This is a genomic window from Burkholderia contaminans, from assembly GCF_029633825.1.
Taxonomy (GTDB): domain Bacteria; phylum Pseudomonadota; class Gammaproteobacteria; order Burkholderiales; family Burkholderiaceae; genus Burkholderia; species Burkholderia contaminans.
This window is the reverse complement of the sequence record NZ_CP090640.1, coordinates 2,577,701-2,635,371: the sequence shown is the minus strand read 5'-3', so window position 1 is coordinate 2,635,371 and position 57,671 is coordinate 2,577,701. Positions and strand designations below refer to the sequence as shown.

General features: G+C 68.4%; 47 protein-coding genes and 1 pseudogene (1 of these 48 cut by a window edge). 16 read left to right on the top strand and 32 right to left on the bottom strand.

The features are described from left to right. Positions 1-939, bottom strand: the 5' portion of a protein-coding gene (locus LXE91_RS12235; protein ID WP_039347327.1) for a LysR family transcriptional regulator. Its footprint begins 3 nt before the window's first position; only the first 939 of its 942 coding nucleotides appear in the window; it begins with the start codon at positions 937-939; its stop codon lies beyond the left edge, outside the window. 157 nt (positions 940-1,096) lie between these two features. Between LXE91_RS12235 and LXE91_RS12230 the strand changes: the two genes are divergently transcribed. Genes LXE91_RS12230 through LXE91_RS12215 form a run of 4 tightly spaced genes read left to right on the top strand, consistent with a single transcriptional unit; the run spans position 1,097 to position 5,978 of the window. Then, entirely contained in the window at positions 1,097-2,674 is a 1,578-nt protein-coding gene (locus LXE91_RS12230) for an efflux transporter outer membrane subunit (protein WP_082139516.1), read from the top strand. 14 nt (positions 2,675-2,688) lie between these two features. Continuing rightward, positions 2,689-4,890 (top strand): FUSC family protein, encoded by a 2,202-nt coding sequence (locus tag LXE91_RS12225; RefSeq protein ID WP_039347331.1) that lies wholly within the window; start codon positions 2,689-2,691, stop codon positions 4,888-4,890. Continuing rightward, positions 4,887-5,090: a DUF1656 domain-containing protein gene (locus LXE91_RS12220; RefSeq protein ID WP_039347334.1), complete on the top strand. Its 204-nt coding sequence runs from the start codon at positions 4,887-4,889 to the stop codon at positions 5,088-5,090. Before LXE91_RS12225 ends, LXE91_RS12220 begins: the two co-directional genes overlap by 4 nt. Before the next feature lie 12 nt (positions 5,091-5,102). Then, complete coding sequence (locus LXE91_RS12215; RefSeq protein WP_039347337.1) at positions 5,103-5,978, top strand: efflux RND transporter periplasmic adaptor subunit; 876 nt, start codon at positions 5,103-5,105, stop codon at positions 5,976-5,978. A 21-nt stretch (positions 5,979-5,999) separates the two neighbouring features. Here LXE91_RS12215 and LXE91_RS12210 read toward each other — a convergent pair. Then, positions 6,000-7,671: pseudogene (locus LXE91_RS12210) on the bottom strand (methyl-accepting chemotaxis protein). 413 nt (positions 7,672-8,084) lie between these two features. Between LXE91_RS12210 and LXE91_RS12205 the strand changes: the two are divergent. Then, the gene (locus LXE91_RS12205; RefSeq protein ID WP_039347342.1) at positions 8,085-9,323 is read left to right on the top strand and encodes an MFS transporter; all 1,239 of its coding nucleotides are present in this window, start codon (positions 8,085-8,087) and stop codon (positions 9,321-9,323) included. 75 nt (positions 9,324-9,398) lie between these two features. Here the strand turns inward: LXE91_RS12205 and LXE91_RS12200 are convergent, their stop codons facing one another. Both LXE91_RS12200 and LXE91_RS12195 read right to left on the bottom strand, forming a co-directional pair. Beyond that, positions 9,399-10,196: a 5'-methylthioadenosine/adenosylhomocysteine nucleosidase gene (locus LXE91_RS12200; RefSeq protein ID WP_039347345.1), complete on the bottom strand. Its 798-nt coding sequence runs from the start codon at positions 10,194-10,196 to the stop codon at positions 9,399-9,401. Next, positions 10,193-12,556, bottom strand: a complete 2,364-nt coding sequence (locus tag LXE91_RS12195) for a UvrD-helicase domain-containing protein (protein WP_039347348.1) — start codon at positions 12,554-12,556, stop codon at positions 10,193-10,195. Before LXE91_RS12195 ends, LXE91_RS12200 begins: the two co-directional genes overlap by 4 nt. A 213-nt stretch (positions 12,557-12,769) precedes the next feature. Between LXE91_RS12195 and LXE91_RS12190 the strand changes: the two genes are divergently transcribed. After that, on the top strand, positions 12,770-15,637 hold the full coding sequence (locus LXE91_RS12190; RefSeq protein WP_039347350.1) for a valine--tRNA ligase: 2,868 nt from the start codon (positions 12,770-12,772) through the stop codon (positions 15,635-15,637). 87 nt (positions 15,638-15,724) lie between these two features. Further along, a complete protein-coding gene (galU, locus tag LXE91_RS12185; RefSeq protein WP_039347352.1) occupies positions 15,725-16,609 on the top strand; it encodes a UTP--glucose-1-phosphate uridylyltransferase GalU in 885 nt (294 codons plus the stop codon). Between the two features lie 60 nt (positions 16,610-16,669). Here galU and LXE91_RS12180 read toward each other — a convergent pair whose 3' ends face one another. From LXE91_RS12180 to LXE91_RS12150, 7 genes are all read right to left on the bottom strand, one after another. Next, entirely contained in the window at positions 16,670-17,284 is a 615-nt protein-coding gene (locus tag LXE91_RS12180) for a DUF4136 domain-containing protein (RefSeq protein ID WP_039347356.1), read from the bottom strand. Positions 17,285-17,321: 37 nt separating this feature from the next. Continuing rightward, positions 17,322-19,709 carry a CHASE2 domain-containing protein gene (locus LXE91_RS12175; RefSeq protein WP_046543659.1) on the bottom strand — a complete coding sequence of 796 codons (2,388 nt, stop codon included), beginning with the start codon at positions 19,707-19,709 and terminating at the stop codon, positions 17,322-17,324. A 10-nt stretch (positions 19,710-19,719) separates the two neighbouring features. Next, the gene (locus LXE91_RS12170; RefSeq protein ID WP_046543658.1) at positions 19,720-21,081 is read right to left on the bottom strand and encodes a FecR family protein; all 1,362 of its coding nucleotides are present in this window, start codon (positions 21,079-21,081) and stop codon (positions 19,720-19,722) included. After that, positions 21,078-21,782, bottom strand: a complete 705-nt coding sequence (locus LXE91_RS12165; protein ID WP_006490421.1) for a response regulator transcription factor — start codon at positions 21,780-21,782, stop codon at positions 21,078-21,080. Before LXE91_RS12165 ends, LXE91_RS12170 begins: the two co-directional genes overlap by 4 nt. Before the next feature lie 268 nt (positions 21,783-22,050). Continuing rightward, the gene (locus LXE91_RS12160; RefSeq protein WP_046196033.1) at positions 22,051-22,473 is read right to left on the bottom strand and encodes a hypothetical protein; all 423 of its coding nucleotides are present in this window, start codon (positions 22,471-22,473) and stop codon (positions 22,051-22,053) included. A 206-nt stretch (positions 22,474-22,679) separates the two neighbouring features. Further along, positions 22,680-22,907 carry a sulfurtransferase TusA family protein gene (locus LXE91_RS12155; RefSeq protein ID WP_006402122.1) on the bottom strand — a complete coding sequence of 76 codons (228 nt, stop codon included), beginning with the start codon at positions 22,905-22,907 and terminating at the stop codon, positions 22,680-22,682. 117 nt (positions 22,908-23,024) lie between these two features. Then, a complete protein-coding gene (locus LXE91_RS12150; RefSeq protein WP_039347373.1) occupies positions 23,025-23,960 on the bottom strand; it encodes a LysR family transcriptional regulator in 936 nt (311 codons plus the stop codon). 104 nt (positions 23,961-24,064) lie between these two features. On the opposite strand from LXE91_RS12150, the gene LXE91_RS12145 reads away from it, so the two are divergent. Then, the gene (locus tag LXE91_RS12145) at positions 24,065-25,585 is read left to right on the top strand and encodes a CoA-acylating methylmalonate-semialdehyde dehydrogenase (RefSeq protein ID WP_039347376.1); all 1,521 of its coding nucleotides are present in this window, start codon (positions 24,065-24,067) and stop codon (positions 25,583-25,585) included. Positions 25,586-25,644: 59 nt separating this feature from the next. On the opposite strand, the gene LXE91_RS12140 is transcribed toward LXE91_RS12145, so the two are convergent. From LXE91_RS12140 to LXE91_RS12105, 8 genes are all read right to left on the bottom strand, one after another. Next, on the bottom strand, positions 25,645-26,529 hold the full coding sequence (locus LXE91_RS12140; protein WP_039347380.1) for a MurR/RpiR family transcriptional regulator: 885 nt from the start codon (positions 26,527-26,529) through the stop codon (positions 25,645-25,647). Positions 26,530-26,802: 273 nt separating this feature from the next. Beyond that, on the bottom strand, positions 26,803-27,975 hold the full coding sequence (locus LXE91_RS12135; RefSeq protein WP_046543657.1) for a Gfo/Idh/MocA family protein: 1,173 nt from the start codon (positions 27,973-27,975) through the stop codon (positions 26,803-26,805). 32 nt (positions 27,976-28,007) lie between these two features. Then, positions 28,008-28,934 (bottom strand): TIM barrel protein, encoded by a 927-nt coding sequence (locus tag LXE91_RS12130; RefSeq protein WP_039347387.1) that lies wholly within the window; start codon positions 28,932-28,934, stop codon positions 28,008-28,010. Positions 28,935-28,973: 39 nt separating this feature from the next. Next, positions 28,974-29,987 carry a bifunctional inositol 2-dehydrogenase/D-chiro-inositol 1-dehydrogenase gene (gene iolG / locus LXE91_RS12125; RefSeq protein ID WP_039347389.1) on the bottom strand — a complete coding sequence of 338 codons (1,014 nt, stop codon included), beginning with the start codon at positions 29,985-29,987 and terminating at the stop codon, positions 28,974-28,976. A gap of 73 nt (positions 29,988-30,060) precedes the next feature. Continuing rightward, positions 30,061-30,972 (bottom strand): sugar phosphate isomerase/epimerase family protein, encoded by a 912-nt coding sequence (locus LXE91_RS12120; RefSeq protein WP_039347392.1) that lies wholly within the window; start codon positions 30,970-30,972, stop codon positions 30,061-30,063. Between the two features lie 43 nt (positions 30,973-31,015). Next, positions 31,016-32,041, bottom strand: a complete 1,026-nt coding sequence (locus LXE91_RS12115; RefSeq protein WP_039347396.1) for an ABC transporter permease — start codon at positions 32,039-32,041, stop codon at positions 31,016-31,018. Positions 32,042-32,067: 26 nt separating this feature from the next. After that, positions 32,068-33,651 (bottom strand): sugar ABC transporter ATP-binding protein, encoded by a 1,584-nt coding sequence (locus LXE91_RS12110; protein WP_039347400.1) that lies wholly within the window; start codon positions 33,649-33,651, stop codon positions 32,068-32,070. Between the two features lie 68 nt (positions 33,652-33,719). Beyond that, the gene (locus tag LXE91_RS12105; RefSeq protein WP_039347403.1) at positions 33,720-34,646 is read right to left on the bottom strand and encodes a sugar ABC transporter substrate-binding protein; all 927 of its coding nucleotides are present in this window, start codon (positions 34,644-34,646) and stop codon (positions 33,720-33,722) included. 317 nt (positions 34,647-34,963) lie between these two features. Between LXE91_RS12105 and LXE91_RS12100 the strand changes: the two genes are divergently transcribed. From LXE91_RS12100 to LXE91_RS12080, 5 genes are all read left to right on the top strand, one after another. Further along, positions 34,964-36,919 (top strand): bifunctional 5-dehydro-2-deoxygluconokinase/5-dehydro-2-deoxyphosphogluconate aldolase, encoded by a 1,956-nt coding sequence (locus tag LXE91_RS12100; RefSeq protein ID WP_039347405.1) that lies wholly within the window; start codon positions 34,964-34,966, stop codon positions 36,917-36,919. Positions 36,920-36,959: 40 nt separating this feature from the next. Continuing rightward, complete coding sequence (iolD, locus tag LXE91_RS12095; protein ID WP_039347842.1) at positions 36,960-38,843, top strand: 3D-(3,5/4)-trihydroxycyclohexane-1,2-dione acylhydrolase (decyclizing); 1,884 nt, start codon at positions 36,960-36,962, stop codon at positions 38,841-38,843. 61 nt (positions 38,844-38,904) lie between these two features. Continuing rightward, entirely contained in the window at positions 38,905-39,834 is a 930-nt protein-coding gene (iolE, locus tag LXE91_RS12090) for a myo-inosose-2 dehydratase (protein WP_039347409.1), read from the top strand. A gap of 60 nt (positions 39,835-39,894) precedes the next feature. Beyond that, the gene (gene iolB, locus LXE91_RS12085; protein ID WP_039347413.1) at positions 39,895-40,710 is read left to right on the top strand and encodes a 5-deoxy-glucuronate isomerase; all 816 of its coding nucleotides are present in this window, start codon (positions 39,895-39,897) and stop codon (positions 40,708-40,710) included. 82 nt (positions 40,711-40,792) lie between these two features. Next, entirely contained in the window at positions 40,793-41,284 is a 492-nt protein-coding gene (locus tag LXE91_RS12080; protein WP_039347416.1) for a heme-degrading domain-containing protein, read from the top strand. 53 nt (positions 41,285-41,337) lie between these two features. Here LXE91_RS12080 and LXE91_RS12075 read toward each other — a convergent pair whose 3' ends face one another. The 8 genes from LXE91_RS12075 to LXE91_RS12040 form a co-directional block, all read right to left on the bottom strand. Continuing rightward, positions 41,338-42,084, bottom strand: coding sequence for a glucose 1-dehydrogenase (locus LXE91_RS12075; protein ID WP_039347419.1), 747 nt, complete (start codon positions 42,082-42,084; stop codon positions 41,338-41,340). A 166-nt stretch (positions 42,085-42,250) separates the two neighbouring features. Beyond that, positions 42,251-42,955: an ABC transporter ATP-binding protein gene (locus LXE91_RS12070; RefSeq protein ID WP_039347422.1), complete on the bottom strand. Its 705-nt coding sequence runs from the start codon at positions 42,953-42,955 to the stop codon at positions 42,251-42,253. Further along, positions 42,952-43,704, bottom strand: coding sequence for an ABC transporter ATP-binding protein (locus LXE91_RS12065; protein WP_039347844.1), 753 nt, complete (start codon positions 43,702-43,704; stop codon positions 42,952-42,954). Before LXE91_RS12065 ends, LXE91_RS12070 begins: the two co-directional genes overlap by 4 nt. Beyond that, positions 43,701-44,930: a branched-chain amino acid ABC transporter permease gene (locus tag LXE91_RS12060; RefSeq protein ID WP_278068083.1), complete on the bottom strand. Its 1,230-nt coding sequence runs from the start codon at positions 44,928-44,930 to the stop codon at positions 43,701-43,703. The genes LXE91_RS12065 and LXE91_RS12060 overlap by 4 nt, the downstream gene beginning before the upstream one ends. Then, positions 44,923-45,858: a branched-chain amino acid ABC transporter permease gene (locus tag LXE91_RS12055; RefSeq protein ID WP_039347846.1), complete on the bottom strand. Its 936-nt coding sequence runs from the start codon at positions 45,856-45,858 to the stop codon at positions 44,923-44,925. Before LXE91_RS12055 ends, LXE91_RS12060 begins: the two co-directional genes overlap by 8 nt. A 7-nt stretch (positions 45,859-45,865) precedes the next feature. After that, positions 45,866-46,303 (bottom strand): acyl-CoA thioesterase, encoded by a 438-nt coding sequence (locus LXE91_RS12050; RefSeq protein ID WP_027787751.1) that lies wholly within the window; start codon positions 46,301-46,303, stop codon positions 45,866-45,868. 139 nt (positions 46,304-46,442) lie between these two features. Further along, positions 46,443-46,979 (bottom strand): NUDIX domain-containing protein, encoded by a 537-nt coding sequence (locus tag LXE91_RS12045; RefSeq protein WP_039347430.1) that lies wholly within the window; start codon positions 46,977-46,979, stop codon positions 46,443-46,445. Positions 46,980-47,100: 121 nt separating this feature from the next. Beyond that, positions 47,101-48,348 carry a YbfB/YjiJ family MFS transporter gene (locus LXE91_RS12040; RefSeq protein ID WP_039347433.1) on the bottom strand — a complete coding sequence of 416 codons (1,248 nt, stop codon included), beginning with the start codon at positions 48,346-48,348 and terminating at the stop codon, positions 47,101-47,103. Between the two features lie 123 nt (positions 48,349-48,471). Here LXE91_RS12040 and LXE91_RS12035 point away from each other — a divergent pair, with 123 nt between their 5' ends. After that, entirely contained in the window at positions 48,472-49,386 is a 915-nt protein-coding gene (locus LXE91_RS12035; RefSeq protein ID WP_039347436.1) for a LysR family transcriptional regulator, read from the top strand. A gap of 127 nt (positions 49,387-49,513) precedes the next feature. On the opposite strand, the gene alaS is transcribed toward LXE91_RS12035, so the two are convergent. After that, positions 49,514-52,138: an alanine--tRNA ligase gene (alaS, locus tag LXE91_RS12030; RefSeq protein ID WP_039347438.1), complete on the bottom strand. Its 2,625-nt coding sequence runs from the start codon at positions 52,136-52,138 to the stop codon at positions 49,514-49,516. Between the two features lie 278 nt (positions 52,139-52,416). On the opposite strand from alaS, the gene LXE91_RS12025 reads away from it, so the two are divergent. Next, on the top strand, positions 52,417-53,637 hold the full coding sequence (locus LXE91_RS12025; protein WP_039347854.1) for a CaiB/BaiF CoA transferase family protein: 1,221 nt from the start codon (positions 52,417-52,419) through the stop codon (positions 53,635-53,637). Positions 53,638-53,735: 98 nt separating this feature from the next. Here LXE91_RS12025 and LXE91_RS12020 read toward each other — a convergent pair whose 3' ends face one another. Both LXE91_RS12020 and LXE91_RS12015 read right to left on the bottom strand, forming a co-directional pair. Next, a complete protein-coding gene (locus LXE91_RS12020) occupies positions 53,736-54,290 on the bottom strand; it encodes an RBBP9/YdeN family alpha/beta hydrolase (RefSeq protein WP_039347442.1) in 555 nt (184 codons plus the stop codon). A 181-nt stretch (positions 54,291-54,471) separates the two neighbouring features. Further along, positions 54,472-54,681 carry an ornithine acetyltransferase gene (locus tag LXE91_RS12015; RefSeq protein WP_011351716.1) on the bottom strand — a complete coding sequence of 70 codons (210 nt, stop codon included), beginning with the start codon at positions 54,679-54,681 and terminating at the stop codon, positions 54,472-54,474. Positions 54,682-54,929: 248 nt separating this feature from the next. Between LXE91_RS12015 and LXE91_RS12010 the strand changes: the two genes are divergently transcribed. Next, on the top strand, positions 54,930-56,639 hold the full coding sequence (locus LXE91_RS12010) for a glutamine--tRNA ligase/YqeY domain fusion protein (protein WP_039347445.1): 1,710 nt from the start codon (positions 54,930-54,932) through the stop codon (positions 56,637-56,639). Positions 56,640-56,768: 129 nt separating this feature from the next. Here the strand turns inward: LXE91_RS12010 and LXE91_RS12005 are convergent, their stop codons facing one another. Beyond that, positions 56,769-57,239: an NUDIX hydrolase gene (locus LXE91_RS12005; RefSeq protein WP_039347856.1), complete on the bottom strand. Its 471-nt coding sequence runs from the start codon at positions 57,237-57,239 to the stop codon at positions 56,769-56,771. 11 nt (positions 57,240-57,250) lie between these two features. After that, positions 57,251-57,637, bottom strand: coding sequence for a hypothetical protein (locus LXE91_RS12000; RefSeq protein WP_039347448.1), 387 nt, complete (start codon positions 57,635-57,637; stop codon positions 57,251-57,253). Between the last annotated feature and the right edge of the window lie 34 nt (positions 57,638-57,671).

Below are 57,671 nucleotides of genomic sequence, written 5' to 3'. Positions count from 1 at the left end.
TGTCGCACGCGTGTACTGCTCGAGCGCGGCTTCGTCGGCGGCAAGCGTGGCCGGCAGTTCGTCGCGCAGGAAATCGACCCAGGTGCGAATTTTCGCGTCGAGGTACTGGCGCGACGGATACAGCGCATAGATGTTCATCACGTGCGACCGGTATTCGGGCATCACACGCACGATGTGCCCGCTGCGCAGCCAGCCGATCGCCGAATAGAGCGGCAGACCGCCGATCCCCATCCCTTCCCGCACGGCCACCGCGAGCGCCTCGGCGACGTTCACGCGAAACGGCGGCGCCGTGACCGGCACGACCTCGTCGCCGTTCGGCCCCGACAGCGCCCATTCGTCGAAGTGAAAGCCCGGCGCGATCATCCCGAGGCACACGTGCTGCGCGAGGTCGGCCGGCCGCTGCGGCACGCCGTGCGACTCGACATACCCGGGCGATGCGCACACGACGCTGTAGCTCACGCCGAGCCGCTGCGACACGAGCCCCGAATCGGGCAGATCGCGGCCGACGACGATCGCGACGTCATACCCCTCGTCGAGCAGGTCCGGCATCCGCTGTGCGAGGGTCAGCTCGACATGCACGTCCGGATAGCGCTCGCGATAGCGCGCGATGGCCGGCACCAGGTAGTGCTGGCCGAGGCTCGTGAAGCAATGAACCTTCAGCTTGCCCGACGGGCGCGCATGCGCGTCGCCCGCCTCGGCTTCGGCCTGGTCGACGTACGCGAGGATCTGCTCGCAGCGCTGCAGATAACGCTCGCCGGCCTCGGTCAGCGCGATCCGGCGCGTCGTGCGGTTCAGGAGTCGCGTGCGCAGGTGGGCCTCGAGATCCGAGACCGCGCGCGACGCATAGGCGGTGGTCGAATTCATCTGCTGGGCGGCCGCGGTAAAGCTTCCCGCGTCGACCACACGGACGAATACCCGCATGTTTTGTAACGTATCCATCCCATTACCCGTTTGAATCCGGACGGATTGTTGCACAGAGGCGAACAAGTATTGTCTCAGGATTCGTAAAAATGACTTGCACCCTTGTCCATTTATTCAGGAATCACTGAAAAATATAATCGCATCCGACTCATCTATATCCGAAAGGGAGAAAATCGTGCAGTCTCCGGCGACAAAAGGGACGCTCGCACTGGCGGTTCTTGCAGTCTCATTAATAATGGCCGGATGCGCGAGCATGGGCGACAACAAGCCGCAGTCGGCTCGCATCGAGGCGAACGCGCTCGACGCCGGCGCCGCGATCCGTGGAGCCGACCGTGACGCGGGCTGGCCGACGGCCGACTGGTGGCGCGCCTACCGCGATCCGCAGCTCGACGCCTGGATCGCCGACGCCCAGGCCGGCAACCCGACGCTCGCGGCCGCCGAGGCCCGCGTGCGCGAAGCGCAGGCAATGGCGCGCGTGGCCCGCTCGGCCGAGCTGCCGCAGATCAACGGCAACCTGTCGCTGATGCGCGAGCACTGGCCGGACAACGTGTATTACGGCCCCGGCCCGCTCGCGAACGCCGATACCTGGAACAACACCGGCACGCTCGGCCTGTCGTACCACCTCGACCTGTGGGGCAAGGACAAGAACGCGACCGAGCGCGCGCTCGACACCGCGCATGCGACCGCCGCCGACGCGCGTGCGGCCAAGCTCGAGCTCGAAGTCAACGTCGTGCGTGCGTACGTCGGCATGTCGATGAACTACGCGCTGCTCGACCTCGCGCACGAAACGTTCGAACGCCAGCGCTCGCTCGCCGATCTCGCGCGCAAGCGGCTGCAGGCCGGTCTCGGCACGCAGCTCGAAGTGAGCCAGGCGGAATCGACGCTGCCCGATTATGAGCGCCAGATCGACAGCTATGAGGAAGCGATCCAGCTCGCGCGGCATCAGCTCGCCGCGCTGGCCGGCAAGGGCCCCGGCGCGGGCGATGCGATCAAGCGGCCGCAGCTGTCGCTCGACGCACCGGCCGGCCTGCCGTCGGCGATGCCGGCCGACCTGCTCGGCCGCCGCCCCGACGTCGTCGCGGCACGCTGGACGGTCGACGCGCAGGCGCGCGGCATCGATGTCGCGAAGGCGTCGTTCTACCCGAACATCGACCTGCTCGCGACGGTCGGCGGCTTCGGCGTGACCGCGCCGTTCACCGACTTCCTGCGCGCGATGAACGGCGGCTGGACGGCCGGCCCCGCGCTGTCGCTGCCGATCTTCGAAGGCGGCCGGCTGCGCGCGCAGCTCGGCGCGGCGAACGCCGGCTACGACCAGGCAGTCGAGCGCTACAACCAGACGATCGTCGGCGCGCTCAAGGACATCGCCGACCAGGTCGTGCGGATCCGTTCGCTCGATACGCAGAAAAAGGACGCCGCACGCTCGGTGGCTGCCAACGACCGCAGCTACCAGTTGTCGCGCGAAGGCTTCCGCCGCGGGCTGACCGATTACGTGAACGTGCTGGTCGCGCAGCAGCAGTTGCTGCGCGCGCAGGAGACGGCCGCCCGCATCGACGCGGAACGCCTCGCCGCGCACGCGCAGTTGATGGCCGCGCTCGGCGGTGGCGTCGAGACGGGTACGGACGTGCCACATGACGAATCCGCCGCCGGCGCAGCCGCGCCTGCCGCCGCGTCGGGCGCGAAGCCCGCGGCAGCCGTCGCCCGGCCCGCGCAAGTGGCCGCCGCCGGTGCGTCCGGCGTGCCGGCCGCACGGTAACGCGGAGCGACGCCATGTCAGCCTCCTCCCCCGCTTCCACACCCGTCGGCGGCCCGTTCGCGGCCTGGACCACCGCGTTCGGCGACTGGGCCCGCACCGACGGCGCCGCGTGGCTCTACCTGTTCAAGGCGCTGCTCGCGGCCTTCATCGCGCTCGGCGTGTCGATGCGGCTCGACCTGCCGGCACCGAAAACGGCGATGACCACCGTCTTCATCGTGATGCAGCCGCAAAGCGGCGCCGTGCTCGCGAAGAGCTTCTACCGGGTCGCCGGCACGATCTTCGGGCTCATCGCGACGCTCACGTTCGTCGGGCTGTTCCCGCAGCAGCCGCAGTTGTTCCTGCTGGCGATCGCCATCTGGATCGCGCTGTGCACCGCCGGCGCCGCGCGCAATCGCAACTTCCGCAGCTACGGCTTCCTGCTCGCCGGCTATACGACCGCGCTGATCGGCCTGCCCGCGTCGCAGCACCCGGACGGGGCGTTCATGAGCGCGATGACGCGCGTCTCGGAAGTCATCATCGGGATCGTGTCGGCCGGTGTCGTCAGCGCGCTCGTGTTTCCGCAATATACCGGCGAGCAGATGCGCACGACGGTGCGCAAGCGCTTCGGCAGCTTCGTGGATTACGTCGCGTCGGCACTGTCGGGTCAGCTCGACCGCGCGCACATCGAGACCATCCACACGCGCTTCGTCGCCGACGTGGTCGGCTTCGAGGCCGCGCGCAGCATGGCCGTGTTCGAGAATCCGGACACGCGCATGCGCAGCGGCCGGCTCGCGCGGCTGAACAGCGAATTCATGAGCGCGTCGAGCCGCTTTCACGCACTGCACCAGTTGATGAACCGGCTGCACGCGGCCGGTGCGCAGGCTGCGATCGATGCGATCGAGCCGTATTTCCGCGAAATCGCGCCGCTGCTCACGCGCCACGGCGAACCCGTGCGCACGTCGATCGACGCCGCGCACTCGGCCGAGCAACTGCTCGCGTGGCGCGATGCGCTGCCGCGCCGCATTCGCGCGACGCGCGCGGAACTCGAAACGCAGCCCGGCTTCCCGCTGCTCGACTTCGACACGGCCGCCGAGCTGCTGTATCGCTTCATCACCGACCTGCAGGAATATGCGGCGACCTATGCGTCGCTCGCGACCGCGACGCACGAGCGCGAACGCTGGATCGAGCGCTACGAGCCGCGCACCAACCGGACGGCCGCCATGATCGCGGGGATCCGCACCGCGACGGTGATTCTCGCGCTGGGCTGGTTCTGGATCGAGACCGCGTGGCCGAGCGGCGTGATGCTGGTGCTGAACGCCGCGGCGACCTGCGCGCTCGCGTCGTCGGCACCACGCCCGACCGCGATGGCGGCGCAGATGGGGATGGGCACGGCGCTGGCCGTTTGTACCGGCTTCCTGCTGACGTTCGGCATCTACCCGCGGATCGACGGCTTCTGGCTGCTGTGCGCAGCGCTCGCGCCGTTGCTCGCGATCGGCATCTACATGACGCTGAAGCCGAAGCTCGCGGGCTACGGGATGGGCTACCTGATCTTCTTCTGCTTCCTCGCGGGCCCGGACAGCATCACGCACTACGATCCGATGAGCTTCATGAACGACGCGCTCGCGCTGCTGCTGTCGATGCTGGTATCGGCGATCGCGTTCGCGGTGCTGTTCCCGCCGACCGCGCCGTGGCTCAAGAAACGCCTGTTCGCCGACCTGCGCCACCAGGCGGTTGCGGCCTGCCATGCACGGCTCGCCGGATTGCGCACGCGCTTCGAGAGCGGCGCGCGCGACCTGATGTACCAGGCGCATACGCTGTCGGCCGACCAGCCCGACGTGCAGCGCGACGCGCTGCGCTGGATGTTCGCGGTGCTCGAAACCGGCAACGCGGCCATCGACCTGCGCCACGAGCTGGCGACGCTGCCCTCCGAGCCGCGCTATGCGCCGACGACGTCGTGGCGACGCGCGATCGAGACGATGCGCGCCGCGCTGTCGTCGCTGTTCACGCGGCCGGACGCCGAACGCTTCGACGCCACGCTCGCCGCGGTCAACGATGCGATCGACGCGACCCGGCAGACACTCGACGCGTTCACGCCGACGCGCGACGAGCGCCACCGGCTGCAGCGCATCCTGAGCCACCTGCATTTCGTGCGCACGGCGCTGCTCGATCCCGAATCGCCGCTCGCCGCGCTCAACCGCAACCGCCCCGTGCGTCCCCAACCAGGAGCCTCGTCATGATGCCGCGTGAAATCGCCATTCTCGATGCCTACATGCCCACGGTGGTGCTGATGTTCGCCCTCGGCGCGCTCGCGACCTGGGCCGTCGACCGCCTGCTCGCCTACACGGGCCTCTACCGTCTCGTCTGGCACCCGTCGCTGTTCCGGGCCTGCCTTCTCGTCTGCATTTGCGGCGGACTGAGTCTCGCCGTTTATCGTTGATTCCGAACCATCATGATTCTCAGAAAACTCTTCGGCTTCGTCGCGACCGCCGTCATCCTTCTCGTCGCGATTCTGATCGGGCGCTCGCTGTGGGTGCACTACATGGACGATCCGTGGACGCGCGACGGGCGCGTGCGCGCCGAGATCGTCAACGTCGCGCCGGACGTATCGGGCGCGATCGTCGAGCTGCCCGTGCATGACAACCAGCTCGTCAAGAAAGGCGACCTGATCATGCAGATCGACCCGTCGCACTACCAGATCGCGGTCGAGCAGGCGCAGGCGGCCGTCGCCGCCCGCCGCGCGGAACTGCAGATGCGCCGCGACGACGCGGCCCGCCGCGCGGATCTCGATGCGCTCGTCGTGTCGAAGGAAAACCGCGAGAACGCCGCGCACAGTGCGTCGAGCGCCGATGCGCAGTACCAGCAGGCAGTCGCCGCGCTCGATGCCGCGAAGCTCAACCTCGAGCGCACGCGCGTCGTCGCGCCGGTCGACGGCTACATCACGAACCTGCAGACGTTCAAGGGCAACTATGCGGTGGCCGGCCAGGCGAAGCTCGCGATCGTCGACAGCCATTCGTTCTGGGTCTACGGCTACTTCGAGGAAACCAAGCTGCCGCGCGTGAAGATCGGCGCGCCGGCCGAGATGCGGCTGATGAGCGGCGGCGTGATGAAGGGCCACGTCGAAAGCATTTCGCGCGGCATCTACGATCGCGACAACCCGCAAAGCCGCGACCTCGTCGCGGACGTGAACCCGACCTTCAACTGGGTGCGCCTCGCGCAGCGCGTGCCGGTGCGCATCAAGATCGACGACGTGCCGGCCGACGTGGTGCTGTCGGCGGGCACGACCTGCACGGTCATCATCGATCCGGACAAGCAGAAGAAGTCGTAAGCGCCGGATGGCCGGGCGCGGCTACGCGGCGATGCGGAAACGCCCGACCAGCGACTTCAGCGCCTGAGCCTGCTCGTCGAGCGCATTCGCGGCCGCGGCCGCCTGTTCGACGAGCGCCGCATTCTGCTGCGTGCCGGCATCCATCTGCGTGACCGCACGGCCGATTTCGTCGATGCCGGCGCTCTGCTCGTCGGATGCCGCGGAAATCTCGCCGATGATGTCGGTCACGCGCTTCACTGCCCGCACGACGTCGCCCATGGTGCGGCCCGCGTCGTGCGCGAGCGTCGCACCGTTCGCGACGCGCTCGACCGACGCACCGATCAACTCGCGAATCTCCTTCGCCGCGGTCGCCGAGCGCTGCGCGAGCAGCCGCACCTCGCCCGCGACCACCGAGAAGCCACGCCCCTGTTCGCCGGCGCGCGCGGCCTCGACCGCCGCATTCAACGCAAGAATGTTGGTCTGGAACGCGATGCCCTCGATCGTGCCGATGATGTCGCGGATGTTCTTCGCGCTGTCGTCGATCTCGCTCATCGTCGCCACCACGCGCCCGACGACCTCCCCGCCCGTCTCCGCGACGGCCGACGCATTGGCCGCGAGCGCACTCGCCTGCCGCGCGTTCTCGGCGTTCTGGCGGACGGTCGACGTGAGTTGCTCCATGCTGGCCGCGGTGCGCTCGAGCGCGACGGCCTGCTGCTCGGTGCGCTTCGACAGGTCGAGATTGCCGGTGGAGATCTCGCCCGACGCCGCCGCGATCGCCTCGGCGCTGACGGCGATCTCGCCGACGGTCGCCGCGAGCCCCGTCTGCATCTCGGCCAGTGCACGCACCATGCTGTCGCGGTCGTGCCGGCCCAGCGTGATCGGTCGCGTCAGGTCGCCGCGCGCGATGTCCGCGGCGATCGCCTTCGCGTGCGCGGGCTCGCCGCCGAGCTGCGACGCGAGACGGCGCACGACGCGCTCGGCGATCACGATCGCGAGCACGATCAGCGCAACCGTCATCGCCGCGATCATCGCGAACGACGACGAGAAAATGGTGGCGGACGCATCGAGCGTCGCCTTCGACTTCGCACCGCGCGTCTTCACGAGTTCGGCGACGAGTTTCTCGAGCTTGCCGGTTTCGACCAGCAGCGACACGTCCTGCGTGCCGACCTGCCAGTTCATCTGCGACAGGTCGAGCGGCTGCGCACGCACGAGTTCGACGAAATCGCGCAGATGCGCGCTCCACGTACCGACCGCCGCCGAGAAAGCGCGCAGCCGCGCCGAATCGTCGGCATCGGCCGGATCCGCGTAGCGCTGCAGCGTGCCGAGCGCCTGGCCGATCGACGCGAGCCCCGCGCCCACGTCGGCGCCCAGTTCGTCGCGCTCCTTCGCGGTGGTCGCAGTCAGCAGCATCTTCTGGGCACGGCTCGCGCGCAGCACTTCGGCCCGGACCTCCTCGGCCGCGCGGCTCGCGACGTGGCCCTGCTCGTAGACCGACGCGATCGACGCGTTCAGCCGGCTGATCTGCCAGAGCGAGAACACGCCGATCGCGAGCGTGCCGACAAGCAGGATCGCGAATGCGGCGCGCAACGTCGCCTTGACGGTCCACGGCCGACGCTCGCGACGTGCCGCCCGCGGGCCGCGCGGCGCGGCCGGCGGCAACGTCGGGTGCGGCGGCGGCCGCACCGGGCCGTGGATGCAAAGATGCTGCTTTCATCGAACTATCCCCGTATTGATCACGCGGCCGGAAAGATCGGTCCCGGCATTCCCGCGATGGCTGGCCTTGCCGCGCGTCCTGCGCCCGCACTGGCGGATAGCCGGTGCCGGGCGCGGCGCGCCTGTTGTCTTGTCATTGGGTCGTTCTACGGCCGCCACCGCCGTTTCTTGAGTCCGGGAAACCACGCACCGGCCCCGGGAACGCCCTCCCACGGCGGGCAGGCGCACCGCCAGCGTTATACCCGGTCAAAAAAACACGCACCCGGCGATCCATCAGATGAATGTCCGATTCGCGATAAAAGTTGTCCTGACATTCTCGATACGCCACATTACACTTCTTTGACGCAGCAACGATTCAAGACGCGCCGATCCCCAGCAGAGCGCGCCCGCCACCTCAACTCGTTCAGCTCTCACATGGAAACCAGCCTCGACACCGGCTCCGCCGGCGCAGCCGCCGCCAAGCCATCCGCCCCGCCCGTCGCCCGCACCGTGTACCCGGTGCTCGGTGCGATCAGCTTCTCGCACATGCTCAACGACATGATCCAGTCGTTGATCCTCGCGATCTATCCGATGCTCAAGAGCCAGTTCGCGCTGTCGTTCGCGCAGATCGGCCTGATCACGCTCACTTACCAGATCACCGCGTCGCTGCTGCAGCCGCTCATCGGCCTCTATACCGACAAGCGTCCGAAACCGTATTCGCTGCCGGTCGGCATGGGCTTCACGCTCGCGGGGTTGCTGCTGATGTCGGTCGCGCCGAATTTCGAAATGCTGCTGGTGGCCGCGGCGCTCGTCGGCTGCGGTTCGTCGGTGTTCCACCCCGAATCGTCACGCGTCGCGCGGATGGCGTCGGGCGGCCAGCACGGGCTCGCGCAGTCGGTGTTCCAGGTCGGCGGCAATGCGGGTTCCGCGCTCGGGCCGCTGCTGGCCGCACTCGTGATCATTCCGCACGGCCAGCACAGCATCGCGTGGTTCTCGGCGGCCGCGCTCGTCGCGATGATCGTGCTCACGCAGATCGGCCACTGGTACAAGAAGCATCCGTCGATGAAGAAGAAGGCCGCGGCGGCCGGCCACCCGACGCTGTCGCGCGGCCGCGTGATGGGCGCGATCGGCGTGCTGGTGCTGCTCGTGTTCTCGAAGTACTTCTACCTCGCGAGCATCAACAGCTATTTCACGTTCTACCTGATCGACAAGTTCCACCTGTCGGTGCAGGCCGCGCAGATCCACCTGTTCGTGTTCCTCGCGGCGGTGGCGGCCGGCACGCTGATCGGCGGGCCCGTGGGCGACCGGATCGGCCGCAAGTACGTGATCTGGGTGTCGATCCTCGGCGTCGCGCCGTTCACGATGCTGCTGCCGTACGCGAACCTGTTCTGGACCAGCGTGCTGACCGTGATCATCGGCGTCGTGCTGGCGTCGGCGTTCGCCGCGATCCTCGTCTATGCGACGGAGCTGATGCCCGGCAAGGTCGGGATGGTCGCGGGCCTGTTCTTCGGCTTCGCGTTCGGCCTGGGCGGCGTCGGCGCGGCCGTGCTCGGCCAGCTCGCCGACGCGACGAGCATCCCGTTCGTCTACAAGGTGTGCTCGTTCCTGCCGCTGATCGGCGTGCTGACGGTGTTCCTGCCGAACCTCGAAAGCAGCCGGCGCAAGCAGGCGTGACGACCCGGCCGCGGCGTGCGCGCCGCGGCCGGTCGAACGGCTCGAATGAAGGAAATGAAGAAAACGACGGCGGCTTCAGGCCGCCGTCGTCGCATGCAGCGCCAGGAAACGCTTGAGGATGCCGGACGAATAGCTGCTCGCGATCGCCGACAGGAAGTGCGAGAACGACTGCGTCGCATGATCGTCGGCCGTATCGGAGATCGTGCGCACGAGCGCGAACGGCACGTCGTGCTCCGCGCACACCTGCGCGATCGCGGCGCCTTCCATCTCGACCGCAAGCGCATCCGGCAGCGCATCGCGCAACGCGACGACCTCGCGCTCGCTCGACACGAAGCGGTCGCCGCTGATGATGAGCCCCGCATGCAGCGTCGCACCGACCAGGCCGAAACGCGCGGCAAACTGCGCGCCCTCTTCCTCGACGAACTGCGTGCACGCCGCCCGCAGGCTCGCGGTCAGCGCCGCGTCGGTCGCGAAACGCGTGATGCCGAGCAGCGGCACCTCGTAGCGCGGAAAGAGCGGCGACGCATCGAGATCGTGCTGCAGCAGCGTATCGGCCACGACGACATCGCCAACCCGCACCGTGCGCGACACGCCGCCCGCCACGCCGGTGAACACGACGCCCGCCACGCCGAACACGTGAATCAGCGCGCTGACCGTCGCGGCGGCCGCAACCTTGCCGACCCGTGCGAGCGTCACGACGCAGGCCGCGCCGTGCACGGTGCCGACGTGATAATCGCGGCGGCCGAGCGCGACCGTCTTCATCGCGCCGTCGGCGCGCATCGCGGCGATCAGGTCGCCGAGTTCCTCGGGCAGCGCGGCCAGAATGCCGAGCGGGCGGGCTGCAAGCGTCACATCCATGTCGATGCCCATCATTCCACCGCCTGCAGTTTCGCGACCGCAAGCGCGAGCCACTTCTCGCCGTGCCGCTTGAATTTCACCTGCGCCTTCGCATCGGTGCCGTTGCCTTCGAGCGCGGTGACCGTGCCTTCGCCGAACTTGGTGTGGAACACCTGCTGGCCGACCCGGAAGCCGGCATCGGCCGCGCGCTGCTTGTTCGCGAACGCGGGCAGCGGGGCGGATACGGCCGGATCGACGATCTGCTCGCGACTGCCGCCGCCCGGCCGCGCGAACCAGTCGCGACCGTAGCCGGCATTGTCCGACCGGCCGCCCCAGCGCGAACCGGCCTCGACCTTCGGCGTGAGCCACTTCAACACGTGCTCGGGCAGTTCGTCGAAGAAGCGCGAACGGACGTTGTAGCGCGTCTGGCCATGCAGCATCCGGCTCTGCGCGAACGACAGGTAGAGCCGCTCCTTCGCACGCGTGATCGCGACGTACATCAGCCGGCGCTCTTCCTCGAGGCCGTCCGATTCGAGCACGCTGTTCTCGTGCGGGAACAGCCCTTCCTCGAGGCCCGTGATGAACACGGCCGAGAATTCGAGCCCCTTCGCCGCGTGCACCGTCATCAGCTGCACGGCGTCCTGCCCGGCCTGCGCCTGGTTGTCGCCGGCCTCCAGCGACGCATGCGACAGGAAGCCGGCGAGCGGCGTCATCGTGTCGGGGTTCTGCGCCGGATCGGCGGGCGATACCGGGTCGAGCACGTCGACCGCCGGATCGTCCGTCGCGGTGCCGAGTTCGGGCGCCGCGATCGCGCCCGCGCGCAGCGGGATCGAACGCGCCGGCGTGTCGAGCCCGTAGCCTTCCTCGGCGATGAACGCGGTGGCCGCGTTCACGAGTTCCTGCAAGTTCTCGAGACGGTCCTGGCCTTCGCGCTCGCCCTGGTAGAAATCGGCGAGGCCGCTGGCGCGCACGATGTGCTCGACGGTGTCGGGCAGATTCATGTGCTGCGTGTCGGCGCGCATCTTCGCGACCAGGTTCGCGAACCCGCCGAGGCTCGTGCCGGCCTTGCCCGTCACGTACGGGATCGCGGCAGCCATCGAGCAGCCGTACAGGCGCGCGGCGTCGGCCAGCTGCTCGATCGAGCGCGCACCGATGCCGCGGGTCGGGAAGTTCACGACGCGCACGAACGCGGTGTCGTCGTTCGGGTTGTCGATCAGGCGCAGGTACGCGAGCGCATGCTTCACTTCCTGGCGCTCGAAGAATCGCAGGCCGCCGTACACACGATACGGGATGCCCGAAGACATCAGCGTGTGCTCGATCGAACGCGACTGCGCGTTGCTGCGGTACAGGACGGCCACTTCGCTGCGCGCCATCCCGGTGTTGATCAGCGAGCGGATCTCCTCGACGATCCAGCCGGCTTCCTGCGAGTCGGTGCTCGCCTCGTACACGCGCACGGGCTCGCCGTGGCCCGCGTCGGTGCGCAGGTTCTTGCCGAGGCGGTGCGCGTTGTTCGAGATCAGCTGGTTCGCCGCGTCGAGGATGTTGCCGTGCGAACGGTAGTTCTGCTCGAGCTTGATCAGGTTGCGCACGCGGAATTCGTCTTCGAAGTCGCGCATGTTGCCGACGTTCGCGCCGCGGAACGCGTAGATCGACTGGTCGTCGTCGCCGACCGCGAAGATCGCGTTCTCGCCGCCGGCAAGCATCTTGAGCCACGCGTACTGCAGCTTGTTGGTGTCCTGGAACTCGTCGACGAGGATGTGCCGGAAGCGCGCCTGGTAGTGCGCGCGCAGCGGCGCGTTGTACGCGAGCAGCTCGTAGCAGCGCAGCAGCAGCTCCGGGAAATCGACGACGCCTTCGCGCTGGCACTGCTGGTCGTACGCCTGGTACAGCTCGACGAACTTGCGGTTGAAGTTGTCGGACGCGTCGACCTTGTCGGGACGCAGCCCCTGTTCCTTCGCGTTGTTGATGAAGTACTGGACGTTCTTCGGCGGGTACTTCTCATCATCGACGTTCGCCGCCTTCATCAGCCGCTTGATCGCGGACAGCTGGTCGGCCGTATCGAGGATCTGGAAGGTCTGCGGCAGGCCGGCGTCGCGCCAGTGCGTGCGCAGCATCCGGTTGCACAGGCCGTGGAACGTGCCGATCCACATCCCGCGCGTGTCGATCGGCATCATCGCCGACAGGCGCGCCATCATCTCGCGCGCGGCCTTGTTCGTGAAGGTCACGGCGAGCACGGTGGGCGGGGATGCGTAGCCCTGCTGGATCAGCCATGCGATGCGGGTGATCAGCACGCGGGTCTTGCCGCTGCCCGCCCCTGCAAGGATCAGCGCCGGTTCGTTCGGCAACGTGACGGCGGCGAGTTGTTCGGGGTTCAGATTGGCGAGCAGGTCGGGCATGGAGCGGCAGCGAACGGGCGAGAAAAATGCGGACCCGACATTATAAGTCGGCCGCGCGATGCCGTTCCCGATCCGTTCGACGGCACGTCACAGGCGCGCCGCGGCGGCGTCGCGACGGGCCCGCGCCGGCACGGCGATGGCTGGTCGATGTGCATCCATTTATAATTGTCAGATTCGGCATCCAATTCACGCATTTTTCGGCAGATTTCCAACATGAGCGACAACACGCTTGCGAAGAGCTTCGAGCCCCACACCATCGAGTCCCAATGGGGGCCGGAGTGGGAAAAGCGCGGCTACGCGGCCCCGGCCTTCGACCCGGCCCGTCCCGATTTCTCGATCCAGTTGCCGCCGCCGAACGTGACGGGCACGCTGCACATGGGCCACGCGTTCAACCAGACGATCATGGACGGCCTCACCCGCTACCACCGGATGCTCGGCGAGAACACGCTGTGGGTGCCCGGCACCGACCACGCGGGGATCGCGACCCAGATCGTCGTCGAGCGCCAGCTCGACGCGCAGGGTGTGTCGCGCCACGACCTCGGCCGCGAGAAGTTCGTCGAGCGCGTGTGGGAATGGAAGGAAAAATCGGGTTCGACGATCACCGGCCAGGTGCGCCGCCTCGGCGCATCGCCCGACTGGTCCCGCGAATACTTCACGATGGACGACAAGATGTCGGCCGCCGTGCGCGACGTGTTCGTCACGCTCTTTGAACAGGGCCTGATCTACCGCGGCAAGCGCCTCGTCAACTGGGATCCGGTGCTGCTGACCGCCGTGTCGGACCTCGAAGTCGTGAGCGAAGAGGAAAACGGCCACCTGTGGCACATCCGCTATCCGCTCGTCGACGGCTCGGGTTCGCTGACCGTGGCCACGACACGTCCGGAAACGATGCTCGGCGACGTCGCGCTGATGGTCCATCCGGAAGACGAGCGCTACGCGCACCTGATCGGCAAGCTCGTCACGCTGCCGCTGACGGGCCGCGAGATTCCGGTGATCGCCGACGACTACGTCGACCGCGAGTTCGGCACGGGCGTCGTGAAGGTCACGCCCGCGCACGACTTCAACGACTACCAGGTCGGCCAGCGCCACAAGCTCGCGCCGATCGAGATCCTGACGCTCGACGCGAAGATCAACGACAACGGCCCCGAGCAGTATCGCGGCCTCGACCGCTTCGACGCGCGCAAGGCGATCGTCGCCGACCTCGACGCGGAAGGTTTCCTCGACTCGGTGAAGCCGCACAAGCTGATGGTGCCGCGCGGCGACCGCACCGGCGTCGTGATCGAGCCGATGCTGACCGACCAGTGGTTCGTCGCGATGACGAAGCCGGCGCCGGAAGGCACGTTCAATCCGGGCAAGTCGATCACGGAAACGTCGCTCGACGTCGTGCGCAGCGGCCAGATCAAGTTCGTGCCGGAAAACTGGACGACCACCTACTACCAGTGGCTCGAGAACATCCAGGACTGGTGCATCTCGCGCCAGCTGTGGTGGGGCCACCAGATTCCCGCGTGGTATGGCGAGAACGGCGAGGTATTCGTCGCCCGCAACGAGGAAGAAGCGCGCGCGCAGGCTGCCGCGAAGGGCTACACGGGTGCGCTGAAGCGCGACGAAGACGTGCTCGACACGTGGTTCTCGTCGGCGCTCGTGCCGTTCTCGTCGCTCGGCTGGCCGAACGAAACGCCTGAACTGAAGCACTTCCTGCCGTCGTCGGTGCTCGTCACGGGCTTCGACATCATCTTCTTCTGGGTCGCCCGGATGGTGATGATGACCACGCACTTCACGGGCAAGGTGCCGTTCCACACCGTCTACGTGCACGGCCTCGTGCGCGACGCGGAAGGCCAGAAGATGTCGAAGAGCAAGGGCAACACGCTCGACCCGATCGACATCGTCGACGGCATCGACCTCGACACGCTGGTCGCGAAGCGCACGACGGGCCTGATGAACCCGAAGCAGGCCGCGACGATCGAGAAGAAGACGCGCAAGGAATTCCCGGACGGCATCGCCGCGTTCGGCACCGACGCGCTGCGCTTCACGATGGCGTCGATGGCAACGCTCGGCCGCAACGTGAACTTCGACCTCGCACGCTGCGAAGGCTATCGCAACTTCTGCAACAAGCTGTGGAACGCCACGCGCTTCGTGCTGATGAACTGCGAAGGCCACGACTGCGGCAGCGACAAGCCGGAAGTCTGCGGCGCGGGCGATTGCGGCCCGGGCGGCTACCTCGACTTCTCGGCGGCCGACCGCTGGATCGTGTCGCTGCTGCAGCGCACGGAGGCCGACATCGCGAAGGGCTTCGCCGATTACCGCTTCGACAACATCGCCAGCAGCATCTACAAGTTCGTGTGGGACGAGTACTGCGACTGGTATCTCGAACTCGCGAAGGTGCAGATCCAGAACGGCACGCCGGAACAGCAGCGCGCGACGCGCCGCACGCTGCTGCGCGTGCTCGAGACGGTGCTGCGCCTCGCGCACCCGATCATCCCGTTCATCACCGAAGCGCTCTGGCAGAAAGTCGCGCCGCTGGCCGGCCGTTATCCGCAAGGCAAGGCCGAGGGCGAAGCGTCGCTGATGACGCAGGCGTACCCGATCGCGAACCTGCAGAAGATCGACGAGGTGTCCGAACAGTGGGCGGCCGACCTGAAGGCGATCGTCGACGCGTGCCGCAACCTGCGCGGCGAGATGAACCTGTCGCCGGCCACCAAGGTGCCGCTGCTCGCAGCCGGCGATGCCGAGCGCCTGCGCTCGTTCGCGCCGTACGTTCAGGCCCTCGCGCGCCTGTCGGAAGTGCAGATCCTCGCGGACGAAGCGACGCTCGACAAGGAAGCGCACGGCGCGCCGATCGCGATCGTCGGGCCGAACAAGCTGGTGCTGAAGGTCGAGATCGACGTCGCGGCCGAACGCGAGCGCCTGTCGAAGGAAATCACGCGCCTGACGAACGAAATCACGAAGTGCAATGCAAAGCTCGGCAACGAGGCTTTCGTCGCGAAAGCGCCGCCGGCCGTGGTCGAACAGGAGCAGAAGCGCGTCGCGGAATTCCAGAGCACGCTCGAGAAACTGCGTGCCCAGCTCGATCGGTTGCCTGCGTAACAAAGGGTAAGGTCGTTTGCGTTCACTATAATGCGAACGTGAACATAGACCGTCTGACAAGTCGATTACAGGAATAAAGGTTCGATCATGTTGAAAGTTACCAAGGCAGTGTTCCCCGTTGCCGGTCTCGGCACGCGGTTCCTTCCGGCTACGAAAGCAAGCCCGAAGGAAATGCTGCCGGTCGTCGACAAGCCGTTGATCCAGTACGCAGTCGAGGAAGCGATCGCCGCCGGCATTACCGAGATGATCTTCGTGACCGGGCGCAGCAAGCGCGCGATCGAGGATCACTTCGACAAGTCGTACGAAGTCGAGGCCGAACTCGAGGCGCGCGGCAAGGAAAAGCTGCTCGAACTCGTGCGCAGCATCAAGCCGAGCCATGTCGACTGCTTCTACGTGCGCCAGCCGGAAGCGCTCGGCCTCGGCCATGCGGTGCTGTGCGCGGAAAAGCTCGTGGCCGACAACCCGTTCGCGGTGATCCTCGCGGACGACCTGCTCGACGGCAACCCGCCCGTGATGAAGCAGATGGTCGACGTGTTCGACCACTATCACAGCTCGGTGATCGGCGTGGAAGAGATCCCGCCGTCGGAGACGAAGTCGTACGGGATCGTCGACGGCAAGGAGTGGGAAGAGTCGATCGTCAAGATGTCGGCGATCATCGAGAAGCCGGCGCCGGAAGTCGCGCCGTCGAACCTCGGCGTGGTCGGCCGCTACATCCTGAAGCCGCGGATCTTCGAGCACCTGCGCGCGCTGAAGCCCGGCGCGGGCGGCGAGCTGCAGCTCACCGACGCGATCCAGGCGCTGCTCGCCGACGAGCAAGTGCTGGCCTACAAGTACCAGGGCACGCGCTACGACTGCGGCAGCAAGCTCGGCTACCTGAAGGCGACGGTCGAATTCGCGCTGCGCCACGCGGAAGTCGGCGCGGAATTCGACGCGTATCTGCGCGCGCGTTCGGGCGCACACCCGGCCGCCTGAACGCGGCAAGGGCACGAGGGCTCGCTCCGGCGAGCCCGCCCTCACCTCACCGGCCGACGCTCAGCGCGCTTCGGCCGGCTTCACCGAGACGACGCCCGGCATCCCGCCCGCGTCGTCTTTTTTCGTCTTGACGAGCCAGCCGCCGCCGTCGCCGAACGGCACCTTCGCGAGCGCGCTCTTCACGAGCGCCGGCGCGGCCTGCCGTGTGCCGGGATCGCGATCGCGCAGCGCGGCCGATACGCGGTAGACGTCGGCGCCCGATTTCGCGTCGACGAAGCGCAGCGTCAGCACATGGCGATACACGCGGCCCATGAACGGCAGCGCGAACGGCGCCGGCCCGTCGACCGTCACGCATGCGCTGCTCGCGGCCCCGCACCCGTCGGCGCTCGCCGCGACCGCGGCCGGCTGCGTCGCATACGCGATCGACAGCCGGTAGCGCGCGGCCGCGAGCGGCTTCGCATCGAAGCCGCGGTGCGCGAGTTCGTCGCGCACGAGCGTCTCGATCTGCCGGTATTCGGCATCATCGGCCTGCGCGGCCGTGCGCACGAAATCGTAGCCGTGCGCGCCGGATGCGAATGCGTTCGGCTGCCCGAGCGCACTCACGCCGCTCGTCACGCCGGCGCAACCCGTCAACAGCGACGCCGCCAGCGCGGTCGCTGCCCATTCCTTTCTCATGGCTTTCCCCAAATGCCTGCCGTCGCGCCCGGCCCTGTCAGGCGGACGGCTCGTCGATCGCGGGCAGCGACACCGTCACCGCGGTGCCGACACCCACCTCGCTGTCGACCGACACGCTGCCCCCATGGCGCGTGACGACCGTCTTCACGAATGCCATGCCGAGCCCGGAACCCGAGATTTCGGGCCGCTCGCCGGCATGGAATCGCTTGAAACGCTCGAACAGATGCCGCTGATCTTCCGGCGCAATGCCGTATCCCTGATCACGAATCGTACAGAACATCCGTTTCGACGCGTGCTCGACCGCCAGCGTACACGTGATCACGGTATCGGACGGACTGTATTTGACTGCATTGTTCAGCAGGTTCACGAACGCGCGCGTGATCAGCGAGCGGTCCGCGCGCACCCAGCACATGTCGGTGCCGACGTCGGTGTCGACGCGAATGTGCTTCGCCTGCGCCTGCGGCCACACCTCGTCGCTCGCATCGATCAGCACGTCGACGAGGCTCGTCACCTCGAGCTGGTACGCCTGCGACTCCGCGCGCGCCAGCTGCACGAACTCGTCGGCGAGCGATAGCGCGCGGTGCGCATAGCGCTCGATCCGCGCGAGCAGCCCGCGCATCGCGTCGCTCTCGACGCGGTCGCGCTCGATCTCGACCAGCGCGAGGATCGACGACTGCGGCGAGCGCATGTCGTGCGACAGCAGGTGCAGCGCTTCCTCGCGCTGCCGCTCGGCCGCGTGCAGCTCGGTCACGTCGACGAGGCCGGCGATCCAGCCCGTCACGCGCCCTTGCGCATTCGTACACGCCGCGTAGCGTAGCAGATGGTCGAGCCCGTCACGATCGCGCACCTCGATGCCGCGCGCCATCGCGTCGTGCTCGGCCTCGAGCGTCGGGTCGAGCGCGGCCGGCCAGTGCTCGCGGATCGTCGCGTCGTGCTCGGCGTTGCCGTCGACGGTCTTCATGAACGTCAGCTCGCCGAGCGCCGTGCGCAGCGGACGACCCTCCGGCAGAGGCAGCGACAGTCGCGACCCGTAGCGCTTGGCCGCATGGTTCGCGATCAGCACGGTGCCGGCCAGGTCGGTCACGAAGATCGGCTCGGGCATGCTGTCGAGGCTGTCCCACACGAAGCGCTTCATGTCCTGCACGCGCTGCGCGGCTTGCGCCATCAGCGCCATCTGCCGCTCCAGCACATCGCCGCCGACGTTGCGCGTGCGCGGCGCCTCGGGCAGCAGGTGCGGCTCGTCGGCGAGCCGCTGCAGCTCGCGGCGCAGGTACGACATCGTCATTTCCAGGCGCCGCCAGTTCCAGATCGGGTAGACGGCGATCAGCCCGAAGATCGCAGGCGCCGGCGACAGCCAGATGCGCGCCTCGAACAGCAGCGCCGTGCTCGCGACGACGGCAAGCGCGGCCAGGCTCAGCGTCAGCAGCAGCGCGCGCCACGGCGACAGCATCAGGAAGCCGCCCAGCAGCACGGCGAGCGGCAGCAGCGACGCGACGAACAGCCCGGCGCGCGACGCCGGCGAGATCGCGCTGCCGGTCGCCAGCATGTCGAGCACGTTGGCATGGATATACACGCCGGCGAGCGGCCCGAACTCACCGGACACGGGCGTGGCGAAACGATCGTACAGCCCCGACGCCGTCACGCCCACGACGACGATCTTGCCGCGCAGCGCGTCGGGCTTCACGCGCCCTTCGAGGACGTCGTCGAACGACAGCGTCGGATAGGCCGGCGTGTTGCGGCTGAACGGGATCAGGTAGCGGCCCTCGCCGGTCGCGTCGTCCGACAGGTCGTGCGCATGCGGGCCGGGCGTACCGCCGACCGGATGCAGCTGGCCGCCCTGGATCGCGCGATACACGGGCACCATCAGCTGTGGCCAGCGCACGCGGCCGTCGCTTTCGTACAGCGCCACGCTGCGTACGATGCCGTCGGGGTCGACTTCGAGGTTGATGTGACCGAGCCCGACCGCACGCGCCGCGAGCGCGGCCACCGGCGGGTCGACCGCGCGCGTGCCGTCCGCCTGCTCGGGGCTCAGCAGCACGGGCAGGAAGGTCGGCACGTGGGTCATTGCATCCGCGAACGCGCGATCTTCCGGCGACGGTTCGGTAAACAGCACGTCATAGACGACGGCGGCCGGCTGCGCGCGCGCCAGCGTGTCGAGCAGCCGCGCATGCACGTCACGCGACCACGGCCAGCGGCCGAGCGCGGACGCGCTCTGGTTGTCGATATCGACGACGACCACGTCGGGTGAAAGCGGCAGGCTGCGCAGCATCAGCAGCCGGTCGTAGATCAACCCGTCGACGCTCGACGACAGGCGGCCGAGCGCGCACGTGAGGATCACCGCGACCCCGAGGCAGCCGATCGCGATCCATTCGATCAGGAAGCGGCGGCCGAGATGCCGCCGCGGAGAAACGGAATCAGGTTTCATGCGCCGCGGATCAGCGCGACAGCGTGAACGCGCTGACCGGACTGGTCTTCTCGTAGAACTTGCCGCCTTCGAACTCCTCGACGGTCACGGCCCAGAAATAGTCGCCCGGCGGCAGGTGCGCGACGGTGATCTGGCGCGTATGCAGGCCGACCTGGTCGACGACCGGCGCGCTCAGGTCCTTCGAGCGCGACAGCACGAACCGGTAGCGCGCACCCTTGCCCGAACCGTTCGGCGTCCAGCGGAACTCGTAGCCGCCGGCACCGGGCGACGCGCTCGCGTCGAGCCCCAGGACGCGGCGTTCGAACGCGTATGTCCGCGGCCGGCCCTCGAGACCGTTCGCATCGATCGCGGCGACCCGCACGAAGTAGTTCCCGTTCGGAACGTCGCGGAAAACCGCGCGCGGCGAATCGGTGCGCGTTTCGCGGAACAGGTCGAGCAGCCCGGCGTCGTGCGCGAGCTGCACGCGGTACGCACGCGCGTCGGCGAGCGGCGCGACGTCGAAGGCGACCTCGGGTTCGTCCTGCACCTTGTCGGGATGCGCGAGCGCCGGTGCGGGCAGCAACTCGACGGGCGCGCTGACCGCGCCGGACGATGTCGCGACGCTGCCGAAATTCGCATGCACGAGCGTCGGATCGGCCGGCTTCCGGCCGCCCGCGACGCCGACGGTGCCATCGAGCACTTCGACGCGCGTCGACGCATTGCCGGCCGCGTCGTAGTTCACGCGAAAGTGCGTACCGCGCACGCCGGCCACGACCGACGGCGATCGGATCTGGAAGCGGTCGTCGCGCTTTTTCAGATGGGTGACCTCGCTGTCGACCGAACCGCGCGTGAGTTCGAACTGACGATCGAGCGTGCCGGTCAGCACCGTGCGGCGCAGCGCCTTCAGGTCGAGCTGGCTGTCGGGCGGCAGGCTCATGTGCGTGCCGTCGGCGAGCTCGAGCGTCACGACACCGTTCGGGCCCGTGCGCACGCGATCGCCCTCGGCGAGCGTCGCGTCGTTCGCGAGCGGCGCAAAAGCATCGCCGGACGCGCGTTCGGCCGTGCCCTGCACCGCGACGACGCGGGCGGTCAGCTTTTCCTTGCGCAGGCGCGCCACCGGCAGCTTCAGCGCGATGCCGGGCTGCAGGTGCTTCGGCGCGGGCACGCCGTTGATCTGTTGAAGCAGTTGCCAGTCGTCCCCGCCCTGCAGGTAGCGTGCGGCGACGTCGTACAGCGTGTCGCCCGCCTGCGTGCGGTAGACGACCATCTTGCCCGCCGCCGCGGGCGGCTGGGCAGCCGCATGCTGCGCGGCGAACGCAAACGCGACCGCGCAGGCTGCGTGCAGCGCCAGCTTGCGCAGGTTCGCCGTGCGCCGCGTAATTCCCGTGGTCACTCCGGTTCTCCCTGGCCGACCCGTTCGAGCCGGTAGCCGTAGCCGTAGATCGGCGCGAGGCGATAACCGTTTTCGGGCCGCAGGCCGAGCTTGGTGCGCAGCATCGAGATGTGCGTATCCATCGTGCGCGACGGGATGTCGGTCGCCTGCTTCCACACGAGATCGAGAATGTGCGCGCGCGACAGCGGCCGGTCGAGGTGCTGGAACAGCAGCAGCGCGAGTTCGAATTCCTTCTGCGTGAGGCTCACGGCCTTGTCGCCGACGTAGGCCTGCTTCAGGTTCACGTCGAAACGGAATTGATCGAATTCGCGAACGGTAGCCTCGGCGTTGACCGGATACGCGCGGCGCAGCAGCGAGCCGATGCGTGCGCGCAGGATCGGGCCCGACACGGGCTTGACCACGTAGTCGTCGGCGCCGGCGTTGAGGATCTGCGTGATCCCCGCCTCGTCGTCGCGGCTCGTCATGAAGATGATCGGCAGGCTGTGCTCGGTCTGATTCGCACGCACCCACTTCAGCACTTCCTCGCCGGACATGTCGGGCACGTTCCAGTCGAGCACGAGCAGATCGAACGTCTCGCGCTGCAGACGCTTCTTCAGGGCCTTGCCTTCCTTGAACGCGTAGCACGTATGGCCAACGGCCGTCAGCGTTTGACTGACGAAATCCGTCTGGGCCGGATCGTCATCCAGTACAGCAATTCTCATAGCACCCCGCAAATCGAAATCGATTCGTCCAGTTCAGCTCCCCGCCCTCATCCGGCCACGCGACACGCGCGCGGCTTCCGGATACCGGCCGGCGAGCCACCGTTCGCCGCTCGCGCCACCTGCGCAAACCAGCGACCCCGGCTAAATATCTCAAAAACGGGGCGCGGACGAACCGGCGATTTCATCATAGTAGTATGAAATTCGCCAATAAATTGCGCGGACTACCGTCTTTTCTTCGAATAATCCTTCCTGCCGCGCAATCGAGCGCCTAATCGGCGCCCGTGATGCCCGCTACCGGCTCTGTTACATCGTCGGCCGGCATGCGATGCGGCAGTGGCTCCGGATGCGCCGGCTGGGCCAGCATCCGCTGCAGCTGGCCGCGCACGCGCTCCCACGCGGTGGCCGCATAGTCCGGCTGGCTCGCTGCCCACGCCTGCGCCAGATCGAACACACGCTCGATGGTCGCACCGCAGTAGGTCAGGCCCGAGCCGTCGTCCTGCGCGGCATCGCGCAGCCGTTCGTCGAGCCACTCGGCCAGCCACGGCATCTCGGCCGCGGCGGAATCCGCGTAGGCCTCCAGCGCGGCACGCGCGTGACGATCCTGTTGCGGATCGAGCTCGATACGGCTCAGTCCCGATACGCTGCGTTCCGCTCCGGACGGACTTCGAATGGTCCCTGGTCTGAAGGACATGTCCTCTCCCCGTTGTACGACGGTAGCGCCAGGCATGGCCCCCGTGCCCGCCGTACGACGTACCGTGGCCGGCGCATCCGCTGGGAGCGGACGACCGGCCGGGTCAGTATACGCAGCCGATCACGAAGCGAGGTTTAAGAATTGTCAGAAAAGCGTGGCCGGCGCGGGGCGGACGCCACGCGCTGCCGGCAACGCGATGCGGGCCGTCAGCGGCGGCGCATCAGGAACACGAAGGTCTTGTCCTGCGTCGTCGATTCGACGATCTCGTTGCCCGTCTGCTTCGCGAACGCGGCGAAATCGCGCTGCGAGCCGGGATCGGTCGCGAGCACCTTGAGGATTTGCCCGCTTTCCATATCGGCGAGTGCTTTCTTGGCGCGCAGGATCGGCAACGGGCAATTGAGCCCGCGCGCGTCCACTTCCTTGTGAATCTGCATCGGCTGTCGACCTTCGAATGACGCGCCACCCAAGGCGCGGAAAGAAGCCGTGATTTTACCGCAGCGCCGCCGTGCCTGCCCGGGCTACCGGCAGGCCAACGCCCTCGGAGCCCGGGCTCAGGTGCCCGAAAAGCCGCCCGCGAGCCGCTCGCGCAGGTGCCGCACGAGCGCGCGCACCGCCCTCGGCACGACCGGGCTGTACGGACGGATCGCGAAGATGTGGTCGCCGAACGCGCCCGACGGCCGCCAGCCGTCGAGCAGCGCGACCAGCCGGCCGGCGTCGAGATCGCGCTGCGCGCTGAAATCCGGCAGCAGCGCGATGCCGATCCCGCCGAGCGCGGCCTCGCGCATCGCCTCGCTGTTGTTCGCAGCGAAGCTGCCGCGCACCGGCACGCTCACGCGCTCGCGCCGCCGGCCGTGCGGCTCGAAGCTCCAAGCGGCCGGCTCGTTGTCGCGCAGGTAGCACAGGCAGCTGTGCTCGACGAGCTCGCCCGGGTGCCGCGGCGCGCCGCGCGCGTCGAGGTAGTCGCGGCTCGCGACGAGCAGCGAGCGCGTGTCGCACAGCTTCCACGCGACGTGGGTCTGCGGCGCGGTGGTCGTATGGCGGATCGCGAGGTCGAAACCCTCCTGCGTAAGCGAATGCAGCCGGTCCGACAGGTCGAGCTCGATCTGCACGCCCGGGTGCTGGCGCAGGAAATCGGGCAGGTGCGGCACGACCTGCTGGCGCCCGAGCGCGACCGGCACCGTCACGCGCAGCAGGCCGCGCGGCTCGCCGGCCAGGTCCTTCACGCGCGCGAAGTGCTGGCCGATCGACTCGAACGCGTCGCGCGTGCTGTCGACGAGCGTCTGGCCCGCGTCGGTGAGCCGCACGCTGCGCGTCGTGCGCCGCACGAGCGGCACGCCGGCCGCCTTTTCGAGATCGGCGATGCGCTGGCTCATCGCGGCCTTGCTGATGCCGAGCCGCTGCGCGGCAGCCGTGAAACTGCCGGCCGCGGCCAGCACCGTCAGCGAATGGATATGCGGCCAGAGCGCCTGGACATTTTGCTGATTCATCCACTGATTATTCAGAATTCTGAACAGTGAATCAAGCTGCACGGCCTTCTCCGGCCCGCCCGCTTTGCCTAGACTAGGTTTGCCCCCCATTCCAGGAGACACGCATGACCACGGTTCCCGCCTATACGTCCGACGCCGACGTCGGCCACTACATCGACGGCGCGCCCGTCGCCGGCCGCAGCGGCCGCTTCCAGGACGTCCTCAACCCGTCGCTCGGCCGCGCGGTGCGCCGCGTGGCGCTCGCCGGCAACGACGAAGTCGAGCAGGCCGTCGCGTCCGCCCACGCCGCGTTCCCGGACTGGGCCGCAACGCCGCCGATCCGCCGCGCGCGCGTGCTGCACCGCTTCCTGCAACTGATGAACGAGCACCGCGACACGCTCGCGGCGATCATCACGGCCGAGCACGGCAAGGTGTTCTCCGACGCGCAGGGCGAAGTCGCCCGCGGCATCGACATCGTGGAATTCGCGTGCGGCGTGCCGCAGCTCCTGAAGGGCGACTTCACCGACCAGGTCAGCACCGGCATCGACAACTGGACGATGCGCCAGCCGCTCGGCGTCGTCGCGGGCATCACGCCGTTCAACTTCCCGTGCATGGTGCCGTGCTGGATGTTCCCGGTCGCGATCGCAACGGGCAACACGTTCGTGCTGAAGCCGAGCGAGCGCGACCCGTCGGCGGCCCTGTTCATCGCCGACCTGCTCACGCAGGCCGGGCTGCCGGCCGGCGTGTTCAACGTCGTGCAGGGCGACAAGGGCGCGGTCGATGCACTGCTCGACCACCCGGACGTACAGGCCGTCAGCTTCGTCGGCTCGACGCCGATCGCGGCCTACGTGCAGCAGCGTGCCGTGCAGTCGGGCAAGCGCGTGCAGGCGCTCGGCGGCGCGAAGAACCATCTCGTCGTGATGCCCGATGCGAACCTCGAGCAGGCGGTCGATGCGCTGATCGGCGCCGCGTACGGGTCGGCCGGCGAGCGCTGCATGGCGATCAGCGTCGCGGTGCTGGTGGGCGACATCGCGGACCAGATCGTGCCGCTGGTGGCCGAGCGCGCACGCAAGCTGGTGATCGGCGACGGCATGTCGCCGGAAGTCGAGATGGGCCCGATCGTCACCGGCGATGCGTTGAAGCGCATCGAAGGCTATATCGAGCAAGGCGTGAACGAAGGCGCGCAACTGGTGGTCGACGGCCGCGGGCTGCGCGTGCCGGGCCGCGAGGCCGGCTTCTTCACCGGCGGCACGCTGTTCGATCACGTGACGCCCGACATGCGCATCTACAAGGAAGAAATCTTCGGGCCCGTGCTCGGCTGCGTGCGCGTGAAGGATTTCGGCGAGGCGGTCGACCTGATCAACGCGCATGAATTCGGCAACGGCGTGTCGTGCTTCACGAGCGACGGCGGCATCGCGCGCGAGTTCGCGCGGCGCATCCAGGTCGGGATGGTCGGCATCAACGTGCCGATCCCGGTGCCGATGGCATGGCACGGCTTCGGCGGCTGGAAGAAGAGCCTGTTCGGCGACATGCACGCGTACGGCGAGGAAGGCGTGCGCTTCTATACGCGCCAGAAGTCGGTGATGCAGCGCTGGTCGTCGAGCATCGGCAAGGGCGCCGAATTCGCGATGCCGACCGCGAAGTAACGACCCTGCGGCACACCGCTCGCAGCTCGATCACGCGGGCGGTGCGCCGGCAGTCGAGATCAGCCGGCGTTCGTGCCGTGCGCGCCGTCGGCGGTCGGCAGGTACGACAGTTCGAGCCGGTACGCGAGCGCGACGAACAGGCTCTGCGCGAGGCCCATCGTGGCGGTCAGCGCGCGGAAGCCGAACGTCGCGCTGTCCTGCACCATCAGCGTCACCTCGGCCTCCCGCGCGAGCGGGCTCATCCGGCTGTCGGTGATCGCGATCAGCCGCGCGCCGCGCTGCACGGCCTGCTGTGCGACCTGCACGGTTTCCTCCGCGTACGGCATGAACGAGATCACGATCATCACGTCGCCCTCGCGCACCGAACGGATCTGCCCGAGATGCATGCTGCCGAGCGCGCTGAACAACCCGATGCGTTTGTCGGTGTGCTGCAGCGCATAGTCGAGGTACACGGCGATCGGAAACGCGCGCCGCGAGCCCGCGATCCAGATCGCCTGCGTATCGGCGAGCAGGTCGACGGCCTGCGCGAGCGCCTGCGAATCGAGCGTCTGCCGCAGCTGCTGCATCCCGGCAATGCTGCCCTTGATGAATTCGTCGGCGATCTGCTCGGGCCGCAGGCTCGACGAGCCCGCTTCGATCACGTCGCGCAGTCGCAGGTTGTATGCGCGCCCCGGCGCGATCTGCTGCGCGAGCCCTTCCCGGAACAACTTCTGCATCTCGGAAAAGCCGGAAAAGCCGAAGTGCTTCGCGAAGCGCACGACGGCCGACGGCTGGACGCCGCACGCCTGCGCGAGCGTCTGGATGCCTTCCAGGCCAAGCTGGTCCCGATGCGTTTCCACGTGGCGCGCAATCACCTTCAGGCGATTGCTGAGGCCGTCGTACTCCTGCGTCAGGTGCTGCAGGAACTGCTCGACGGTGGCGGGAGGTTTCTCGGATGAACTCATCGGATAGCGCGAAGTTGACGGCCCCGATGTGCGCGCGGTACTGGCGGGCGCGGCCCGGGACTCGACTGGATACATGCATGAAGGGCGAATTTAATCACGTTTGCGACGCGGCCCGCGCCGCGCGCTCGCTCCCACGCGCTCGATCATCACTTGCCTACGCTCCACGGCGATACCGAGAGCGATTGTCCAACACGCTCGCCGCGTCGTAAAGATTAGGGCGTCTACCAAGGCCGGCTGCCACGGCGAAGCGCGGCGCAGCCGGCCCGCCTCCGTTCAACGATAGTCGACCCACACGCTGCCCGCGTCGGCCGAACGCACGCAGTTCTCGACCCAGCGCACGCCTTCCACGCCCGCATGGACGTCCGGATAGCGGATGTTCTTCAATGCCGCAACGTCGCCGCGATCGGCCGCGTCCATCGCGAGCGCGAAGCGCGCGTACAGGTTCGACCACGCTTCGAACAGCCCTTCCGGATGCCCGGCGCCGATGCGATCCTCGCGCAATGCGTGCGGATGCAGATAACCCATCCCGCGATCGAGCACCTGGGCGGGCTGCCCCTGGATTTCGTAGCGCAGCTGGTTCGGATGCTCGTCCCACCATTCGATGCTCGCCTTCGAGCCGATCACGCGCACCTTCTGCCCATGCATCGAGCCGGCGTTCACCGCGCTCGACCACACGTAACCGATCGCGCCGGTGTCGTATTCCATGATCGTGAATGCGTTGTCCTCGAGCGGCGCGCGGCTTTTCACGAAGCTCTGCCGCGAACACATCAGCCGCCGGATCTTCAGCTCCGGCGCCATCACTTCGGAGATGTACAGCGGATGCGTGCCGATGTCGCCGAGCACGTAGCTCGGGCCCGCGAACTTCGGATCGACGCGCCAGCGCGCGGCCGCGCTCGCGGCCTCGACGCCTTCGCTGTGGAAGCCGTGCGCGAACTGCATCTGCACGATGCGGATCTCGCCGAGGTCGCCGCGCGCGATCATCTCGCGCGCCTGCTCGATCATCTGGTGTCCCGAGTAGCCGTATGCGACGCCGACGATCCGGTTCTTCTCGACCGACAGGCGCTGCAGCGCCTCGGCCTCCTCGATCGTGAAGCACAGCGGCTTCTCGCAGACCACGTGCAGCCCCGCGTTCAGCGCCGCGCGGCAGATCTCGAAGTGCGTGTTGTTCGGCGTCGCGATCGACACCGCGCGGATGCCGTCCGGGCGGCGTACCTCGGCGTCGAACATCGTCGCGTAGTCGGGATAGCAGCGCTCGGCCGCGACGCCGAGCAACACGCCGAACTGGCGGCCGCGTTCGGGATCGATGTCGAATGCGCCGGCGACCAGCTCGAAGCTGCCGTCGCGCAGCGCGGCCGAACGGTGGCTGTAGCCGATCTGGCTGCCGAGGCCGCCGCCGACCATGCCCCAGCGAATCGAATGTCCAAGCAGAATCTGTCCGTCAATCATGATGGTGGTGTTCCTGGTGCGTGTTCAGGGGGTCATGCAAAACCGGCCGACGCGAGAAACGCGCGGCTCGCCGCGACGTCGCGCAGGCTCGTGCCGGCGTTGCGCGGGTCGCGCTCCTGCTCGATCGTGATGGTGCCGGCATAGCCGATGTCGATGAGCGCGCGGCGGATCGCCGGGTAGTCGAGCACGCCGGTGCCGATCGGGCACATCACGCCGCGCGCGCAGGCCGCGAAAAACGCAATGTGCTCGCCCATCACCGCGTCGTACACGGCCGCGTCGATATCCTTGAAATGCACGTAGTCGAGCCGTGCCGCATGGCGGCGCAGCCACGTTTCCGGGTCCATGCCCGAGTAATACAGGTGGCCGGTGTCGAGACAGAGGCCCGCCGTATCGGCCGCAATATCGGCGACAATCCGGTCGATCTCGTCCGCGAATTCGATATAGCCGCCCGCGTGCGGATGGATCACCGCGCGCACGCCGAATTCGTCGCGCGCGATCGTCGCGATCTGCCGGATATGGTCGACCATTCGCGCCCAGCGCGCGTCGGACAAACGCGGCGCACGATCGCCGTGGCCGGCCGCGTAGTCGCGTTCCTCGTGGCCCCAGTCCATCACGACCAGGTACGGCGCCGCGTAGCGCTGGCCGTCCTGCGTCGGCAGCTTCGGCAACTGCGTGATCAGCGCGCAGATGTCGCGCGTCTGGCGCAGCAGGTTCGGCAGGTTCTCCGGCGACACGAGATCGTCGAAGATCGTGCCGGCCGTGATGCTCAGGCGTTGCCGCTCCAGCTCGGCGCTCACCACGTCGAGGTCGAGCGGGATGTAGCCGTATGGCCCGAGCTCGATGCCCGAGTAGCCGGCCTGTGCGGCCTCGGCGAGCACGTGCCGCCACGGCGGCAGATGCGGGTTCTTCACGTCGTCGACGCCCCAGCAGCAAGGCGCGCAGCCAATCTTCATCGTCATGTCGGTTAGTCCGTCAAGTCAGCGGCGAGCGGCCTCGGGTCAGCCGCGATAGAACGCGGGACGCTCGGCCATCGCGATCGGCTCGACCGCGCCGCTCTGCTGGGCCCGCACGCACGCGTCGGCCGCGACCGCCGCCGCGTAGCCGTCCCACGCGGACGGCCCCGTCAGCGCGCCCTGCCGCACGCCGTCGATGAACGCCTGCAGCTCGACGTCGTACGACGCGATGAAGCGCTCCTTCCAGTCGGTCATGATTTCGACCGACTGCCGCGCCGCATGCTTGAGCCCGACGGCCGGCGGATCGGGCAGCTTCGCGATGCCCTGCTCGCCGACCACCTCGCACTGGATGTCGTAGCCGTACTGGCAGTTCACGAAGATCTCGACGTCGATGCGCACGCCGCTCGCGGTTTCGAGCAGCACGATCTGCGGATCGGCGAGATGCGCGGATGCATGGCGCGTCTTCTTCGGATAGACGACCTGCGCGCTCGCATAGTCCTCGCCGAGCAGCCAGCGCAGCACGTCGAGTTCGTGGATCAGCGTGTCGGTGATCGCCATGTCGGTCGTGTAGCGCTCGCCGACCGACTGGTTGCGGTGCGCGCAATGCAGCATCAGCGGCGCGCCGATCCGGCCGCTGTCGATCACGCGCTTCAGCGCGCGATAGCCTTCGTCGTACGGCCGCATGAAGCCGACCTGCACGAGCCGCTTGCCGTGCGCGACTTCCGCTTCGACGATCCGCATGCAGCCGTCGGCCGTGACCGCCAGCGGCTTCTCGCAGAACACCGGCTTGCCGTGCGCGATCGCGTCGAGCACGAACGCTTCGTGGGTCGGCCCCCACGACGTGACGAGCACGGCCTGCACGTCGGCGGCCGCGACCACTTCGTGGCCGTCGCCGTAGATCTCGGCGTCGAGCCCGTATTTCGTCACCGCGTCGCGCGCCTGCTGCGGATCGATGTCGTTGACGGCCACGACGCGCGCGCCGGACAGCGTGCGGGTCAATCTGCGAATGTGGTCCTGGCCGATCGCGCCGCAGCCGATCACGCCGATTTGCAAGGTCATGCAGTTGTCTCCAGTCGTTCGTTCATCAGCGGCGCGGCCCGTGCCGCGCCGGTCGGCAATCGTCATCATCCGGTCAGCGCGCGGTTCGATCGAAATGGCGATCGACGTAGCGCTGGATCGCGTCGCGCATGTAGCGCGACGAGGCTTCCGCGCGGTCTTCCCACGCGAACACGCACGACGACATCACGCCGTCGAAGCCGGCGGCGCCGAGCGCGCGAAAAAACACGTCCCAGTCGATCTCGCCCTGCCCGATGTCGAGATGCTGGTGCACGCGGATCTGGTTCGAGCCGGGCGGGTTCACGATGTAGCGCAGCTGGCTGCTCTTGCGGTGGTCGAACGTGTCGGCCACGCGCACGTGCGCGAGGATCGGCGCGGCCTGCGCGATCATCGCGGCCATGTCGTCGCCGTAGTAGAACGTGTGCGGTGCGATGTACGACAGCTTCAGCGACGGCGAACCGAGGTTCGTGACGATGTCGATTGCCGGCTGCAGCTGCTCGATCCAGTCCTCCGGATGCGGCTCGACCGACAGCACGATGCGTTCGCGCTCGAGGATCGGCAGCAGCTCGTCCATCGAGCGGAACCACGCGGCTTCACACAGCTCCTTCGGGTTCGCGCCCGGGCGCTCGCCGACCGAGCGCTCGGGCGACGCGCCGCGCCCGAACTCGGACACCATCAGCGGGCATTCCATCTCGAGCGCGACCTCGATCGCCTTCTTCCAGCAGCGCACGGCCCATTGCCGCTCGTCGTCGAACGGGCTGGCCCAGCGGTACATCGGCTGCAGCGACGCGAGACCGACGCCGCTCGCGCGCATCGCCTGGCGGAACGCGGCCATGCGCTCGCGCGTCGCGCGGGGCATCACCCACCAGTCGAGAAAATCGCTGCGCGGCGACAGCTCGATCTGGTCGTAGCCGAGCTCGGCCACCGCGTGCGGCAGCCGGTCGAGCGGCAGGTGGCGAATCATGTAGGGGTCCAATGCGATCTTCATCGGGCTTCCTTCGCGAACAGGGGTTCCGGGCTCATGCGCGCGCTCAGCGGCGCTTCTTCTTATTGCGGTACTGGTCGGCGATCACGGCCGCGACGATGATCGCGCCCTTGACCATCTCCTGGTAGTACGCGTCGATGCGGATGAACGTGAAGCCCGACGTCATCACGCCGAGGATCAGCACGCCGATCACGGTGCCCGTCACGCGGCCGAGGCCGCCCGACAGCGACGTGCCGCCGATCACGACCGCCGCGATCGCATCGAGCTCGTACATCACGCCCATGCCCGACTGGCCGGAAATCGCGCGCGCGGCCGTCACGGTGCCGGCGATCCCGCTCAGCAGGCCCGCGATCGCGTAGACGAAGATCAGGTGGCGCGTGACGTTGATGCCCGACACGACGGCCGCATGACGGTTCGCGCCGATCGCATACGTGTACTTGCCGAAGCGCGTGTAGCGCAGCACGACGTGGAAGATCGCGGCGATCACGACAAAGATGATCACCGGATTGGCGCCTGCGCCGATGGCCGCGAACTGGTCGGTCAGCATCGACACCGGCATCCCGTTCGTGAACCACTTCGCGAAGCCGCGCGCGGCGACCATCGTGCCGAGCGTCGCGATGAACGGCGGGATGCCCGTCATCGCGATCAGCGAGCCGTTCAGCAAGCCGACCAGCAGCCCGACGCACACGCCGGCGAGCACGGGCCAGATGATCGGCAGGTCGGTCAGGTGCGGAAACACCGCGCGCGGGAAGTCGGACACCTGCGCGAGACTCGCCGAGACGACCGCCGCGGCGGCCACGACCGAGCCCGACGACAGGTCGATCCCGCTGGTGATGATCACGAGGTTCACGCCGACGGCGATGATGCCGATCACGGCCATCTGCAGCACGATGATCTCGAGCCGCTCGGCGTTGAACAGGAAGCTCTGGCCGACGACGATCCAGCCGACGATCTCGAAGAACAGGCTGATGCCGACGAGCACGAGGAAGATGCTCAGCTCGGGCGGCCATTTCGTGTGCCGCGTCTTGAGGGTCATGGTCTGCGCATCCGCGACCGGGTTCATGTTGCCCATTTCCTTGTCTCCAATCTTGGTTCGGCTCAGCGCGACGCGAGATCCATGATGCGGACCTGGTCGGCGTCCTTGCGATCGACGATGCCGGTCATGCGCCCTTCGTGCATCACCATCACGCGATCGCTCATTCCCAGCACTTCCGGCATCTCCGACGAGATCATCAGCACCGCGACGCCCTTGCCGGCGAGTGCGCTGACGAGCCGGTGGATCTCGGCCTTCGCGCCGACGTCGATGCCGCGCGTCGGTTCGTCGAGGATCAGGATGCGCGGCTGCGTGAGGAGCCACCGGCCGATCAGCACCTTCTGCTGGTTGCCGCCCGACAGGTTCTGGATTTCCTCGTGCAGCCCGGGCGACTTCACGCGCAGCATCCGGCTCATTTCCTCGCAGTCGCGCTTCAGCTGCGCCTGCCGCACGAAATTGAACTTCACGTAGCGGTGGCTGAGCACCGCGGCTTCCATGTTGGCGAGCAGGTCGAGATTCAGGAAGCAGCCGGTGTCCTTGCGATCCTCGGTGAGGAACGCCATCCCGTGCTTCATCGCCTGCGCGGGCGTCGTGATGCGCACCGGCTTGCCGTCGATGCGGATCTCGCCCGACGTGGCCGGCACGACGCCGAACAGCGCCTCCGCGACGTTCGAGCGCCCCGAGCCGACGAGGCCGGCCACGCCGAGGATCTCGCCCGCGCGCAGCTCGAAGCTCACGTCGCGGAACACGCCGTCGACGCCGAGGTTCTTCACCGACAGCACGACCTCGCCGATCGGCACCTCCTCCTTCGGGAACATCTGCGTGATCTCGCGCCCGACCATCATGCGGATGATGTCGTCGCGCGTGACGTCGCTCGATGCATGCGTGCCGATGTACTTGCCGTCGCGGAACACCGAGAACTCGTCGGCGATCTCGAACAGCTCGTTCATCTTGTGCGTGATGTAGACGATGCCCTTGCCCTGCTCGCGCAGCTGGCGAATGATCCGGAACAGGTGCGTGACTTCCTTGTCGGTCAGCGCGGAGGTGGGCTCGTCCATGATCAGCACGTCCGAGTCGAACGACACGGCCTTCGCGATCTCGACCATCTGGCGGCTCGCGACCGTCAGCGTGCGCACGTCGGTTTCCGGATCGATGTCGATCGACAGCCGCTCGAACAGCGCGGCCGTCTGGCGGCGCAGCGCGGCGTGATCGATCAGCCCGAAGCGGTTCTTCGGTTCGCGGCGGATCCAGATGTTCTCCGCGACCGTCATGTACGGCATCAGGTTGAGTTCCTGGTGGATCATCGCGATGCCGCGGTCGAGCGCGTCGAGCGGGCCGTTCAGCACGACCGGCTCGCCGTTGATCAGGATCTCGCCCTGGTCGGGCGTGTAGACGCCCGCGATGATCTTCATCAGCGTCGACTTGCCCGCGCCGTTCTCGCCCATCAGCGCATGGACGGTGCCGCGACGCACGCGGAACTGCACGCCGTCGAGCGCGACGACGCCCGGAAAGGACTTGCCGACGCCGCGCACTTCGAGCACGCAGTCGGCCGCGGAAGAAGCCGGCGGGGCCGACACGCCGGTCGAGCCGGACGAAGCGGCCCGCGCATCGTCGCCGGCCATCGGGCGCGCGACTCTGGCTGTAAACATGGACGTTCCTCGACAAGTCGCGCGCGAACCCGGTCGCGCCGGGTTCGCGCAGTTCAACGGATCACCGGTCAGTGCTTCGCGTACTGGTTCATGTTCTCGGGCGTCACGAGCTCGAACGGCACGTTCACGTAGCGGTCGACGGGCTGCTTCTTCGCGAGCTTGAGCGCGGCCGCGACGGCCTGCTGCCCCTGGCCGGATGCGTTCTGGTACACGGACACCTTCAGCTCGCCGGCCTTCATCGCGGCCAGCCCGTCCGGCGTCGCGTCGATGCCGGCGACGACCGTCTTCGGCGTGAGCTTGCGCGCGGCCTTCAGCGCGTTGATCGCGCCGATCGCCATCTCGTCGTTGTTCGAGACGATCGCGTCGAACTTCGTGCCGGAGCTCAGCCAGTTCATCGTGATGTCCTGGCCCTGCGTGCGGCTCCATTTGCCTTCGCGCTTGTCGACGATCTTCATGCCCGAGCAATCCTTCGTCGCGATCACGTCCTCGATGTCCTTGGTGCGGGCGCGCGCCGATTCGTTGGACAACTCGCCCATCAGCACGAGGAGGTCGCCCTTGCCGCCGAGCAGCTTGCACACCTGGCGCGCCTGCAGCGTGCCCGACTGCTTTTCGTCGGAGGCGACGACCGCGACGCCGGCCGGCAGCTTGTCGAAATCGACCGGCTTGCGGTTCACGTAGATGAGCGGAATCTTCGCCGCGGTCACCATCTTCGTGATCTTCGGCGTCGCGTCGGTATCGACCGGATTCACGATGATCGCGTCGACCTTCTGCGCGATCATGTTCTGGACCTGGCTCAACTGCTTGCCGACGTCGTTGCCGCCGTCCTCGATCTGCGCCGTCGCACCGTCCTTCTTCGCCGAATCGGCGATGCTGTTGCGCAGGATGGTCAGGAACGTGTCGTCGAACGACGCCATCGTCACGCCGATCTTCTCGGCATGCGCGAGCGGCGCTGCCAGGATCGCGGCGGCCGCGACGGCCATCAGCTTGGTCTTCATGATCAATCTGTCTCCTCATCTCCGGGGGGCGGAAGACGGCGCGTTGCGCGCCGCCGGGCCGAGTCCGATCTGGTCCGATCGGGACTGAAGCATCCGGATGAAACTGTAGATCACTTCCTCGAAAATTTGGAAATTTATTTCTACGTGATTTCACCTAGGGAACTGGATTTCCAAAAAGTCTAGACTCCGTTCCGTAGCCCGATTCCTTGCGGCAGGCAGCCCCGCGTCGTGCAGCACACGGGGCGGATCGCCGCCAGAGGTTCGGTCCCCTAATCTGCCGGCATCGCCGAACGCCGGCCGCGAGCGTGACACGTGATATGAGCCTGCTGAACTTTCCGAGTGACCGCCCCATCGATCTCGCCTGCCTCGGCCGCGTGGCCGTGGATCTCTATGCGCAGCAGTACGGCAGCCGCCTGGAAGACGCGCGCAGTTTCCAGATGTATCTCGGCGGCTCGTCCGGCAACGTCGCGTTCGGCGTGGCCCGGCTCGGGCTGAAGACCGCGATGATCTCGCGCGTCGGCGACGAACAGATGGGCCGCTTCCTGCGCGAGACGCTCGAGCGTGAAGGCTGCGACACGAGCCAGCTGCAGACGGACCGCGAACGCCTCACCGCGCTGGTGCTGCTCGGGCTGAAGGATCGCGACACGTTCCCGCTGCTGTTCGTGCGCGAGAACTGCGCGGACATGGCCGTGCGCGCCGACGAGATCAGCGAGGACTTCATCGCCGGCTGCCGCGCGCTCGCGATCACCGGCACGCATTTGTCGACGCCGGGCACGCGCGAGGCGTCGCTGACCGCGCTCGGCTATGCGCGCCGCCATGGCGTCGTGCGGATCCTCGACATCGACTACCGGCCGGTGCTGTGGGGGCTGACCGCGCGCGGCGCGGGCGAAAACCGCTACGTGCCGGACGCGCAGGTGACGCGGCAATTGCAGCAGGCGCTCGGCGAATTCGACCTGCTGGTCGGCACCGAGGAGGAATTCCTGATCGCGGGCGGCGTGCCGCACGACGTGATCGGCTCGTTGCAGGCGGTACGCAAGATCACGAACGCGACGCTGGTCGTCAAGCGCGGCGCGCTCGGCTGCTGCGTGATCGAAGGCGACATTCCCGAGCGCATCGACGATGCGCCGACCTTCCTCGGCGAACGCGTCGAGGTGCTCAACGTGCTCGGCGCGGGCGACGCGTTCCTGTCGGGCCTGCTGTCGGGGCTGCTGCGCGGGCGCGACTGGGCCGAATCGACGCGCATCGCGAACGCGTGCGGTGCGATCGTCGTGTCGCGCCACGCGTGCTCCGCCGCGATGCCGACGCCGGCAGAGCTTGCCCACTGGTTCGACGGCAGCCGCAACCCGGTGGTCGACGCCGACCACACGCTCGCGCACCTGCATCGCGTGACGGTGCCGCGCCGCGAATGGGACGACCTGTGCGTGATGGCGTTCGACCATCGCAGCCAGTTCTACGAACTCGCGGTGCAGGCCGGCGCGGACGAAGCGCGGATCAAGACATTGAAGCGCCTGCTCGTGCGCGCGGTCGAACAGGTCGAGCGCGATCGTCATATCGAGGGCCACGTCGGCGTGCTGATCGACGGCGGCGGCTACGGCAGCGACGCGCTCGCGTCGGCGACCGGACGCGGCTGGTGGGTCGGCCGCCCGGTCGAGCTGCCCGGCTCGCGGCCGCTGCGTTTCGACGAAACGCGCTCGGTCGGCTCGTCGCTCACGCACTGGCCGACCGAACAGGTCGTGAAGTGCCTCGTGCACTATCACCCGGACGACCCGGTCGACCTGCGCGTCGAACAGGAGCAGCGCGTGCTGGAACTGTGGGAAGCGACGCGCGCCAGCGGCAACGAACTGCTGCTGGAAATGATTCCGCCGCGCGCGGTCACGCCGGCCGGCACCGAGGACGACGCGGTGCTGCGCACGATCGCGCGCTTCTACAACCTCGGCGTGAAGCCCGAATGGTGGAAGCTCACGCCGCTCACCGCCGACGGCTGGACGCGGCTCGCCGCGCTGATCGCCGAGCGCGACCCGTATTGCCGCGGCGCGGTGATCCTCGGGCTGAACCAGCCGCTGCAATACCTCGTCGACAGCTTCCGCTCGGCGACCAACCCGATCGTCAAGGGCTTCATGGTCGGGCGCACGCTGTGGGCCGATGCATCGCTGAACTGGTTCGCCGGCCGGATCGACGACCAGGCGCTGATCGACGAAGTCGCCGGCAACTTCGCGCAGCTGGTCGACGCGTGGCTCGGCCGCCGTGCCGCGGCGCGCGCCGCCGCGGCCTGACGTGATGCCTGCGATGCCCCTTTCCTCTTCACCGACCGACATGACCTCTACCGTGAGACTGACCGTCAGCCAGGCGCTCGTGCGCTACCTGGCCGCCCTGCGCGCCGAAGTCGTCCAGCCCGACGGCCGCACCGAGATCCTGCCGTACTGCGGCGGCGTGTTCGCGATCTTCGGCCACGGCAACGTGGCCGGGCTCGGCGAGGCGCTGCACGCGGAAAAAGACCGGCTGCCGACCTTTCGCGCGCACAACGAGCAAGGGATGGCCAATGCGGCCGTCGCGTTCGCGAAAGCGAATTTCCGTCAGCGGATGATGGCCGCGACGTCGAGCATCGGCCCCGGCGCGACCAACATGCTGACGTCGGCCGCGCTCGCGCACGTCGGCCGCCTCCCGCTGTTGCTGCTGCCCGGCGACGTGTTCGTGTCGCGGCTGCCCGACCCCGTGCTGCAGCAGGTCGAGGATTTCGAACAGGGCGACGTCAGCGCGAACGACTGCTTCCGGCCGGTGACGCGCTACTTCGACCGGATCACGTCGCCCGAGCAGTTGCTCGTCGCGCTGCCGCGCGCGATCCAGGTGATGACCGATCCCGCGCAGTGCGGCCCCGTGTGCCTCGCGTTGCCGCAGGACGTGCAGACCTTCGCGTACGACTGGCCCGAGGATTTCTTCGCGCCGCCGGTGATCCGGATGCGGCGGCCGCCGGCCGACGCGCTCGAACTCGCCGATGCGCTCGACGTGCTGAAGGCCGCGAAGAAGCCGCTGATCGTTGCGGGCGGCGGCGTGCTGTATAGCCAGGCATGGGATGCGCTGCGCGCGTTCGCCGATACGCACGGCGTGCCGGTCGCCGAATCGCAGGCCGGCAAGGGCAGCCTCGCATGGGACCATCCGCTGAATCTCGGGTCGATCGGCGTGACGGGCTCGCCTGCCGCGAACCGCGCGGCCGCGCAGGCCGACGTGGTGTTCGCGGTCGGCACGCGGTTGCAGGACTTCACGACCGGCTCGCATGCGCTCTACGGCAACGCGACGCTGTTGAGCCTGAACGTGCAGCCGTTCGACGCGGTCAAGAAACGCGGCCGCCAACTGGTGGCCGATGCGCGCACGGGCCTCGGCCAGCTGTCGGCCGCCCTGGCCGGGTGGCAAGCCGATCCGGCGTGGACCGCAAGCAACCGCGACCAGGCCGCCGCATGGAACGCGCGCGTGACCGAACTCACGACGCGCGTGCCGAAGGACACGCTCCCGTACGACGCGGAAGTGATCGGCGCGGTGCGCGACTCCGCGGCCGACGCGGGCCGCGACAGCGCGCGCGACGACCTCGTCGTGTGCGCGGCCGGCACGCTGCCGGCCGAGCTGCACAAGCTGTGGCGCAGCGGCGTGCCGGGCAACTACCACATGGACTACGCGTACTCGTGCATGGGCTACGAGGTCGCGGGCGGACTCGGCGCGAAGCTCGCGCGGCCCGAACGCGAAGTGATCGTGATCGTCGGCGACGGCTCGTACATGATGCTCAACGCGGAACTCGCGACGTCCGTGATGCTCGGCCGCAAGATCATCGTCGTGATCCTCGACAACCGCGGCTACGGCTGCATCGAGCGGCTGCAGCTGAATTGCGGCGGTGCGAGCTTCAACAACATGCTCGACGACTGCGTGCCGGAAGGCGGCGAGCGCTCGACGATCGATTTCGCGATGCATGCGCGCGCGATGGGCGCCGAAGCCGTGCACGTGCGCGACATCGGCGAGCTGCGCAGCGAGATGAAGCGCGCCCGCGCGGCGAAGAAGAGCCAGGTGCTCGTGATCGACACCACGCACCGGCGCACGACCGATGACGGCGGCGCGTGGTGGGAAGTCGCGGTGCCGCAAGTATCCGAACGCGCCGGCGTCGATGCCGCGCACCGCGCGTATCTCGATGCGAAGACCCGGCAGCGGCGCTGATCCGCCCACCCTTTCCATCGGCCGCGCCGAAACAACAACATTCGAACCCAGGAAACACGTCATGAGCTGGAACGTCCGCATCGGTATCAATCCCCTGTCGTGGATGAACGACGACCTGCCGTCGCTCGGCGGCGAGACGCCGCTCGAAACGGCGCTGAAGGAAGGCGCCGAAATCGGCTACGCGGGCTTCGAGCTCGGCAACAAGTTTCCGAAGACGGGCCCCGAGCTGAAAGCGAAGCTCGCCGAGTTCGGCCTTGTGTGCGTGTCGGGCTGGTATTCGGGATTCCTCGCAGAAGTCGAGCCGGGCACGAGCGACGCCGATGCGGTCGCCGCCGAGATCGAGCGCTGCCGCGCGCACATGACGAAGCTGCAGGTCAACGACGTGAAGGTGGTGGTCTACGGCGAATGCGCGGGCACGATCCAGGGCAACATCGACACGCCGGTCGCGAAGCGCCCGCGCTTCGTCGACGCCGAAGCCTGGCGGCGCTACGCGGCGCGCCTCGACGCGTTCGGCGCGCACCTGCTCGACACGTACGGGATCAAGCTTGCCTACCATCACCACATGGGCGCGTACGTCGAGTCGCCCGACGACGTCGACCGGCTGATGGCGCTGACCGACCCGGCGAAGGTGTTCCTGCTGTTCGACACCGGCCACGCGTATTTCGGCGGTGCGGCCGACCCGGTCGCGCTGCTGAAGAAGCATGTGTCGCGCGTGGTGCACGTGCATTGCAAGGACGTGCGGCCGCAGGTCGTCACGCAGGCGCGCAACGACGGCTGGAGCTTCCTGAACGGCGTGATCAACGGCACCTTCACGGTGCCGGGCGACGGCGCGCTCGACTACGAGGCGACGCTGCGCACGCTGAAGGACGCCGGCTACGAAGGCTGGCTCGTCGTCGAGGCCGAGCAGGATCCGGCCGTCGCGCCGAGCTATGCGTATGCGAAGAAGGGTTACGAATCGCTGCGCGCGATCGTCGACCGGTTGAGCGCGTGAACGCGTGAACGCGCGAACGCATGAACGCGTGAGCCCTACCCTGATACGGAGCCCCACCCCATGACGATTTCTCCCCTGCTGGTCAAAGCTTCTGCCGACCGCGAGATCTGCAACGTCACGCCCGAGTCGGCCGGCTGGAAGCACGTCGGCTTCCGCGCGCTGCGCCTGAAGGCCGGCGACACCGAAACGCTCGACACCGGCGCGCGCGAACTGTGCGTCGTCGTGCTCACCGGCACGGTACGCGCCGATGTCGACGGTAAAACCCACGATGCGCTCGGCAAACGCGACAGCGTGTTCGAGGACGTTTCGCCGGACGCGCTGTACGTGCCGGGCGGCAAGACGGTCACGCTGGTCGCGACGCGCGATGCGGAAGTCGCGCTGTGCACCGCGCCGTACGCGAGCGGCGACAAGCCCGTGCAACGCCTCGACGGCGAGCGGATGCGCCGCTCGGTACGCGGGCAAGGCACCAACACGCGCTACGTGTGCGACATCCTGATGGGCGACAACCCGGCGGCCGACCGGCTGCTCGTGGTCGAGGTCGTCACGCCGGCCAGCCATTCGAGCAGCTATCCGCCGCACAAGCACGACCGCGACGCGGCGCCTGACGAAACGTCGCTGGAGGAAACCTATTACCACCGGATCGATCCGCCGCAGGGTTTCGCGTTCCAGCGCGTGTACACGGACGACCGCAGCCTCGACGAAGCGTGCGCGGTCGAGGACCACGACGTCGTGATGGTGCCGCGCGGCTACCACCCGGTGGTCGCGCCGCACGGCTACAACCTGTACTACCTGAACGTGATGGCCGGGCCGAGCCGCGCGTGGGCGTTCAAGAACGATCCCGCGCACGAGTGGATGCTCGACGCACCGAAGCAGTGATGGACAGACGGGCCCGCGCGCGGCCCGTGACGATGCGACGCCCGGCGCGCGCACCCAGCGCCGGCGACGCCACGGAGCCGCCATGGTGACGACCCTCTTTCGCCTCGAACCCCACCCCTTCGACGACGCGTCGAGCCCGGCGCTGCCGCGCTTCGATGCGGCGGTCGCCCGCCGGATGGGTGAAATCGCCGTCAACCTTGCGTCGCGCCGCGGGCTGCCGATCGCGGTGAGCATCGTCGGCGAGCAGGCACCGCTGTTCTACTGCGCGCTCGACGGCAGCGCCGCCGGCGACAGCGAAGCGATCCGCCGGCGGCAGAACACGGTATTGCGCTTCGGCCTCAGTTCGCTCGCGGTCGGCGAGCGCTTTCGCCGCGCCGGCTGGTCGCTGCAGTCGCAGGGACTGTCGGATGACGACTATGCGCTCGACGGCGGCGGCGTGCCGTTGCGGATCGCCGGCGCCGGCATCGTCGGTGCGATGACGATCGCGGGGCTCGACTCGGAACGGAATCACGCGCTCGTCGTCGAGAGCCTGCAGTGGCACGTCGGCCGCTACGCGCTCGCGATGCACGCGTAACGTGACGGGCGGCACCATCGGCGCACGCGCGCCGCTGCACCGCCCTTGCCGGATCAGTTCAACCCGCCGCTCACGACGAGGTGCTCGCCGGTCATCCAGCGCGCATCGTCCGATGCGAGGAACACGGCCACCGACGCGATGTCGTCCGGCTCGCCGAGGCGGCCGAGCGGCGTCTGGCTGCGCACCTGCTTTTCGAGATCGGAGCCGATGATCCCCGCGCTGTGCGCGCCCTCGGTCACGATCATCCCCGGGTTGATCGCGTTCACGCGAATCTTGCGCGGGCCGAGTTCGAGCGCAAGCACGCCGGTGATCGCGTCGACCGCACCCTTGGTGCCGCTGTACACGGCGCTGGCCGGCGGCGTGATGCTGGTCACGACCGAGCTGATGTTGATGATGCTCGCGCCTTCGCCGAGATGCTTGACCGCTGCCTGCGTGGTCAGCAGCACGCCGAACACGTTCGTGTCGAACTGCCGGCGGTAGTGCTCTTCGGTGATCGCTTCGATCGGTGCGAATTCATACACGCCGGAATTGTTGACGAGCACGTCGAGACGGCCATACGTGTCGATCGCGGTATCGACGATGCGTTGCGCGTCGGCTGCCTTCGACACGTCGCCACCGACCGCGACCGCGCGGCCGCCGGCTTCGACGATCGCGCTCACGACCGCATCGGCACCCGCCTTGCTGCTCGCGTAGTTCACGACGACCGACGCGCCTTCCGCGGCCAGCGCCTTCGCGATCGCCGCGCCGATGCCCTTCGAGCCGCCCGTGACGATCGCGACCTTGTTTGCCAGCTTGCTCATGATTTCATTCCTCAGTCCAAGACTTTCGATGGAGGGTGCCGGCTGCCGGGTTGTTGAGTCGATGTGCAACCGGTATGACCGGCAATTTACGGTGCGGCTTGGCGGCGATAAAGCGGCTCGCCACGAATTGACTGGCAGCGTTTCCCGAACAATCGCTCGCGCGCCGTCAGCCGGCGCTCAGCCATGCGGTCGCGACGTCGCCGCCCAGGCCGTCGAGCGCACCGTCGTAGACGATCTGCCCTCGCCCCATCACCGCGACGCGCCGCGCGAGCCGCGGCGCGAACTGCAGCCGCTGCTCGATCAGCACGATCGCGACGCCGTCAGCCTGCAGCGCGGCGAGGCATGCGCCGACTTCGTCGACCGCGAGCGGCGCGAGGCCTTCCGCCGGTTCGTCGACGATCAGCACGCGCGGGCGGCCGGCCAGCGCCCGCACTAGCGCGAGCACCTGCTGCTCGCCGCCCGACAGCCGCCCCGCTTTCACGTCCGCGCGCGCGGCCAGCAACGGAAAGCGGTCGAACAGCCGTTCGAGCGCCGTGCGTTCAGCCGCGCCGCTGACGCCGCGCAATCCGAGCCGCAGGTTGTCGCGCACCGTCAGCAGCGGGAACACGTCGCGGCTTTCAGCGACGTAAGCGACGCCGCGCCGCGCGATCTCGAACGTGCGCGCGCCCACGCATTCGGCGCCGCCGATGCGCACCGAGCCGGCCGTGCGCACGAGCCCCATCACGGCCTTCGCGAGCGTCGAGCGCCCCGAGCCGTTGCGGCCGAGCAGCGCGAGCGTCTCGCCCGGCGCGAGCGCGAGATCGACGCCGTCGAGCACGGGTTGCAGGCCGTACCACGCGCGCAGGTCGCGAATGTCGAGCAACGCGCTCATGGGCCGCCCTCGCCCAGATAGGCGGCCCGCACGGCCGGATCGGTGCGGATCGCATCCGGCGCGCCGGTCGCGACCACCGTGCCGCGCACGAGCACCGTGATGCGTTCGGCGAAGCCGAACACCGCATCCATGTCGTGTTCGATCAGCAGGACCGTGCGCCCCTGCGTCGTCGCACGAATCAGCGCGATCATCCGCGCCGCCTGCGCGCGGCTCATGCCGGCCGTCGGCTCGTCGAGCAGCAGCGTGCGCGCGCCGCTCGCGAGTGCGATCCCGAGATCGAGCGCGCGCTGTTCCGCATAGCTCAGTTCGCCGGCGAGCGTGTCGCGGTGCGCATCGAGGCCGATGTCGTGCAGCACGCGAGCGGCCGCGAGATCGACCGATGCCGATTCGCGCAGCCGGTTCCACCAGCGCCGCCGTTCGGCCGGTGCATGCAGCGCCGCGCAGCGCAGGTTGTCGAACACGGTCAGCCGCGCGAACGCGCTCGTCTGCTGGAAACTGCGGCCGATGCCGAGCCGGCTCGCGACGACCGGCCCGCGCCCGCGCAGCTCGACGCCGTGCAGCACGACGCGCCCGCGCGTCGGCCGCACCGCGCCGGCGATCACGCCGAACAGCGTCGACTTGCCCGCGCCGTTCGGCCCGATCAGCGCATGACGCTCGCCGGCCGCGATGCTCAGCTCGACGCCGTCGAGCACCGTCTGCGCGCCGAAGCGCTGCACCACGCCGTGCAGCGCGATCGCGTTGCCGTTCATCGCCCGTCCTCCCGCTTGCCGGCCGGCGCGCCCGGCACGAGCCGCGCGCGCCAGCCCCACAGCAGCGTCCCGATGCCGAACGCGGAGCACGCGACGGCCCAGCCGGCCGGCGTATCGGCGTCGATGCGCCGGGCGCCGAACGCGAAGCCCGCGCCGTCGTCCTGCGCGAAGCGCCACGCATAGCCGAGCTCGGCCGCGCAGACGAGCGCGACGCCCCAGAACACCCAAGCACCGACCGCGCACAGCATGCGCCACCGCTCGACCGCCGGCGCGCCGCGCCGCGCCGCATGCGCGAGCGCTTGCACGATCCCGGCGATCCCGCGCGGCGCCGCCACGACGATCACGACGAACAGCACGCCGAGATAAAGCGCCCATGCACGCGACACGCCCGCGACGACGATGCTCAGCACCGTGAGGACGGCGGCCCCGGCCGCCGGCCCGAAGAACGCACCGGTGCCGCCGATCACCGCGGCGATCAGCACGGTCGCCGAGCGCGCCATCGATACGCTGTCGGGCGTCGCGATTTCGACGTCGATCAGCGTCAGCGTGCCGGCGACGCCGGCGAAGAACGACGCGCAGGTGACCATCGCGAGCCGCACGCGGCGCGGATCGGACCCGAGCGCGGCGACGCGCACCGGGTTGTCGCGCACCGCATTCGCGAGCCGCGCGAGCGGCGTGCGTGTCAGTGCGTGCATCGCCCACGCCGATGCGAGACACCACGCGGCGATCACCGCATACGCGTGGACAGGTGCGCCGAAATGCCAGGCGCCCCACGGCGTGCCGCTCGCGCGGTCGATCGGCACGCCGCCGATCCCGCCGAACCAGGCCGGCACGCTCCACGCGGCGGCCGCGACGCATTCGCCGAGCCCGAGCGTGATCATCGCGAACGCGGTGCCCGAGCGGCGCGTCGCGAGCAGCCCGGCGGCGAAACCGAAGCCGGCGCCGGCCACACCGCCGACGAGCGGCAACAGCGGCAGCGGACCGCCGAAGTGGTTGAACCAGTGCGCGGCCGCGAACGCGCCGAGGCCCGCGAACGCCGCGTGCCCGAACGACAGCAGCCCGGTCGTGCCGAGCTGCAGGTTGTACGACAGCGCGAGCACGACGAGCGCGGCCGTCTGCGCGAGATAGCCGAGCACCGCGCCATGCGGCCACAGCCATGCGGGCAGCACGACGCATGCCGAGAACAGGGACCAGCGCGCGACGCCGGCGAGCGTGCGGCTAAGCATCGGCACGCTCGCCGAACAGCCCGCGCGGCCGCGCGACCAGCACCGCGACGAGCAGCAGGTACGGCACCAGCGGCGCCAGCTGCGCGATCGACACCGCGGCCACGCTGTCGGGCAGCACGATGCCGGCCCATTCCGTGAGGTCGCGCAGCGACGTGTCGCTCGCGGCCGCGAAGGTCTGCGCGAAGCCGACCGCGAGCGACGCCGCGAACGCGCCGCCGAGCGAGCCGAGCCCGCCGATCACGACGACCGCGAACACGACCGACCCGACCGTTTCGGCCAGCGCGGGCTCGATCACCGCGAGCGGCGCGCCGATCACGCCGGCCAGCGCCGCGAGCGCGGTGCCCGCGCCGAACAGCGCCGTCATCACGCGCGGCACATCGTAGCCGAGCGCCTCGACGGCCGCGCGGTGCGTGAGCGCCGCGCGCACGACGAGCCCGATGCGCGACGCGCGCAGCAGCGCGCCGAGCGCGACCAGCATCGCCGTGGACATCCCCATCATGAACAGCCGGTAGCGCGGCAGCGCGAGGCCGAATACGGTCACGGGCGCGCCGTCGAACAGCGCCGGCACGGGCGCCGGCAGCGGCGCGAGGCCCCACACGAGTTTCGCGCCCTCGCCGATCAAGTACGCGAGGCCGAAGGTCAGCAGCAGTTCGCTCGTATGGCCGCGCGCCTGCACGCGGCGCAGCAACGTGCGCTCGCAGCCGGCGCCGAGCAGCCCGACCGTCAGCGGCGCGAGCACCAGCGCGGGCCAGAAACCCGCGCCGGCCGCGATGCTGTAGCCGACGTACGCGCCGAGCATGTAGAAGCTCGCATGCGCGAAATTGAGCACGCCCTGCACGCTGAAGATCAGCGTGAGTCCGGCCGACAGCATGAACAGCAGCAGGCCGTAGCTGAGGCCGTTGAAGGCCTGGAGCGCGAACGCGTGCACCGCGCAGTCAGGCCGCGAGCGGCTCGAGCGCGGCGCGCAGCGCATCGGGCAGCGGCACCGGCCGGCGCGTGCCGCGATCGACGTACACGTGCACGAAATGCCCCTGCGCGGCGGGCGATGCATCGCCTTGCGCGAACAGCCCGACCTCGTAGCGCACGCTCGACGTGCCGAGCTTCACGACCCGCAACCCGGCGTCGACCGACTGCGGGAACACGAGCGGCGCGAAGTAGTTGCACTGCGTCTCGACCACGAGGCCGATCGTCTGCCCGTGCTCGACGTCGAGCACGCCCGCGCGGATCAGGTATTCGTTCACGACCGTGTCGAAGTAGCTGTAGTAGACGACGTTGTTCACGTGCCCGTAGACGTCGTTGTCCATCCAGCGGGTCGTGATCGGCAGGAAGTGGCGATAGGCGTCGCGCGGACGCGGTTGCGGCTTGTCGGACATGGCGATGGCGGTCAGGACGATGGAAGCGTGGTGGACGACGCGCGGCCGCCGCGGGACACGGCGCACCGGCAGGAAGCGGAACGCCGCGCCGCGATCGCTCGCGGCGCGGCGGATGCAACGCGGCTCACGGGCCGGCCCGTCACTGCCCCGGCCGGTCGACGAACTCGAAATCGAGGCCGCGCGCACGCATCCAGTCGGCGAGCGCGACGCCCGTGCCGGCGCGCCACGGGCGCAGCAGCGGCGGATCGACGAGCTTGTATTCGAGCAGTTCCGGCGACAGCGCGACCGTGCCCGATGCACGCACGTGGTACGCGATGATCAGCTCGTTCTTGCGGATGAATTCGTAGACGCCGACGAGCGACACGTGCTCGGCCTTCAGCGCCGTTTCCTCGAAGACCTCGCGCGCGATGCCGTCCTCGGGCGTCTCGCCGTTCTCGAGGAAGCCGGTGATCAGCGCGAACATGCCTTCGGGCCAGGCCGCGTTGCGCGCGAGCAGGATCTTGCCGTCGAGCTCGACGATCGCCGCGACGACGGGCAGCGGGTTGTTCCAGTGCACATAGCCGCAGGTGTCGTCGGGGCACGCCTGGCGAATGCGGCCGCCTTCATGGTCGGGATCGGCGCGCTCGGTGAGCGGGCTCGCGCAGCGCGGGCAAAAGCGGTAATCGGCGGTGGTCATCGATGGGGATCTGGCAGGCGCCGGACGGCCGCCTGCCGGCTGCCCGCGCACCCGCTCGGCGCGGGAAAGGCTTCATTCTAGCGAGTTTGCCCGGGCCGCAGACGATCCGGCCCCGCCGGCATCAGGGTTGCCGGCGCCCTCGTGCGGCGGTCGCCGCGAAGCCGGCGGCGCCCAGCAGCAGCGCGGCTACCGCAACCCACAGCGCGGGCGAAAACGACCCGAAGCGCGCGGCCAGCGGCGCCGCGACGAGCGGGCCGAGAATCTGCCCGACCCCGTACGACGCGGTCGCATAGCCCATCAGCCCGGCTGCCCGCTCGCCGTGCAAGCGCCGCGCCTCGCGCATCGCGAACAGCGTGATCGCGGTGAACGGCAGGCCGAGCAGCGCGCTGCCGACCGAGAAGCCGGCCGCGTTCGGCCACACGATGCCGGCGGCAATGCCGAGCGCCTGTGTCGCGCAACCGGCCGCCAGCAGCAGCCGGTTGTCCCAGTGCGCGGGCAGTCGCGCGGCGGTGATCGCGCCGACGATCAGCGCCGCGCCGAACATCGGCCAGAACAGGTCGGGCCATGGCGAGCCGGCCGGCAGCGCGGCGCGCGCGATCACGGGCAGGAACGTCGCGGTGATGATGTAGCCGAAGCCCGGCATGCCGTACAGCACGACGAGCCATGCGGCGTCCGCGCGATGGCGGCGCGCGTGCGCGTGGTTCGGCGCGGTGGCGGCGGCCACATGCGGCGCGGCACCGCCCGGCGGCGGCACGGCTTGCGCCGGGGCGGCCACAAACGTGCGCCAGATCACGACCGACAGCACCGCGGACAGCGCGGCGAACCCGAGCCAGCCCGACGCCGCGCGCTGGCCGGCCAGCGCGCTGCCGATCAGCCCCGTCACCACGATGCCGACGCCGGGCCCGGCGTAGATCACTCCGCTCCACGCCGGCGCATGCAGTTCGGCCAACCGCCGCAGCCCCCATTGCGACACGAACACGAACGTCCATGCGCTGACGACGCCCGCGACGAAGCGCACCGCGAGCCACACCGGCAGCAGGTGGCCGATACCCATCGCGGCAGTGAGCAGCACGGTGGCCACGAGCCCGACGCGCACCATGCGCGCGGGCGCCACCCGCAGCGCCGCGCAACTGACCGCGCCGACGAAGTAGCCCGCGTAGTTCGCCGACGCGAGCCAGCCGCCGGCCTTCAGGCCGATCGAGCCGTCCGCGAGCATCAGCGGCAACAAGGGCGTGAACGCAAAGCGGCCGACGCCGAGCACGACCGCGAGGCCGACCATGCAGGCCAGCGCGGCCGCGCGGGCGCGGCGGTCGGCATCATCGACGGGAGGCGCGCCGGCGGCGGCGGTCGGGGCATCGGAGCGGGACATGGCAGCAAGGGCCGGCGTTCAACGCGCGGGCCGGATCGGAAATCGGAATGCTTCCATCCTAGCTTGACCAAACGTTCTCGAAAAATGAATAATTGAGAATCCAATCATCGCTCGGAGAGAATCATGGACCTGGCGGCGCTGGCGATTTTCCGGGCCGTGGTGCGCGAGAACGGCGTGACGCGCGCGGCGGCCAAGCTCAATCGCGTGCAGTCGAACGTCACGACGCGCATCAAGCAGCTCGAGGAGGAACTCGGGGCGGCGCTGTTCGTGCGCGACGGCCGCCGCCTCGTGCTGACGCCGGCCGGGCACACGCTGCTGCCGTATGCCGAGCGCCTGCTCGCGCTCGCCGACGAGGCGCGCGATGCCGTGCGCGAGGACACGCCGCGCGGGCGGCTGCGGCTCGGCACGATGGAGAGCACGGCGGCGAGCCGCCTGCCGACCGTGCTCGCGCGCTATCACCACGCATGGCCCGACGTGTCGCTCGAGCTGCTGACGGGCACGACGGGCTGGCTGATCGACCGCGTGCGCGATTTCGAAATCGACGCCGCGCTGTTCGCGCGCCCGCCCGCGCCGGAGACGCTCCCCGACACGTTCGAGACGGTGCCGGTCTTCCGCGAGGACCTGGTGCTGCTCACGCCGCGCGGCCACCCGCCGGTGCGCACGCCGCGCGACGTGATCCTGCCGACGCTGATCGCGTTCGAGCGCGGCTGCACGTATCGCAAGTACGTCGAGCAGTGGTACGCAGGGCACGGCGTCAAGCCGGCGCGCGTGCTCGAACTCGGGTCGTATCACGCGATCGTCGCGTGCGTCGCGGCGGGTGCCGGCATCGCGGTCGCGCCGCGTTCGGTGCTCGATTTGCAGCCCGAAACCGGCAACATCGCCGCGCACGTGATCCCCGAACTGGAAGGTATCGATACGCTGCTCGCGTGGCGGCAGGGTTATGCGTCGGCTGCCCTCGCCGCGCTGCGCGATGCACTCACGGAAGCCGGACGGCCGCCCGCCGATGCGACGAAGCCCGCGGTGACCGTGACGGCCTGACCCGTGTTCGCGCGTCGCCGCCCGGATCGACGCGCAAAAACAAAAAGACCCGACCGGCGCATGCCGATCGGGTCTCTTTCATTTCACGCAATGCCGCAACGGGGCGGCATCACATCGGTCGGAGCGATCAGAGCCGCTCTTCGACCCAGCCCTTCACGCCAGCCAGCGCGCCCGGCAGGTTCGCCGGCTCGGTGCCGCCTGCCTGCGCCATGTCCGGACGGCCGCCACCCTTGCCGCCGACCTGCTGCGCGACGAAGTTCACGAGCTCGCCGGCCTTGACCTTCTTGCTCGCGTCGGGCGTGACGCCTGCGATCAGGCTGACCTTGCCGCCTTCGACGGCCGCCAGCACGATCGCCGCGCTCTTCAGCTTGTCCTTCAGCTTGTCGACCGTTTCGCGCAACGTCTTCGCGTCGGCGCCGTCGAGTGTCGCGGCCAGCACGAACACGCCGCCGATTTCGACCGCCTGCTGCGCGAGCTCGTCGCCCTGGCTCGATGCGAGCTTCGACTTCAGCGCGCCCAGCTCCTTCTCGAGCGACTTCACCTGGTCCTGCACCTGCGCGATACGCTGCGTGAGCTCCGACGGCTGCGCCTTCAGCGCGGCCGCGGCTTCGTTCACGCGTGCGTCGAGTTCCTGCACGTAGCGCACCGCGTTGTCGCCAGTGATCGCCTCGACGCGGCGGATGCCGGCCGCGACGCCGCCTTCGACGACGATCTTGAACAAGCCGATGTCGCCGGTGCGGTGCACGTGCGTGCCGCCGCACAGTTCGCGCGAGAAGCCGAGGTCGAGCACGCGCACTTCATCGCCGTACTTCTCGCCGAACAGCGCCATCGCGCCGCCCTTCACCGCTTCGTCGTACGGCATCACGCGCACGATGCCCGGCGCGTTCGCAAGGATTTCGTCGTTGACGATCTGCTCGACGCGACGGATTTCGTCGTCGGTCATCGGTGCGTTGTGCGCGAAGTCGAAACGGGTCTTTTCCGCGTCGACCAGCGAACCCTTCTGCTGCACGTGCGCGCCGAGCACTTCGCGCAGCGCCTTGTGCATCAGGTGGGTGGCCGAGTGGTTGCGCTGCGTGCGGGCGCGGCGATGCGCGTCGATTTCCGCGCGCAGCACGTCGCCCACCTTCAGCGTGCCCTGCTCCAGCGTGCCGTGATGGCCGATCACGTCGGCCTGCACCTTCAGCGTGTCGGCCACCGCGAAGCGCGTCGCGGCGTTCGCGAGCACGCCCTGGTCGCCGACCTGGCCGCCCGATTCCGCATAGAACGGCGTGTGGTCGAGCACGACGACCGCGTCCTGGCCCGTCTTCACTTCGTTGACCGACGAACCGTCGACGTACAGCGCGACGACCTTCGCGTCGTCGAACGCGATTTCCTCATAGCCGTGGAACGTGGTCTTCGCGCCCGTGTATTCGAGGCCCTGCGCGGCCTTGAACTTGCCGGCCGCACGGGCCTGCTCGCGCTGGCGCGCCATCGCGTCGTCGAATGCCGGCTCGTCGACCGTCATCCCGCGCTCGCGGCACACGTCGGCCGTGAGGTCGAGCGGGAAGCCGTAGGTGTCGTGCAGCTTGAACGCGAGTTCGCCGTCGAGCACCTTGCCGCCCTTCGCCTCGACATCGGCCAGCGCGGCTTCGAGGATCGACATGCCGTGCTCGATCGTCTCGAAGAAGCGCTCTTCTTCCTGGCGCAGCACGTCGGTCACGCGCTGTTCGGCTTCCTTCAGCTCCGGGTAGGCCGTGCCCATCTCGGCGACGAGGTCGGCCACCAGCTTGTGGAAGAACGCGCCCTTGCGGCCGAGCTTGTAGCCGTGGCGGATCGCGCGGCGCACGATCCGGCGCAGCACGTAGCCGCGGCCTTCGTTGCCGGGAATCACGCCGTCGACGATCAGGAACGAGCATGCGCGGATGTGATCGGCGATCACCTTCAGCGAGTTGTTCGTGAGGTCGCTGATTTCGGTCACGCGCGCGGCGGCCTTGATCAGGTTCTGGAACAGGTCGATCTCGTAGTTGCTGTGCACGTGCTGCAGCACCGCGGCGAGACGCTCGAGGCCCATGCCGGTGTCGACCGACTGCTTCGGCAGGCGCGTCATGTTGCCCTGCGCGTCGCGGTTGAACTGCATGAACACGAGGTTCCAGATCTCGATGTAGCGATCGCCGTCTTCCTCGGGCGACCCCGGCGGCCCGCCCCACACGTCCGGGCCGTGGTCGTAGAAGATTTCGGTACACGGGCCGCACGGGCCGGTGTCGCCCATCGTCCAGAAGTTGTCCGACGCGTAGCGCGCGCCCTTGTTGTCGCCGATGCGGATGATGCGCTCGGTCGGCACGCCGACTTCCTTCGCCCAGATGTCGTAAGCTTCGTCGTCTTCCTGGTAGACCGTGACCCACAGCTTGTCCTTCGGCAGCTGGTAGACCGTGGTCAGCAGCTCCCACGCGAACTTGATCGCGTCGTGCTTGAAGTAGTCGCCGAACGAGAAGTTGCCGAGCATCTCGAAGAACGTGTGGTGGCGCGCCGTGTAGCCGACGTTCTCGAGGTCGTTGTGCTTGCCGCCCGCGCGCACGCTGCGCTGCGCCGTCGTGGCGCGCGAGTACGGACGCGGATCCGTGCCGAGGAACACGTCCTTGAACTGGACCATGCCCGAGTTCGTGAACATCAGCGTGGGGTCGTTACCGGGCACGAGGCTCGACGAGCGGACGATCGTGTGGCCCTTCGATTCGAAGAATTTGAGGAATTTCTCGCGGATTTCGGCAGCTTTCATGGCGTGCGGGGACAGTCTGGCAAAGACGGCTTCAAACGCCGGCGCCCTTGTCGGGGCGCGCGGCGGCATGGATTCGGAAACGATCGATTATACGGGATCGGGGCCCGCTTCCGGGCAAAGCGCCGGAAAGCGGCTCGGCCATCCGGCCGGCCCGGGCGGGGCCCGTTTCCGCCAATGACGGGCGCCAGGCCACCCGCGCGGCCGATTCGCCTTAAGATGCTCGGCATGCCAACCGGCCTTGCCCGACAAGGCGAGCCATGAAAGGAGACGATTCGACGATGGGTGCCCTGAGCCATATCCGCGTGCTGGACCTCACCCGCGTGCTCGCGGGCCCGTGGTGCGCGCAGACGCTTGCCGATTTCGGCGCGGACGTGATCAAGGTCGAGCGCCCGGGCGCCGGCGACGACACGCGCCACTGGGGGCCGCCGTACCTGAAGGACGCCGACGGCGCGGATACCGCCGAGGCCGCGTACTACCTCGCGGCGAACCGCAACAAGCGCTCGGTGACGGTCGACATTGCCACGCCCGAGGGCCAGCAGATCGTGCGCGAGCTCGCCGCGCAGAGCGACGTCGTGCTCGAGAACTACAAGGTCGGCCAGCTGAAGAAATACGGGCTCGACTACGACTCGCTGCGTGCGGTGAAGCCCGACCTCGTCTACTGCTCGGTCACCGGCTTCGGCCAGACCGGCCCGTACGCGCACCGCGCGGGCTACGACTTCATCATCCAGGGGATCGGCGGCTTCATGAGCATCACCGGCGAGCGCGACGGCGAGCCGGGCGGCGGCCCGCAGAAGGCCGGCGTCGCGATCGCCGACCTCGCGACCGGCCTCTACTCGACGATCGCGGTGCTCGCCGCGCTCGCGCATCGCGACCGGACCGGCGAAGGCCAGTACATCGACATGGCGCTGCTCGACGTGCAGGTCGCGCTGCTCGCGAACATGAACACCAATTTCCTCGCGAGCGGCAAGCCGCCGGTGCGCTGGGGCAACGCGCATCCGAACATCGTGCCGTACCAGACGTTCCAGACGCGCGACGGGTGGATCATCGTCGCGGTCGGCAACGACGGGCAGTTCCGCAAGTTCGTCGAGGCCGGCGGCCGGCCCGAACTGGCGGATGACGAGCGTTTCGCGACGAATCCGTCGCGCGTGCGCCACCGCGACACGCTGGTGCCGATCCTCGCGGAGATGGTGAAGGCGCGCGACAAGGCCGACTGGATCGGCGCGCTCGAAGCGGCCGGCGTGCCGTGCGGCCCGATCAACGATCTCGACGAGGTGTTCGACAACGAGCAGGTCGTCGCGCGCGGGATGCAGGTGTCGCTGCCGCACCCGTGCGGCGCGGACGCGAAGCTCGTGCGCAACCCGATCCGGATGAGCGCGACGCCGCCCGAGGCACGCACGGCCCCGCCGCTGCTCGGCGCGCAGACCGACGACGTGCTGCGCGACATGCTCGGCTACGACGACGCGAAAATCGCCACGCTGCGGGCGAAACAGGCAATCTGAACGCGGCGGGTGGCGCGGGTGCAGAAGGGCCGCGTGGCATCGGCGTCAACCGCTGCCCTGCCCCGCGCGGTCGATCAATCGAGCTGTCGATCGAGCCGTCAGTCGCGACGGGCGAGCGCGTCGAGCCAGCCGCGCGCCTCGGGCCAGTCGCCGAGCCCGCTGTCCGCATTGATGTGGCCGCGCGGGCCGATATCTTGGAAGGCGCTGCCCCATGCGTTCGCGCAGTTTCGGGCGAACGCGAGCGAGCCATACGGATCGTCGCTGCTGGCGACCACGCAGGTCGGAAACGGCAGCCGTTCGTATGGCACGGGCCCGAAACCGTACGCGTCAGCCGGAAACGCGGGACCGTCGGGATCGGGCAACGCGACGAGCAGCGCGCCGCGCACTTTGGCGAGCGCCGCCGGGCGCGCGTAGCGCGTCGCCCACCATGCGGTGGTCAGCGTACCGAGGCTGTGGCCGGCAATCAGCACCGGCCCGCGCGCGGCCTCGACCGCGCGATCGAGCGCGAGACACCAGCCGTTGCGGAACGCGCGGTCCCAGTCGGGCATCGCGACGCGCGAGAAGCGTGCGTCGGCACGCTCCCAGCGGCTCTGCCAGTGAAGCGGGCCCGAATTGGCGTAGCCCGGCAGGACGAGAACGGGTAAACGGCTCATGGAAAGTGCGTCGACGAGTGAAATCGTTGTGGTGCGTCGGCGCAGTGTCGCACACCCGTTCCTCCCTGATGCTGCCTGTCTGATATCGGAAGGATGTGCGTGGGTCGGGACGCGCTGAGCGCCGCGTCGCGACCGGACGTCAAGCCGCCGTCTTGCAGGCGGCTTGCGTCATGTCTGGCGGTCAGCGCACGTTCGCGCCGACGATGCCGCCTGCCGCGGCGCCGGCGACCGTGCCGAGCGGGCCGCCCGTGACCAGGTAGCCGAGCGCGCCGCCCGCGGCCGCGCCGATACCGGCATTGCGCTGCGTATGCGTCATGGCGCACGCGCCGAGTTGCGACAGGGCCGCGACGATCACGGCGGTACGAACGATAAACGTGGTCTTTTTCATCATGGTTTTTAGTGTCCTCCCGCCGCGCGGCATCCCGAACGGCGGCATTGAATCGGTGAAGCCATCATAGGCAACGCCAAACGGCCCGGGCAATCCGATTTACGTCGTGTTACAGCCGACACAATATCGAGATAATCGGGCGAAACCCGCCCCCGGCATGCCGCAAGCCGCGCGGGACGGACCCCGGTCAGGTAGAATCACGGGATTAAACCGGCGCGACGCGCGCGCCGACACAACCTGACGCCATCCGCATGAGCACCGAACGTAACGACGCCCCCGCGGCTTCCAATTTCATCCGCAACATCATCGACGACGACAACCGCACCGGCAAATGGGGCGGACGCGTCGAGACGCGCTTTCCGCCCGAGCCGAACGGCTATCTGCACATCGGCCATGCGAAGAGCATCTGCCTGAACTTCAGCGTCGCGCGCGACTACGGTGGCGTGTGCCACCTGCGCTTCGACGATACGAACCCGGAAAAGGAAAGCGTCGAGTACGTCGATTCGATCGTCGACGCGGTGCGCTGGCTCGGCTTCGACTGGCGCAAGGACGCGGTCGATCACCAGTACTTCGCGAGCGACTACTACGACAAGCTGTACGAGTTCGCCGAGCTGCTGATCCAGCGCGGCAAGGCCTATGTCGACAGCCAGAGCGCCGATGAAATGCGCGCGAACCGCGGCTCGCTGACGGAAGGCGGCAAGCCGTCGCCGTTCCGCGATCGCACGCCGGAAGAAAACCTCGACCTGTTCCGCCGCATGAAGGCCGGCGAGTTCAAGGAAGGCGAGCACGTGCTGCGCGCGAAGATCGACATGGCTTCGCCGAACATGAACATGCGCGACCCGGTGATCTACCGGATCCGCTACGCGCACCACTACCGCACCGGCGACGCATGGTGCGTGTACCCGATGTACGACTACACGCACTGCATCTCGGATGCGCTCGAGGGCATCACGCATTCGCTGTGCACGCTCGAGTTCGAGGATCACCGCCCGCTGTACGACTGGGTGCTGAACGAACTCGCGGAAGCCGGCAAGTTCACGCGCCCGCTGCCGCAACAGATCGAATTCTCGCGACTGAACCTCACGTACGCGATCACCAGCAAGCGCAAGCTGCTGCAGCTCGTGACCGAAGGGCACGTCGACGGCTGGGACGACCCGCGGATGCCGACGATCGTCGGCGTGCGCCGCCGCGGCTTCACGCCGGAGAGCATCCACCTGTTCTGCGAGCGGATCGGCGTGACGAAGATCGACTCGTGGATCGACATGAGCATCTTCGAAGGCGCGCTGCGCGACGACCTCGACGACAAGGCGGCACGTACCGTCGCCGTGCTCGATCCGCTGAAGCTCGTGATCGACAACTATCCGGAAGACCTCGAGGAAGCGTGCACGGCGCCCGTGCACCCGCACCACCCGGATCGCGGCGTGCGCACGTTCCCGATCTCGCGCGAGCTGTGGATCGAGCGCGAGGACTTCGTCGAGAACCCGCCGAAGGGCTATTTCCGTCTGTTCCCGGGCAACAAGGTGCGCCTGCGCTACGGCTACGTGATCGAATGCACGGGCTTCGACAAGGACGCCGACGGCAACGTGACGGCCGTGCACTGCAACTACTTCCCGGACAGCAAGTCGGGCACCGAAGGCGCGAACACGTACAAGGTCAAGGGCAACATCCACTGGGTCAGCGCGAAGCATGCGCAGCCGGCCGAAGTGCGAATCTACGACCGCCTGTTCAAGGAGCCGCATCCGGACGCGGGCGGCGCGAATTTCCTCGAGGCGCTGAATCCCGACTCGAAGAAGATCGTGCAGGCATACATCGAACCGGGCAACGACGACATCGCACCGGAAACGCGCCTGCAGTTCGAGCGTCACGGCTACTTCGTCGCCGATCGGGTCGATTCGAAACCGGGCAAGCCGGTGTTCAACCGGATCGTCGGGCTGCGCGACAGCTGGGGCAAGCCGGCTTGACGGCATGCGGTCCGCGGCTTCGCTAGCCGCCGCCGCGTGACCATAAAAAAACCGGCCCCTGGGCCGGTTTTTTGTTGCGCGCGTCGAAGCGAAGCCGGGTCATGGCGCAGCGCAAGCCGCCCCGCTCGCTCACCCACCCGTCAACCGCCGATGCAACTCCACCAGCGACAGCTTCGTGCGAAACAGCCGCGCGAGGCTGCGGCTCGCATACGCGTCGATGTCGGCGGGCATGGTCCAGCGATACGCATCCATCTCGGGAATCATCGAGCCGTCGCGACGGCTCGGAAACAGCGACGTGCACGTGCAGTGCGCGAGATCGACCTCGTCGTCGGCCACGCGCACCGCGAACAGGTGCAGATCCTTGTCGTGCCGGTACGCGAAGCGGCCAAGATCGAGCAGCCGATCGGCGCCGAACACGATGCCGGTTTCCTCGAGCAGTTCACGCAGCGCCGCGTCTACCGGCGTCTCGCCCGGCTCGCCCTGCCCTTTCGGGATGTCCCAGTGCGTGGTATCCGTCGCGTGCGCGAGGAACACGCGGCCGGCCGCATCGAGGATCACGACGCCGCACGACACCGTGCGCGGCGCGGCGCCCCGCTTCATCACGCGCGTGCTCAGCGTTTCTGCAGCTGCCACTTGCCCGCGTCGGTCTTGCAATAGACGGGCTTGAGCGTCATCGTCTGGCCCTTCGCGGTGATCTCGGTGGCGACTTCACGGCAGGTCTTGCCGTCCGTCTCGGTCGTGGTCGGCGTGAGCTTTGCATCGATCTGCGTGCCGCGGCCGGTGCTCTGCCACGTCGTGGTCTCGCCGTCCTTGCCTTCGTCGCGCACCTGCACGACCGCCTTGGACAGCGACGCGCGGTCGGTCTTGCTGAAGTAGCTGAGCGGCGTGTCGTTCAGGAAGTTCAGGTTGTTCTGCGCATGGGCAGGCAGCATCGCGGCTGCGCACGCGGCGCCGGCCAGCACGCGCGTGACGACGGAAAGGGATGCACGCATCGACATGTTGTTCTCCTTGGATGTTCGATCGAACGGCGCG

Excerpts from the sequence above, each read along its gene's own strand:
- LXE91_RS12065 (WP_039347844.1), bottom strand. The coding sequence starts at position 43,704 with ATGAACGGCAACGCGATCGCGCTGCACGGCGTGGTGCAGCGCTTCGGC.
- LXE91_RS12155 (WP_006402122.1), bottom strand. The coding sequence starts at position 22,907 with ATGCAGATTCACAAGGAAGTGGACGCGCGCGGGCTCAATTGCCCGTTG.
- LXE91_RS12165 (WP_006490421.1), bottom strand. The coding sequence starts at position 21,782 with ATGAGAATTGCTGTACTGGATGACGATCCGGCCCAGACGGATTTCGTC.
- iolE (WP_039347409.1), top strand. The coding sequence starts at position 38,905 with ATGAGCTGGAACGTCCGCATCGGTATCAATCCCCTGTCGTGGATGAAC.
- LXE91_RS12105 (WP_039347403.1), bottom strand. The coding sequence starts at position 34,646 with ATGAAGACCAAGCTGATGGCCGTCGCGGCCGCCGCGATCCTGGCAGCG.
- LXE91_RS12225 (WP_039347331.1), top strand. The coding sequence starts at position 2,689 with ATGTCAGCCTCCTCCCCCGCTTCCACACCCGTCGGCGGCCCGTTCGCG.
- LXE91_RS12140 (WP_039347380.1), bottom strand. The coding sequence starts at position 26,529 with ATGAGTTCATCCGAGAAACCTCCCGCCACCGTCGAGCAGTTCCTGCAG.
- LXE91_RS12000 (WP_039347448.1), bottom strand. The coding sequence starts at position 57,637 with ATGTCGATGCGTGCATCCCTTTCCGTCGTCACGCGCGTGCTGGCCGGC.
- LXE91_RS12160 (WP_046196033.1), bottom strand. The coding sequence starts at position 22,473 with ATGTCCTTCAGACCAGGGACCATTCGAAGTCCGTCCGGAGCGGAACGC.
- LXE91_RS12005 (WP_039347856.1), bottom strand. The coding sequence starts at position 57,239 with ATGAAGCGGGGCGCCGCGCCGCGCACGGTGTCGTGCGGCGTCGTGATC.
- LXE91_RS12015 (WP_011351716.1), bottom strand. The coding sequence starts at position 54,681 with ATGATGAAAAAGACCACGTTTATCGTTCGTACCGCCGTGATCGTCGCG.
- iolG (WP_039347389.1), bottom strand. The coding sequence starts at position 29,987 with ATGACCTTGCAAATCGGCGTGATCGGCTGCGGCGCGATCGGCCAGGAC.
- LXE91_RS12050 (WP_027787751.1), bottom strand. The coding sequence starts at position 46,303 with ATGTCCGACAAGCCGCAACCGCGTCCGCGCGACGCCTATCGCCACTTC.
- LXE91_RS12205 (WP_039347342.1), top strand. The coding sequence starts at position 8,085 with ATGGAAACCAGCCTCGACACCGGCTCCGCCGGCGCAGCCGCCGCCAAG.
- LXE91_RS12200 (WP_039347345.1), bottom strand. The coding sequence starts at position 10,196 with ATGATGGGCATCGACATGGATGTGACGCTTGCAGCCCGCCCGCTCGGC.
- LXE91_RS12135 (WP_046543657.1), bottom strand. The coding sequence starts at position 27,975 with ATGATTGACGGACAGATTCTGCTTGGACATTCGATTCGCTGGGGCATG.
- LXE91_RS12115 (WP_039347396.1), bottom strand. The coding sequence starts at position 32,041 with ATGGGCAACATGAACCCGGTCGCGGATGCGCAGACCATGACCCTCAAG.
- LXE91_RS12130 (WP_039347387.1), bottom strand. The coding sequence starts at position 28,934 with ATGACGATGAAGATTGGCTGCGCGCCTTGCTGCTGGGGCGTCGACGAC.
- LXE91_RS12075 (WP_039347419.1), bottom strand. The coding sequence starts at position 42,084 with ATGAGCAAGCTGGCAAACAAGGTCGCGATCGTCACGGGCGGCTCGAAG.
- LXE91_RS12190 (WP_039347350.1), top strand. The coding sequence starts at position 12,770 with ATGAGCGACAACACGCTTGCGAAGAGCTTCGAGCCCCACACCATCGAG.
- LXE91_RS12040 (WP_039347433.1), bottom strand. The coding sequence starts at position 48,348 with ATGTCCCGCTCCGATGCCCCGACCGCCGCCGCCGGCGCGCCTCCCGTC.
- LXE91_RS12120 (WP_039347392.1), bottom strand. The coding sequence starts at position 30,972 with ATGAAGATCGCATTGGACCCCTACATGATTCGCCACCTGCCGCTCGAC.
- LXE91_RS12110 (WP_039347400.1), bottom strand. The coding sequence starts at position 33,651 with ATGTTTACAGCCAGAGTCGCGCGCCCGATGGCCGGCGACGATGCGCGG.
- LXE91_RS12070 (WP_039347422.1), bottom strand. The coding sequence starts at position 42,955 with ATGAGCGCGTTGCTCGACATTCGCGACCTGCGCGCGTGGTACGGCCTG.
- LXE91_RS12035 (WP_039347436.1), top strand. The coding sequence starts at position 48,472 with ATGGACCTGGCGGCGCTGGCGATTTTCCGGGCCGTGGTGCGCGAGAAC.
- iolB (WP_039347413.1), top strand. The coding sequence starts at position 39,895 with ATGACGATTTCTCCCCTGCTGGTCAAAGCTTCTGCCGACCGCGAGATC.
- galU (WP_039347352.1), top strand. The coding sequence starts at position 15,725 with ATGTTGAAAGTTACCAAGGCAGTGTTCCCCGTTGCCGGTCTCGGCACG.
- LXE91_RS12150 (WP_039347373.1), bottom strand. The coding sequence starts at position 23,960 with ATGAATCAGCAAAATGTCCAGGCGCTCTGGCCGCATATCCATTCGCTG.
- LXE91_RS12180 (WP_039347356.1), bottom strand. The coding sequence starts at position 17,284 with ATGAGAAAGGAATGGGCAGCGACCGCGCTGGCGGCGTCGCTGTTGACG.
- iolD (WP_039347842.1), top strand. The coding sequence starts at position 36,960 with ATGACCTCTACCGTGAGACTGACCGTCAGCCAGGCGCTCGTGCGCTAC.
- LXE91_RS12220 (WP_039347334.1), top strand. The coding sequence starts at position 4,887 with ATGATGCCGCGTGAAATCGCCATTCTCGATGCCTACATGCCCACGGTG.
- LXE91_RS12100 (WP_039347405.1), top strand. The coding sequence starts at position 34,964 with ATGAGCCTGCTGAACTTTCCGAGTGACCGCCCCATCGATCTCGCCTGC.
- LXE91_RS12060 (WP_278068083.1), bottom strand. The coding sequence starts at position 44,930 with ATGCTTAGCCGCACGCTCGCCGGCGTCGCGCGCTGGTCCCTGTTCTCG.
- LXE91_RS12025 (WP_039347854.1), top strand. The coding sequence starts at position 52,417 with ATGGGTGCCCTGAGCCATATCCGCGTGCTGGACCTCACCCGCGTGCTC.
- alaS (WP_039347438.1), bottom strand. The coding sequence starts at position 52,138 with ATGAAAGCTGCCGAAATCCGCGAGAAATTCCTCAAATTCTTCGAATCG.
- LXE91_RS12045 (WP_039347430.1), bottom strand. The coding sequence starts at position 46,979 with ATGACCACCGCCGATTACCGCTTTTGCCCGCGCTGCGCGAGCCCGCTC.
- LXE91_RS12080 (WP_039347416.1), top strand. The coding sequence starts at position 40,793 with ATGGTGACGACCCTCTTTCGCCTCGAACCCCACCCCTTCGACGACGCG.
- LXE91_RS12175 (WP_046543659.1), bottom strand. The coding sequence starts at position 19,709 with ATGAAACCTGATTCCGTTTCTCCGCGGCGGCATCTCGGCCGCCGCTTC.
- LXE91_RS12010 (WP_039347445.1), top strand. The coding sequence starts at position 54,930 with ATGAGCACCGAACGTAACGACGCCCCCGCGGCTTCCAATTTCATCCGC.
- LXE91_RS12145 (WP_039347376.1), top strand. The coding sequence starts at position 24,065 with ATGACCACGGTTCCCGCCTATACGTCCGACGCCGACGTCGGCCACTAC.
- LXE91_RS12195 (WP_039347348.1), bottom strand. The coding sequence starts at position 12,556 with ATGCCCGACCTGCTCGCCAATCTGAACCCCGAACAACTCGCCGCCGTC.
- LXE91_RS12020 (WP_039347442.1), bottom strand. The coding sequence starts at position 54,290 with ATGAGCCGTTTACCCGTTCTCGTCCTGCCGGGCTACGCCAATTCGGGC.
- LXE91_RS12215 (WP_039347337.1), top strand. The coding sequence starts at position 5,103 with ATGATTCTCAGAAAACTCTTCGGCTTCGTCGCGACCGCCGTCATCCTT.